Raw genomic sequence first — 57,671 nt, 5'->3', positions numbered from 1 at the left:
TTGAAATCTAATATTCATATGGAAGTGGGTAAATGGATTTAATTCAAGAAAATGGACAGCCTCGCTACGGGCGTTTTGAATCTGTACCGTCAACCATTCACGTACAACATTATATTTATAAAACCCCTTATGGTAAGGTCTTAAAAGGCTGGCGTAAGCAATTAAAATACAAGAAATTTAAATTCTGTGGCATTCAACACAAACACTTTAGTATTGGTCTGGCTATTGCAGATATCGGCTGGGTTGGGCATGGTTTTTTCTATATTTATGATCATGAAACAGGGCAGGTTATTGAGTGGAATGCCATTCAGCCTTTAGGTCATAAAACCTATCTTGATGAACAGCCGTTGTTTAATCAAAGTTATTTTTCTAAATCTCCTTATCAGTTTGATATTCAGCATGCCAATGGTGTGCGGTACATTCGAGTCACAAAATATGGAGAGATTCAACTTAGCGCTCGAATTTTTTGTGCTGGAACCGATATATTAAGTTTGTGTACGCCAACTGGCATCAACGGTTGGACTTATACCCAAAAGCAGTCCACTCTGGCTGTAGAGGGCATGTTTATTAATAAACAAAACCAAGTCGTACAATTTGATGAAAAGACATTTGCATCTTTAGATGATACTTGTGGCTTTTTGCGACCTGAAACAGCTTGGTTCTGGCTTTCATGTAACTTTTGGGATGAGCAAGGGCGGCGTATTGGTTTAAATTTAGCTTCAGGGGTTAATGAAAGCTTTGGTAATGAAAACTGCTTATGGATTAACGGAGTTTTATTTCCACTAGCAGATGTTTTATTTGAAAAAGTAAATGATGAACTTTGGCAAATTAGCTCTTTAGATCAAAAGCTTAATCTGCAAGTACATATTGGTTGGTGCAGGTACGAAAATATTAATTTAAGAATGATCGGCAGTCAGTTCAATCAGTGGCAAGCTAAAATTAGTGGCACGATTGAACATGAGGCATCCGATATAATCAATTGCAATGAACAATACGGCTTACTAGAACAACATTATGCAAAATGGTGACAAGCAGGTTATAAACCTGCTTGCCAGAATGCTTCACCAGCTGCAATTGGGTCATTGGTCTTTTCAAGTGTTTCAATCCAAACTGGATATTGACGAATGACCGGATGCTGACTTGGATGAAAATCTTTTTTAAACCAATCTAAATATTGGCTTTTCATGGCGGTTAATGTGCCATTTTTACCAAAGAACCAAGGTAAGCCTTTAAGGCTCATCAAGAGTCGTTCTCTAGAACTAAAGCCATCACATTTCAACATGACATTGGTGCGATAGAGAGTAAAACCAAACATGAGTACTGTCGTAAGAACCAATACAAAACGACGAGTTGACTCAGGAACTTCACCCACCTGTTTCATGACATCAAAAGCAACATCGCGGTGCTCCATCTCTTCAATGGCATGCCACGCAAACAGTGCTCGAACATAGGGGTGAGCATTTTCTAAAGTTTTTTTATGGCTATAAAAGGTTTCTGCCATTAACGCTGTTAAATGTTCAGCCGCCGCCGTCATCGCAATGTTGTATTGCGGTGAGCGTTTGGTGAGCTCAAAACGAAAAATTCTTTTAAGCGTGGCTGTGAACTGATCAACAGGCATACCTTGTTCTTTCATGAGCTGATTCATTTTGTCATGTGCAATACCGTGTTGAGCTTCTTGTTTAATAAAGTCTGCAACCCGTTTTTGTAGTTCTGGATCATCAATTTTGTCACGGAACATACGAACGCATTCGATGAAATAACGCTCCCCATCGGGAAAGGTTAAGCTGAGTGCATCAAACATACGAGTCAAAAAAGGATCATTATTAAACCAAAAGCGTGGTGCTTCGCTTAAATGAAAATCTAGATCTTTACGAACCACGGGCTCGACTTGATAAGAAACATGTGCGTTCATATTTTTATTTCTCGCATCTAACATGTTCATTAGTATGTCGCGAATGGTCGGCTTTGTTTTGACAGTTATTGCCAATTTTTATACAGTTTGCGACAAGATGGCATTAAAAAAAGGATGAGCCATGCAGGATTTTACGATTTCAAATGGCTATTTTTATCTGTGGAATACCTATCTAAAAGAAAAAGGAATCGATTGGCAGGGATTAAATCTTACGGATGTTCAGGCCCGACAAGTTCAAAATATTTTAGCTTCATCTATTGATGCTCAATCTTCTTTAAATTTTTTTCTTGAACTTTTAGAGCTGACAGAGTCTAGTCTACAAGTTTCTAATTTGGCCTTGGAAATGGCAACTTGTATTACACCTGCCAATTTTGGTGTATTGGGTTATATGGCTTCTCGAAGCGGCAGTTTCTCAGAGGTTCTTGAATATATTATGAAATTTCATCGACTCGTGATTGACGGTGAGCAAGTCGTGCCTATGCAAGTTGAACAAGATCCTTCTAATATCCGTTTGTATTGGCCGTTAGTTGATGCCAGTAATATCATTCTTTGTGAGCTGACGTTAGCGGCTATGGTACAGCTTGCTAAACAAATTGCTCCTTTTCATGATTTTCTCTTGCAGCATGTTGAGTTCGTGCACCGCTCACGTGGTCCATTAGTTCACTATCAGCGTTTCTTTCAATGCAAATTATCATTTGAGCAACCTTACTATGCATTAACTTTTGCAAGTGAAGGATTAAATGTTCGTCCTCGTCATGCAGACCCAACCTTAATGCAACTTTTGGTGAAACAGGCAGAAGAAGCATTGGCTCAGCGCAAATTACATATAGATTTAGCTCAACAGATACATTGGATTATTCATGAATATTTAAAACATAAGCAACAAGCCCCTAAAATAGAGGATATTGCTATCGAGTTGAATATTTCAGTACGAAGCCTACAGCGCCAACTTCAGTCGTTAAACACTTCATTTAAATTAATTTTAGATGCTGAACGCATGAAACGCTGTGAAATATTGCTTCATCAAAATGAAAGTCTGACTACAATTGCTGAACAGTTAGGATATTCGGACCAGTCGGCACTTGCACGGGCGCATAAAAATTTGACAGGACAAACTTTACTCACACGAAAAAGGGAATTGCAACTCGCCCATAAAAATATTGATAAATAAACTTTGAGTGGCGATTTTTTACTCATTCTGCGATCTAATAATGGCTCGAAAATAGGAAGCTTTGATCATTGAGAAAAGTTTCAAAATATTGATAAATGTACGCTATGGGTTGTATGAATCATACAATCGAATATCGCCATAACGTTAGACCTATTCAATGGACAAAAAATAGCGTTAAAATGCGATGTTCTTGTATTTCTACAAACAACTCCTCAATTTTAAATAATTCAAGGAAAGCACAACCCTATGTCACGTCTTGCCACCCGTTTTGAAAAGCTTAAGTCCCAACAACGTAAAGCGCTTGTATCTTATGTTATGGCGGGTGATCCACAGCCACAAGTAACGGTTCCGTTACTGCATAAAATGGTTGCGGCAGGAGTAGATGTCATTGAGCTTGGTCTACCATTTTCAGATCCAATGGCTGATGGTCCAGTAATTGCGCTTGCAGCTGAACGTGCGCTTGCAGCAGGGACCAATACGTTGGATGCACTCAACATGGTAAAAGAGTTCCGTGAGCAGGATCAGGAAACACCTGTTGTTTTAATGGGTTATCTAAATCCGGTTGAAGTAATTGGTTACGAGAAGTTTGTTTCTCATGCGAAACAATGTGGTGTAGATGGCTTATTACTTGTGGATTTACCACCAGAAGAGTCAAAAGAATTTGGTGCTGTGTTGAAACAACATGATATGGACCAAATTTTCTTACTTGCGCCAACTTCTACAGATCAACGCATTCAACATGTGACTAATCAGGCAAGTGGTTTTATTTACTACGTTTCACTTAAGGGTGTAACTGGAGCAGCAACACTTGATACGGCAGAAGCTGCTGCGCGTATTCAAAAAATCAAAAATGCCACTAATATTCCAGTGGGTGTTGGTTTTGGTATTAGTGATGCCGCTTCAGCAAAAGCAATGGGTAATGTTGCTGATGCCGTGATTGTAGGTAGTGCTTTCGTTAAAAATTTTGCAACGTTGGCAGCGGATGACGCTGTTGAACAGACGGTGAGTAAAGTCAAGGAGCTTCGAGCAGCGCTCGATGAGTTAGTATGAATCAAGAAGTGAAACCAGGGAAAGTTCTTAGCCCTTCGACACCATGGACAAAACGTCCGGTTCCAGGTATTGAAGTCGCAGATGAGCAACAAATTCTCAAAGCAACATTTACTGAGCCAACGATTGAATGTCCTGAATGTCATGCACTAGTGACACGTACAGCAATTTCTTTCAATGCTTATGTTTGTCCGCAATGTGATGAACACTTACGAATGAAAGCTCGTGACCGCTTGAACTGGTTCTTCGATAATGTTGTAACTGAATTGGGTCAAGAATTTAGTGCCAAAGATCCATTAAAGTTTGTTGACTCTAAACCGTATCCAGATCGTATGCGTGAAGCGCAAACCAAAACTGGTGAAACGGAAGCATTAATTGCCATGCAAGGTAACTTAAATGGCGTAGATATGATTGCATGTGCTTTTGAGTTCGACTTTATGGGCGGCTCAATGGGTACGGTTGTAGGTGACCGTTTTGTACAGGCTGCCGAGCTTGCAATTGAAAAACGTCAACCATTAATCTGTTTCGCAGCTTCTGGTGGCGCACGTATGCAAGAAGGTATGTTGTCACTTATGCAAATGGCGCGTACTTCTGCTGCGATTCAAAAATTAAAAGATGCTGGCTTACCGTATATCGTGGTGTTAACACATCCTGTGTATGGCGGTGTAACAGCTTCTTTAGCAATGTTGGGTGATATTCATATTGCTGAACCTAAAGCGATGATTGGCTTTGCTGGTAAACGTGTAATTGAGCAGACTGTACGTGAAACTCTTGAAGAGCCGTTCCAACGTGCTGAATATTTGCTTGATCATGGTGTAATCGATCAGATTGTTCATCGTCATGCTTTACGTGATACTGTATCTCGACTTGTATCGAAATTGATGAACTTACCTTGAACCAACAAGCTCCACTTTCAATAGACTCTTTAGATACATGGCTCAATTATTGGAGCCATGTTCACGTTACAGGGATAGATCTTGGACTGGAACGTGTAATTCCTGTTGCAGAAAAGCTGGGTGTAACTCAGCCTAATGCTAAAGTTTTTACAGTAGCCGGAACGAATGGTAAAGGCTCAACCACAACCACACTGGCTGCGATATTAAACGCACAGGGTTATAACGTTGGGCTATATCAGTCACCGCATATCTATCGTTTTAATGAGCGAGTCAAATTAGGTGGAGTTGAAGTCGATGATCAAAGTCTGATTGATGCTTTTATTCAAGTCGATCAGGCTCGTCGCGATTGTGATTTAAGCTTATCTTTTTTTGAAGCAACCACTTTGGCTGCTTTTGTTATTTTTAAACAACAACAATGTGATGTATGGGTGCTCGAAGTCGGTTTGGGCGGGCGTTTAGATGTCGTCAATGTGATTGATCCTAACGTTGCAGTGATTACTAATATTGGCCTAGATCACACAGACTGGTTAGGCGATACCATCGAAAAAATTGCTTTTGAAAAAGCAGGTATTATTCGTCCACATATTCCAGTTATCTTTGCGGGTGAGCAACCATTACCGCAAGCAATTCAAGATAAGGCACAAAGTACACAAGCAGAGTTATATACCGTTAATCGTGATTATTTTTATAAGCTCGCAGATGATGGACAAAACTGGTACTTTGCTTCGGAAGGAACCACTTTAAAACTTCCGTTAGGTATATTAGCGATTGAAAATATTGCTGCGGCGGTTGCTGCTATTTTAAATAGCGGACTTGAGATTTCTCAGTCAGCATTAGAAAAAGGTATTCAAACTGCTCGCTTAGCTGGGCGTTTTGAACAGCGTCAAGTGGATGGGAAGACGGTCATTTTTGATGCTGGACACAATCCACATGGTGTTGAATTTTTGTTAAAGCAATTGCGAAATTTCTTAGAATACAATAAACAGTACACAGAAGTTGTCGCAGTATTTTCAATGCTGGCAGATAAAGATATAAAATCAGTAGTCGATTTATTGAAACCTACTGTTTTACATTGGAAAATTGCTGAATTGAATGTGCCGCGTGCTGCACCGATTCAGCAACTCAATGATGCCTTGCAAGGCCAGACAGTACAACAATATGGCAATATCAAAGAGGCTTTTAAATCAGCGCTTGAGCAAACAAATAACAATCAGCTGATTTTGGCCTGTGGTTCGTTTCATACTTTAGAAGCGATTTGGGAGTATTTGGAAGAATGTCAATGAATAACAAACAACGCTGGATGGGTGGCGTTGTTTTACTAGGAGGTGGTGTTTTATTGGCAGCATTACTTCTAAAAGGAAATGAGGAAATAAAACAGGTTGAAGCTCAACCATCCGCATCCACATCGCCAAAAACTCAAACTAAACCAAAACAGACAACTGAAGGGCAAATGGTACAACTACAACCTCTTGCGGTTGATGTTGAAACTGAAAAACGTTTGCTTGAAGAGCAGCGTCGTGCGCGTGAAAAAGCCGTTGCTGAGCAAGAGGCACGTGCAGCTGAGTTTTTAGCAATGCAGCAGCAAGCTGAAGCTGATGCCGCTCGTAAAGCTGCAGCAGAGTACGCTGCGATTAATGCGCGCCGTACAGCGGCTCAAGAAAGTTCAGATAATATTCCACCGGAGTTAGTGGGTGAGGCGAAAGCTAAAAACCAGCAAACCAATACGGTGAATAAAACAACTGATACTGCAAAACTAGATGCAGAGAAAAAAGCAGCTGAAGCTAAACGACAAGCAGAAGCAGACAAAAAAGCGGCTGATGCTAGGCGTCAAGCGGAAGCTGACAAGAAAGCAACTGAAGCAAAACGCCAAGCGGAAGCTGACAAGAAAGCAGCCGAAGCAAAACGACAGGCAGAAGCAGATAGAAAGGCTGCGGAAGCGAAGCGTCAAGCAGAAGCAGACAAGAAATCTGCTGAAGCCAAGCGACAAGCAGAAGCTGATAAAAAAGCCTCTGATGCTAAACGAAAAGCGGATGCTGAGAAAAAAGCTGAAGCTGAAAAAGCGCGTGAATTGCTTGAAAATGGCGATAAAAAGTGGATGGTTCAAGTGGCTTTGGCTGCTAACCAAGCAAATGCAGATGCGGTTGTTTCTAAATTACGGGCTAAAGGCTATAAGGTAACTACAAGCCCAACCAGTAAGGGTATTCGTATCATGGTTGGACCTGCAAAAGACCGTGAGACAGCAGATGCTGCTCGTAAGAAAATTACTTCTGATTCAAGTTTAAATATGAAATCAGCATGGGTAATTGACTGGGTGCCACTTGATCAGCGATAACGGCTGATTATCCCCTAAATCCAATCAGGAACACTTCAAAAGCTTTATTCTTGTTGAGGAGTGTTCCATTCAATAGGGGGTCTTGAAGATGAATACAACGATCAAAATATTAGAAAAATTTGTTTTTGCACATGATTCAGTGATTAGCGCACTGTCTGGAGTTGCTTGTGTGGGGGAGGATGTTTATTTTGTTGGTGATAATCTCCCTTATTTATTAAAAATCAATCGAACCCAGAACATGGCCGATACAACGGTCTTTGAAAAAATCCCGTTATTTGATCCTTCAGAGCAAATACCGCTAAGTGCATTAAGCAAAGAACAGAAGCCGGATTTTGAAGCTTTAACTTGCATAAGTTGGGACGGACAATCACAGCTTTTGGTGATGGGCTCGGGTTCTACAGAAAATCGAAAACGAGCATTACTCTATAACCCTGTTAATGATCAGGTCAAAACTTTCTTGGAAGCGGTTGATTATGATTTTTTGCAGTATCAGGTTGAATTAACAGGCGGGGCTGATCTCAATATAGAAGCCATATGTTCAGACCATCGTTATCTCTATATTTTTCAACGTGGTAACATAAATCTCCATCATGGGGTTTTAGTCTTTGATCTAATCAAAATTCAAGCAGGCAAATCCTTAGCAAATGCACTTATACATTCGCTCAAATTGAGCTTAGCTGAGCTTGAAGGTTCAGCAAGTGGCATTTCAGATGCTTGTTTTTTAGCGGATAAAAATTTGATTATTGCTACAGCTACAGTCGAACAAACACTCAATACCTATGATGACGGTGCTGTATTAGGAAGTTTTATCTTGGTGTTTTCGCCTGATGGTAAAGCTTTAGCGACTCATTTGATTCAAGATGCGAAAGGACAGACACTGCCAATCAAAGTTGAAGGGATTACTTGGTTCGAGTCGAGATCTGATGGGGAAGTCTTTTTATTAGTGACAGACAGTGATGGTGGTGATTCTGAAATTTTGAAGATATTACTCAGCAACGCCGCTTTGGGAAAATCATAAAGTTAAACCATATTTTTGATGATTATCTATCTTTAAATGTATATTTTTGGATGTAATTGATAAGAATGAAAACAAGAAATAAGTTGGTGATTGAGCCAACTTATTTGCCTAATAATTGCATTTGCATACAAAAGTAATCCAGTCTTTAGCTAGAGGAATTCGACAGTTGCTGCTGAATCCATCTTACATTTTCAGGCGTAAATAAACGGTCAATATTCTTCCAAATAATATGATAGCCATAACCACCTTGCTTCATTTCTTTAACCGCATCATCAATTGCCCAATTTTCAAAAATAATGCGATACATGGCAACACTGGCGCCTGTACGATCTGAACCATGGTAGCAATGCAATAAAACGCGCTGATCATTCTGCTTGGCAATTTTGATTTGCTGCATGACTTCTAAGAGATCTTGTCGATCAATTGCCCAAGTGTTGATAGGAATATGCACAAGATTAAAATTTTCATTTTTAAAAACTAAACTATCTGCGTCTTTGGCTCTTAAATTAATAATGGTTCCAATTTGATTATTCTTTAATTCTGAAATCATTGCAGCATCAGGTTGTTCACTGCGATAAACATCATTACTAATTTGATAAAAATTATGAGTCTGAGAAACTAAGCTTCCCCAATCTTGTGGTCGATGCTCATGGGCAATACTTTCGTGCTGCATACACCCTTGTAAATTTATACAGATAACAAGTGTAAGGAGCGATAATTTCTTCATGTTTGATACCGTTTCAGCTCATCAGGGTCGTGAGCACAAATTATTTCAATCGTTGGTTCATATTGAGCCAAATGCTGTAAGCGTTTGAGGTTAAAAAGACGTTTTTCATTATCTTCTGCAAATGTTTTTTCCACCAAACCAAGTGATCTTAATTTATTTTTAGGGTTTAACTCTAGGTGTGAGTAGTAGGCATCTCCACAAAATAATAACCATTGATTTGGTTGCTTTATGGCAATACCGCAATGTCCAGCCGAATGTCCCAACAGTGGCACCATTAAAATTTCATCTTGAAACAGCGGAAAACCTTTTACTTTTTCGAGGTTGAACCATGCCTCACCTTGTTGATATTCAACAAAGTTCCAATATCGATGATCTTTATATTGATTGGTTCGATAGCGAAGTTTTCCCTTAAAGTTCGGAAGTTGCGCAGCATTATATTCTGCTGCTAAAACATGAACTGTCGCATGAGGAAAATCTGAGATACCGCCAGCATGATCAAAATCAAGGTGAGTGACAAAAATATGCTGTACATCTTTGGGGCTAAATCCAAGCTTTTGGATTTGTTGGATCGCACTAAATTCAAGATTATGCTCAATATTGCCTAAGCGTTTAACTAATGAGCCTAGACGTTGCTTCATATGTAAGTAATCTTGCAAGCCAAAGCCCGTATCGATAAGCACTAAGCCTCGATCAGTTTCAACTAAAAGACAATGACAGATTACCTCAGCTCGAAAGCCTTTTTGTCCAAATAAGGGGGCACAAACCGGGCACATGCTGCCACACTTTAAATGATGAATTTTATAAATCATGATTTTTATTTTTTTACCGAATCGCTTCGAGTTATAACTGATCTGAGCAATAAAAACCATGATTATTCAATACATAAATAAAAAAGCCATCACTCTGGATGACTTTTTTGGGTGTGATATTTAAACAACTTCTGCCTACGCGCTTCGCTTGTCTTGCGCTTCGATTAAAGCCTTTTTAAAGGCTTTAATCTTGCTCAGGCTGTGGCGTGAGGCGTAAATAAGGTTTAACAGCCGTATAGCCTTTAGGGAAACGTTGTTTGATTTCTTCTTCATCTTTAAGTGATGGCACAATCACGACATCTTCACCTTGCTGCCAGTTCGCAGGTGTAGCAACTTTATGCTTATCTGTTAATTGTAAGGAATCAACAACACGTAAGACTTCATTAAAATTTCGGCCAGTCGAAGCAGGGTAGGTAATAATTAAGCGAACTTTTTTGTTAGGATCGATAATCACTAATGAACGTACTGTCAGAGTTTCACTGGCGTTAGGGTGGATGAAACCATAGAGCTCAGATACTTTACGGTCTTTATCCGCAATGATGGGAAAGTTGACAGTTGTATTTTGTGTTTCATTAATATCGTTGATCCAGCCTTTGTGCGACTCTACATCATCTACAGACAAAGCAATCGCTTTAACATTACGCTTCGTAAATTCATCTTTTAATTTTGCTGTGTAACCTAACTCAGTTGTACATACAGGGGTATAGTCAGCTGGGTGTGAAAATAAGATTCCCCAACTATCCCCTAAAAAATCATAAAAATTAATGGTGCCTTCACTCGATTCTTGTTGAAAATCGGGAGCAGTATCTCCTAATCGTAGAGTCATGATCTTTCCTCAATTGCTCATAATTTGTTATTCGATTGAATGAATATGCAGCATTTACTTTATGATTAAAATTATTGTTTTTGTATTTTATTATGAACTTTTTATATAAGTGTAAATATATATGACTAAAAGTCATTATTTTAAGTGCTTAATCAATGTAACTTTAAGGTAAATTTGCTAAATTAGATTTCTCGGAAGTTATGCTTAATCGATGAGCGTTAATGGTGTGTTTTTGGTGCTCGGCACATTAAGGGGAGATGAGATGAATGAAAAACCGTTCATCTAACTATCAGATTTTTTTTAGGGGTTTTGTGCAAACCCCTTGTACTTCAAATTTCTGACACCATAATAAACGACTGAGAAAAAGTTTATTCATTTGACCAAGCAAGATTTAGAGAGTTTATCCATGTTGGCAAGTCTGATCGGAGGTATCTTCGGTACAAAAAATGAGCGTGAACTCAAACGCATGCGCAAAATTGTTGAGCAAATCAATGCGCTCGAGCCGACGATATCAGCTTTAAGCGATGCAGACTTATCTGCAAAAACTCCAGAATTCAAACAACGTTATAATAATGGCGAAAGTTTAGATAAATTACTTCCAGAAGCGTTTGCAGTTTGTCGTGAAGCTGCTAAGCGTGTGATGGGTATGCGTCACTATGATGTTCAGTTAATTGGTGGTATTACCTTACATGAAGGTAAGATTGCCGAGATGCGTACGGGTGAAGGTAAAACCCTTATGGGTACTCTAGCGTGTTATTTAAACGCTTTGAGTGGCCAAGGTGTACATGTCATTACTGTGAACGATTATTTGGCACAGCGTGATGCCGAGTTGAACCGCCCATTATTTGAGTTTTTGGGTCTATCAATTGGTACGATTTATTCAATGCAAGGTCCGTCAGAAAAAGCGGAAGCTTATCTTGCAGATATCACTTACGGTACCAATAACGAATTCGGTTTTGACTACTTACGTGACAACATGGTGTTTTCTTTAGCAGAAAAGAAACAACGTGGCTTGCACTATGCCATTATCGATGAAGTTGACTCCATCTTGATTGATGAAGCACGTACACCATTAATTATTTCTGGTCAAAGTGAAGATTCTTCACAACTCTATGCTGCAATCAATACGATTCCACCTAAATTACATCCGCAAAAAGAAGAAAAAGTAGCAGACGGCGGTCATTTCTGGATTGACGAAAAGCAACGTTCAGTTGAAATGACTGAGGTTGGCTATGAAGCTGTTGAACAAGAACTTATTCAGATGGGCTTGTTGGCCGAAGGCGAAAGCTTATATTCAGCAACAAACCTAAATCTTGTTCACCATGTATCTGCTGCTATTCGTGCGCATTTCCTGTTCCAACGTGATGTTCACTATATTATTCATGATGGTGAAGTCGTTATTGTCGATGAACATACGGGTCGTACGATGCCGGGTCGTCGTTGGTCAGAAGGTTTGCATCAAGCGGTTGAAGCAAAAGAAGGCTTAGAAATTCAGCCTGAAAACCAAACTTTAGCGACAACAACATTCCAGAACTATTTCCGTCTCTATAAAAAGCTTTCAGGTATGACAGGTACGGCTGATACTGAAGCTGCGGAAATGAAAGAAATTTATGGCCTTGATGTTGTGATTATTCCAACTCACCGTCCAATGATTCGTAATGACCAAAACGATTTAATTTATTTAAACCGTAACGGTAAATATAACGCGATTATTCAGGAAATTATGAATATTCGTCAGCAGGGTGTTGCTCCGATTCTGATTGGTACGGCAACGATTGAAGCCAGTGAAATTTTATCTTCTAAGTTAATGCAAGCTGGTATTCACCATGAAGTGTTGAATGCAAAGCAGCATGAGCGTGAAGCTGACATTATTGCTCAGGCGGGTAGCCCGAACGCAGTAACGATTGCAACGAACATGGCTGGTCGTGGTACGGATATTATCTTGGGTGGTAACTGGAAAGCTAAGCTTGCCAAATTAGAGAACCCAACTGCAGAAGATGAAGCACGTCTAAAAGCACAATGGGAACAAGACCACGAAGATGTATTGCAAGCTGGTGGTTTGCATATCATTGGTTCTGAGCGCCATGAATCACGTCGTATTGACAACCAGTTACGTGGCCGTGCCGGTCGTCAGGGTGACCCTGGTGTTTCTCGTTTCTATTTGTCTCTTGAAGATGATCTGATGCGTATTTTCGCAGGCGACCGTGTCGTTGGCATGATGCGCGCGATGGGTTTGAAAGAAGATGAAGCGATTGAACATAAAATGGTGAGCCGTTCAATTGAGAATGCTCAGCGTAAAGTTGAAGCGCGTAACTTCGATATTCGTAAGAACTTATTGAAATACGATGACGTGAATAATGAACAACGTAAGATTATTTATTCACAGCGTGATGAAGTATTAGCTGAAAACACCTTAAAAGACTACGTTGAAGAAATGCATCGTGAAGTGATGCAAGGCATGATTGCTAACTTTATTCCACCAGAGTCAATTCATGACCAGTGGGATGTGGAAGGTTTAGAAAATGCTTTACGTATTGATTTAGGGATTGAGCTGCCAATTCAAGAATGGTTAGACCAAGATCGTCGTTTGGATGAAGAAGGTTTGGTTGAGCGTATTAGTGATGAAGTGATTGAGCGTTATCGTCAGCGCCGTGCTCAAATGGGTGATGAATCGGCAGCAATGCTTGAACGTCATTTCGTTTTAAACTCTCTTGATCGCCATTGGAAAGATCACTTAGCTGCTATGGATTATTTGCGCCAAGGTATTCACTTACGTGGCTATGCGCAAAAGAACCCTGAACAGGAATATAAGAAAGAAGCTTTCAATCTGTTTGTAAATATGCTGGGTATTATTAAAACTGATGTTGTGACTGATTTGTCTCGTGTACATATTCCAACACCAGAAGAGCTTGCAGAAATGGAAGCTCAACAGCAGCAGCAAGCTGAATCAATGAAGCTTTCTTTTGAACATGATGATGTAGATGGTTTAACGGGTGAAGTTACACTTTCTCAAGAAACCATGAATGAATCTGCCGATCAGCAAGCTTTCCCTGTTCCAGAAAGCCGTAATGCACCATGCCCATGTGGTTCAGGATTAAAATATAAGCAATGTCACGGTAAGATCTAATCTGCCTTCACAAAAAAAAGCAGAACAATTGTTCTGCTTTTTTTATGTTTGTAGTAAGCCTGTGAATAATGTTTGCAGTTTTAAGCATTAAATGCTATTTACTTCTCATCCAGAGTGTATGTTGGAAAGACAATGAAAAAAGTATTACAACCTTTATTTTTAACTGTTCTTGCTGTACCAAGTTTTGTTTTTGCAGCAGAAGCAGCTTCAGCCCCTCAAACGACAACGGTTGACAAAGTACTTGCAGCAAAAGGCCCAACTTCGGCTCAAGCTGTAGTGAAGCAAGAAAATACGACAGTGATTAGCCCTCGTACAGGGATCCGCTATACGTTGGGTAACACAGGTAATCGCCCAATTATTTTACAAACTACAGCGATTGCTCCGGCAAACTCAGCAAACATTAATCGAATTGTGGCAAGTAACCCAGCTCTTTCTGCAAAAAGCCAAGAAAAAGCAAAAGTTGCTTTAATCGGTGAAGCAGCTGTAGCAGGACCAGCGGCAGTTGCAGCAAGTAATGTAACAGCGCCAGCAGCAACAAATAGTGTTGCTCCAGCAAATCCTGCATCAATGAATTAATTCGTTTTTGTATAAAAAAGCCGGTTCAATTTTGAACCGGCTTTTTTTATGGGGTGTTTTAGAACTTTAAATCTGGTTATTTACATCATCATTTTTTGTTTCACGAATAAGTAAGAAGGCAACTAATGATAAAAGTGATGCCGCAGTAAGATAATAACCAACCGCATACAAGCCATAAGTTTCAGCAAGTTTAGTGGCAATAAGTGGGGCAAAAGATGCACCAAAAATACCAGCTAGGTTAAAGGTTAATGCTGAACCTGTATAACGAACCGAGGTTGGAAAAAGTTCAGAAAGAACTGTACCAATTGGACCATAGGTTAAGCCCATAATTGATAAACCTGTACACAAGAAAAGGAAGACGATTAAGGTATTTTCTGACTCTAACATACTAGAGAAGAACAAACCGAAAATCGCAGCAGCGATACAAACGCCAATAGAAGTTGTTTTACGACCAAATTTTTCTGCAAAAATAGCCGATAAAGGAATAAATGCAGCGAAGCAAAGTGTGGCAAAAAGTTGAAGTTCTAAAAACTCACCACGTGCATAGCCAAGCTTTGTGGTTCCCCAGTTTAAGGCAAATACGGTAGTAAGATAGAACACAACAAAGGTACAAATTGCAGCAACTGTACCAAGAATAAGCTTACCTGTATGTTTGGTTAAGACTTCTTTAAATGGAATATTAACTTCTTTTTGCTTATCTAAAACCTTTTGGAAAGCTGGAGTTTCATGCAGTTTTAAACGGATGTATAAGCCAACAATCACTAATACAGCACTAGCAATGAATGGAATACGCCAACCCCATTGCATGAATGCTTGCTCTGGAATAACCGCACTTAATAGTAAGAATGAACCTGTTGCCAAAATAAAGCCAATTGGAGCACCTAGCTGAGGAAACATGCCATACCATGCTCTTTTACCTTTTGGGGCATTTTCAGTCGCTAATAATACTGCGCCACTCCATTCACCGCCTAAGCCTAGACCTTGTCCTAAACGACAAACGGCTAATAGTAATGGTGCGACAATTCCGATTTGGGCATAGGTTGGAAGCAAACCAATACATACAGTTGAAATACCCATGGTCAGTAAAGCTGCAACTAAAGTTGCTTTTCGGCCAATACGGTCTCCGAGATGGCCAAATAATGCGGCACCAATAGGGCGAGCAATAAAGGCAATTGCAAAGGTTGCCAGAGATTGTAAGACTGCGGCACTGCCACTACTAGCAGGGAAAAATAGGTGTGGAAAGATAATCACGGCAGCTGTTGCATAGATATAAAAGTCGAAGAACTCAATGGTTGTACCGACTAAGCTTGCAAACAAAACTCGTGTTTTTGAATTCGTGGCTACTACAGGAGCAGCAGTCGCAGAGGTTGACTCCATATAAGTCCTTATATCCGTTAAAATTTATTTTTAATTACTACTCTTTTTAAGACGTGTTTTTCTCAAAGAATAGCGTGAAAGAACATCATCCATGACTCTTTCAGGATCACTGAATATGAGTGAAAAATGGACTAAACTATGTACCAATAGATGGCAAGAAAATGTGCCCCTGCACCTAAAAGCACAAAAATATGCCAGATCGCATGGGTATATCTTACCTTTTTTAACGCGTAAAACAATGCTCCAACCGTATAAGCTAATCCGCCAATGATTAATAAAATCAACGTATCTTTACTTAAATAAGTACGCATATCATCCATAACAAATACAGCAAGCCACCCCATAAGCACATAAGCAAGTAAAGAAATTTTCTGAAAGCGGTGAATGAAAACTAACTTGAAAAGTGTACCAATTGCAGCAATGCTCCAAAGTGCAATAAGCAAAATATGAGCTTTTTGTGTAGGTATAGCAATGCTTAAGAACGGGGTATATGTTCCAGCAATTAAATAATAAATAGCAGTATGGTCGAGTTTTTTATACCAGTAGCGTAGGTTTTGTGTTTGAGCAAAATGATAGAGTGTAGAACTGGTAAAAACTAAAATTAGGCTAAATGAATATACCCATAAGCCCACCCATTGAGCAGTGGAAAGATAAGATCCCTTTATAATTAAAAAGATAGAAGCTACAACCGCCATAACAACGCCAGCACCATGACTATAGGCATTAAATAGTTCTTCTTTTGGATCGTAAGTTTCCAACACAGATTTACTCATAACTTTAATTTTTTGATTAAAAATACAAATGTATAGAAATACAAAACAGTCGTAAAGTTATTTTATTTTTAATCCTAGACCCTTTAAACTTCTATTTTATATGAGTCTTCATTTTTCAGGTATATCCGTGTCGGTTTTCTCCTTTGAGCAAGAACAGCAATTCTTTCATGAAATCAAGCAAATGCTTGACCAACAAGCTTTTGAACGTTTGATCTTGAGCCAATATAAGGGAGAGCTGGCGCAGCTGGAAAAAATCACTTTCCGCGTTGTAGAGCTACATGGACAGAAACAGCTTTCAGCTCTATACCATCACACGACTCAAGATATGACTAAAAACTATTCATTTCAAGAGGGCTTGCAGCAGATTGAGCAATTAATCACTCAGTGTAAGCAAGCAAACTTATTTTCGACTACTCAAGAAATTCAACTTAAAAAAAATAAGAAAAAAGCCATATTAAATATGGGTAAAAAACAGGCAGTAAATGCGACACAAACGGTTCAGGCGCATGACCGTGAAAAGCAGCGCTATGTACAGCAAGGGAATGCATTTTTAAAAGAGCTGGGTATTACTGATGAGAAAGCCCAAGTTATTCCAAGCATGGCTCGTAAATGGAAACAGATTAATAAATTTATCGAAATTTTTGCGAGTGCCTATGAACAGATTGATGCATCTCAACAAGAGTTACGCATTGTCGATTTTGGCTCGGGGAAAGGTTATTTAACTTTTGCGTTATATGATTATTTGCAAGAGCAGCAAAAAACACCGTTGATTACTGGTGTTGAATTGCGCCCGAATCTGGTTGAGTTTTGCCAGAATGTTGCAGACAAAGTGCATTTTAACCACTTAGACTTTTTTGAAGGTGACGTTCGTAGTTATCAACCGGAAAAGCTGGATGTAATGATTGCCTTACACGCATGTGATATTGCGACAGATTTTGCTATTCATACTGGAATCCGTTTAAACGCTTCGATGATTATGTGCGCGCCATGTTGCCACAAAGAGTTACGCCCTCAATTACATAGCCCAGAAGTTTTACAACCAATGCTACAGTTTGGTATTCATGCTGGGCAACAAGCCGAGATGCTGACCGACACTTTACGTGCGTTACTTTTAAAAGCGTATGGCTACGAAACTAAAGTTTTTGAGTTTGTATCGCTTGAACATACCAGCAAAAATAAAATGATTTTGGCAACAAAACGCAAAAATGTTTCACAACCTGATGCCAAGATTATGGCTCAAATCCAAGCATTGAAAGAGATGTACGGGATTAAAAAACAAACGTTGGAATTGTTAATGCAAGATCAGTTGCCAATCGAAAATATTGGCTGCAAGTGCTAGGACGGGGAATGGATGTATAAAATTGTAGAGGGTGGTTGGAAACAGCTTGAGAAAGATGCCAAATACATCCGTGAGCAAGTGTTTATTCAAGAACAGGGAATTGCACCTGAAGATGAATGGGACGACTTGGATGCGGTAGTTCTACATTTTATTGTCTATGACAAAGAACAGCCTATTGCTACAGCACGTTTGTTGCCACAACATAGCGTAGGGCGTGTTGCTGTTTTAATGTCTTATCGAAAGCAAGGTATAGGTAAAATTTTAATGCAGCATATTATTGAATATGCGCGTCATCATAAACTGCCTTATTTAAAGCTTTCAGCACAAACCTATGTAACAGCCTTTTATGAAGCTTTAGGTTTTCACGTGCAAGGCGAGGTTTACCAAGACTGTGGCATTCCACATATTGATATGGTTTTGAAGTTAAATTGAGACTTCTTTTTAGAAATCTCAATTTTAATTTATTTCATTGCATTCCAACTTTCGATGGCCTGTAAGCCAGTCTCTAAACCAACTTCATAACTGTAGCGAAGCTTTTTCGGATTGGTAGTTAAACGGCCAGCCATATTTTTAAGTGGCGGTGGACACACTTCTAAAATTTGTTGGTCTGGATTTTCACCACGAACAAAATCTACTGAAGCGTTATAACGAGCACAGCGGCTACGCAAACTATTTGCAAAACCATAATGATGTTTAAAAGCGTATTTTGCGAGGAATTGATCACCTCGACTACTTGCCTTGAAGTAGTTTTTCGGGCGAGTGCGTAAAACTAACAGTTTTTTGACGCCACTTTGCTGAGCCGTCCAGCGAACGGGTAAGGCATCTGCAACACCACCATCAAAATAAGGTTCACCCATAATATCAACAGGATGACGCGTTAAAACTGGAATTGAGCTAGAAGCACGAAGTGCATTGAGTAAATTATCTTTACCCGCACGAAGATATTCTGCATGACCTGTTTTGGCATGGGTCAATACCATATAAAAATCTGGATTTTTAGCAAAAAGACTCTGTTGATCAAGAGGGTGCTCTTGCTCACCAATTTCCCACATCCATTTTAAATCAAGTAAATCGCCGCCTTTAAAAAAGCGTTTGTAATCGATGAATTCTGGACGGAGTGAATGATCAATATAAAAGGTTAGCGTGCGGCCTTGCTGGCCTGCTAAGTAGTTGGCGACATTGGTTGAACCAGATGATACGCCAACATATAAATCGAAAGGGTTGAACTGTTGTTGTAAAAACGCGTCAAGTACACCACTGGTAAAGGCACCGCGCATGCCTCCACCTTCTACAACCAGTGCATTACGGGAAAAATCTGTCATTTGAAAAATATCTAATTACTGAGTTGATTGCTTGTGTTCTTGCATATCCATTTCAGGCATATTGTCACTATGTTGAGCGTGTTGCTCAGTAGAGTGTTCAGCCTTTTGCTGCATTTGCTCTTGTTGAGCTTTGCGCTGTGCACCTGGCATATAGTCAGGTTCATTACTCATCGCTAAATAGAAAAAACCAAGGAAAATCGCACTTAAGACACCAACGATCAGAACAAATTTCCAGCCTAAAATTGCTGACTCGGAAGAATTTTTATCGGACATAAGGATTTCTCGAATGTGCTGTAGAAGCACAAAAATGAAGTCTATTTATAGCATATTTAGGCAGGGGGCAGGAATCTTAAAGGTCATAAAGAAAAACCCATATAAATAAAATATATTTATATGGGTAAGGTTTATGCAGTTTTTGAATATTCAGTAAGTCTAAGTTATTGAATATTTTGTTTCTGCTCCGCTTTGGCTTTTAGTAAGGCAGGTGGGGTAAAACGTTCACCATATTTTGCAGCCAATTCTTCGGCACGTTTTTGTGCTTTATCAGTACCATACTGATTTAGGAATTGAATTGCTCCTCCCGTCCAAGGTGCATAACCAATTCCAAAAATAGAACCGACATTGGCATCAATTACAGACTCTAATACACCTTCTTCATAACAACGTAAGGTATCTAGCGCTTGTACAAACAGAATGCGATCAATCATATCTTGTTCAGAAATATCATGATCTTTTTTCCAGCGGTTTAAGCCTTCCCATAGATGCTTTTTACCATTTTCAGGATATTCATAAAAACCAGCTCCAGCCGCCTTACCTTTACGGTTTAGCTCATGAATCATGGTGTGAACGACTTCGTCTACAGAGGTTTTAGGTAAATCTTTTCCTTCGGCTTGCAGGGCTTTACGTGCCTCACCAGCAACATGTTCGGTTAATGTTAAAGACACTTCATCTTGAATAGCGAGTGGTCCAACTGGCATGCCAGCTTTAAGGGCAGCCATTTCAATGCGTGCTGGGTGGACGCCTTCTGCAAGCAAACGCATACCTTCTTGAATGAAAGTGCCAAACACACGACTGGTAAAGAAACCACGGCTATCATTAACGACAATTGGTGTTTTTCCAATTTGTTGTACAAAGTCGTAGGCTTTGGCAAGGGTTTCACTTGAGGTATTTTTGCCTTTAATAATCTCGACCAACTGCATTTTGTCGACAGGGCTAAAAAAGTGTAGGCCGATAAAAGCTTTATCATCCTTACTTGCTTGCGCTAAACCTGTAATTGGCAGGGTTGAGGTGTTTGATGCCATTACACCGTTAGGTGCTAGATATTGCTCGGCTTCTTGAGTGACTTTAGCTTTGAGTTCTTGATTCTCAAATACGGCTTCAATAATTAAATCACAATCTTGTAATTCTGCAGCAGAAGCTGTAGCCGTGATGAGCGATAAAACCTGATCACGTTTTTCTGCCGTCATGCGGCCTTGTGAAACACGTTTATCTAGCAATTTCTGAGAATATGCTTTGCCTTTCTCTGCATTTTCAATAGATACATCTTTAAGTACAACTGGAATGCCTTTAATGGCTGTTGAATAAGCAATGCCTGCACCCATCATGCCTGCACCCAACACACCAACTTTAGTGGCTTGCCATTTTGCAACGTCGGCAGGGCGGCTTGCACCAGACTTAATTGCATTTAAACCATGCCAGAAAGTGCCGATCATATTTTTAGAAATTTGGCCTGTTGTAAGCTGAGTAAAATAGCGAGACTCAATACGCAGTGCAGTATCTACATCGACTTGAGCGCCCTCAACTGCGGCAGCCATAATCGCTTCAGGGGCAGGGTAACAACCTTTAGTTTTGTCTCTTAACATGGCTGGCGCAATTGCAAGAATTTGTGCAACTGCTGGAGTTTTTGGATCGCCACCCGGAATTTTATAACCCTTCACATCAAACGGCTGTTGAGATTTTGGATTAGCCTTGATCCAAGCAATTGCTTTATCTAAAAGTTCTTGTTCATTTTCGGAAGTGTCATGAATTAAGCCTAAAGATTTTGCTTTATCAACACCAAACTGTTTACCTTCCATTAAAAATGGGAACGCGTTTTGAAGCCCCAATAGACGTACCATACGTACAATACCGCCGCCGCCCGGTAACAAACCTAAAGTAACTTCTGGTAGGCCAAATTTACTTTTCGGGTCATTAATTGCAATACGATGATGGCAACTTAATGCGATTTCCCAACCACCGCCAAGTGCCGTGCCATTTAATGCTGCAACCACTGGAATACCGAGCGTTTCAATTGTACGTAAATGACCTTTTAGCTTTTCAACCATATTGAAAAACTCAGTCGCATGTTCAGGCTGAACTTGAATCAGCTCATCTAAATCACCGCCTGCAAAGAACGTTTTTTTAGCTGAGCGGAAAATTACACCTGAAAGTTCTGTTTCTGCTTTAAGTTTCTGAGTCGCTTCATCGAGCGAGTCACGAAACTCGGCATTCATGGTGTTCGCAGATTGACCAGTTGAATCAAGCGTTAAAATGACAATATTGTCGGCATTTTTTTCGTATTGAATTGCACTCATCTTTTATATCCCTAATTTTTATACGCGTTCAATAATGGTGGCAATACCCATCCCACCGCCAACACAGAGCGTCGCTAAACCGCGCTTTTTATCTTGTCGTTCAAGCTCATCAAGTAAAGTGCCTAAAATCATGGCACCTGTTGCTCCTAATGGATGACCTAAAGCAATCGCACCACCATTTACATTGACCTTTTCAGCAGGGACGTTGAGTTCATTAATAAAACGCATAACAACTGCCGCAAATGCTTCATTGACTTCAAATAGGTCAATATCATCAATCGTAAGCCCAGCTTTTTCTAAAGCTTTACGTGCAGCAGGAGCAGGGCCAGTCAACATAATGGTTGGGTCAGTACCAACTAGTGCAGTCGCCAAAACTTTAGCGCGTGGTTTTAAATTTTGTTCTTTTACCGCTTTTTCAGAAGCTAATAAAACTACAGCTGCTCCATCAACAATACCTGATGAGTTACCTGCGTGATGAACATGATTTACTTTTTGTGCTTCTGGATATTTTTGCAAAGCGACTGCATCAAAACCCATTTGTCCCATCATTTCAAAGCTTGGGTTGAGTTTTGTTAGCCCTTCGAGTGTTGTATTACCTTTAATAAATTCATCTTTTTCTAAAATCACCACACCTGCGTGATCTTTTACTGGCACAACTGATTGATCAAAATAACCATTTGATTGAGCCGCCGCAGCTTTTTGTTGTGACTTCACAGCAAAATTATCAACATCTTCACGGCTATAGCCATCTAAGGTTGCAATGAGGTCGGCTCCAATGCCTTGCGGAACAAATGATGACTTAAGGTTTGTTTCTGGGTCTAGCGCCCATGGTCCACCATCAGAACCCATTGGAATGCGTGACATTGATTCAACGCCACCAGCAACCACTAAATCTTCCCAACCGGAGCGGACTTTCATGGCTGCCATGTTGACTGCTTCTAAACCTGATGCACAAAAGCGATTGATTTGCACCCCAGCAACATCATCGTTCCAACCTGCTGCAATCGCTGCTGTTTTAGCAATATCACCACCTTGGTCGCCAATTGGTGTGACACAGCCTAAAACAATATCATCGACTTTAGAGGTATCGAGTTGATGGCGCTGCTGTAATTCATTTAATAAGGTAGTGAGTAAGGTAATTGGTTTTACTTCGTAAAGAGAGCCATCTTTTTTTCCTTTTCCGCGTGGGGTGCGAATGGCATCAATAATATAAGCCTCGCTCATAACAGTTCCTTTTTTATTACTTAAACTTTAGTTGTGTTTTGAGTGTACTGGTTTTGAAAGGCAACGCAATGACGATAAGCGCACCAGTCAGGTGATGATTTTTGCCAATAGAAATACAAAAAAGCCCAAGTTGAACTTGGGCTAAATGTGAAACTTAAATAGATTTAAGTATTAATGGTAACCGTGTAATTGACGATATAAGCCTGGAGTTACACCCGTCCACTTTTTAAATGCGCGGTGGAAGGTACTCGTTTCACTAAAACCAACTTGTTGAGCGACATCTTCAAGTGTTAATTCAGGATTGAGTAATAAGTGAATTGCAGCATCTCGACGTAAGGCATCTTTTACGCCTTGATAGCTTTTACCTTCAGCAGCCAAGCGGCGACGTAAGGTCTGAGGAGATAGATACAACATTGATGCAACGTCATTAAGCGTTGGCATTTCTTCACCAATTTGGCTTTTGAGCACTTCACGAATACGAGAAGTTAGCGAATTGGTATTTTTGAATTTTACTAAAAGCTGAGCAGGTGCTGCTTTTAAGAACTCTTCTAGCGTTTTTTCATCTTGGCGGATTGGCAAATCAAGATAATCAGCCGCAAAGGTAATTTCCGTACGCGGTGCATCAAACTGCATGACTGGTGCAAAAAATAATGCATCATATTCATCTGCATGGGCAGGACGTGGATAGCTAAAATGAACACGCTCTAATGGCAAACGACGTTCAATTAACCATGATGCTAGACCGTGCCAAATCATGAGCATACTTTCAGTAATGAAATGATCTGGATCTAAAGTTTTTGGAATGAGGGGAACGAGACGTGCTTCATGCTTGTCACGTTCTAGCGTTACAGACCATTCATCGCCAAATAATTTGTAGAATTGAGATGATAGTTCAAGAGCTTGGCCCAATGTTTTTGCATGAATAATCAACTGACACATAATGGCAAAAGTGCCCAGACGACGTGGTTGTACGTCAAATCCAACGTGTTCATCCTGTGTGACCATCCACAACATTTTTATAAAACGAGTGTATTGTTCTGGTGAGATTCGAGCTTTAGGTTGACGTAATAGTTCCGCTTCAATACCCACATGTGAAAGGAGCATTTCAACATCCATGCCAAGGCGTTTTACGCCTGTCAAAGCCGCATTCACGAAGTGGATGCTAATCGTATCGCGACTCATATTGAATCCTTCAGTCTCTTTGATGTTCACTTTAAATTGACCTAAATGACCGTCTAAAAAAATAAATTGGCGATTTACAACAGAGTAAAAGCACTTTTTACATGTTAAATTGCCGAAATGATCAAGGTAAATGGCTGAACATGACATTGTTTTAGTATATTTGCTTAACTAATATAAAAGAAAATTCGAATAATAGTGGTTAAAAATACGATGACAACAGCATTAAATGGACTTAAAGTTCTCGATTTCTCGACGCTCTTACCAGGACCTTTTGCGACAATGTATCTGGCTGATATGGGAGCAGAAGTCATCCATATCGAATCTCCATCACGTCCTGATTTAATCCGAATCATGCCACCATACGCAAATGGTCAAGCAACGGCACATAGCTATCTAAACCGAAATAAACAGTCGATTGTTCTCGATTTAAAAGATAAGGCGAGTATTGATCTGATTAAAGCTAAAATTTCTGAGTTTGATATTGTCATTGAGCAGTTCCGACCTGATGTGATGCGCCGTCTCGGATTAGACTACGCGACACTTGCCGAAATTAACCCACGTCTCATTTATTGTTCAATTACAGGATATGGACAGACAGGGAGCTATAAAGATAGAGCTGGGCATGATATTAACTATTTAGCTTTAGCGGGTATTGCTGGATATAGTGGCCGACAAGACAGTGGTCCGCCACCGCTCGGTATTCAAGTTGCAGACATTGCAGGTGGTTCACTTCATGCTGTCATTGCAATTTTAGCGGCGGTTGTCGAACGCGGACGTAGTGGAATGGGACAATATATTGATATTTCCATGACCGATTGTGTTGCTAGTCTAAACAGTATGGCCGCATCAGCAACACTTGCTGCACAGGTTGAACAGGCACCAGAGCATGGCATGCTCAATGGCGGTATTTTTTATGACTATTATATGACTCAAGATGGCCGTTATCTTTCAATAGGTAGTCTTGAGCCACAATTTATGTCTGGTTTATCAGTGGCTCTTGATTTGCCTTTATTATTACAAAAGGGCGCTTCTTTAGATGTAAAAGATCGACAGGAAGTTAAACAAGCGATTCAAGAGAAAATTAAAACGAAATCATTTAAAGAATGGCATGAAATTTTTACAAATCTTGATGTGTGTGTAGAACCTGTTTTAAGCCTAACTGAGTCGTTAAATTCGCCTTTAGCACAAGAACGTGGATGGATTGTGGATGTACCTTTGCAAAATAATACAGCGGATACAGAACCACAATTGGCTTGTCCAATTAAGTTTTCAAGATCGAAAATGAGATATTCCTTTATAGGTCAAAAACTTGGTGAAGGGCAATGGTAAAGAGATGAGGCCATTTTTCATACAATGTGTATTAAGATTATTATTAGATTAATCAATCGATTAACATTTTGAATAATTTCTTTACATAAAATTAGCGTACCCTTTATAAACAAAGACATAAAAGGTATGTAAACATGAAAACACATAAATCCTTGATGGCTTCCTGTTTATCCGTTTTATCAATTACTCTTTTTATACAGCATGCACAAGCTGCTGCTGCATTCGACCCAAATAGTCCTTGGATGTTGGGTGATTGGAACGGTCAACGCACTGCGTTACAAGCACAAGGTTATGATTTTTCTTTTGGATATACCGGCGAATATGCCGGTATTTTAGATTCAAAAAATACATCTACGCATGGTAGTGCTTATACGGGGCAACTAGCACTAGGAACTCATTTTGACCTAAACAAAATTTTAGGTTGGCAAGACACTGAAGCTCAAATCACATTAACTTATCGTGATGGGCAGTCGCTTTCTGAACATTCACCAGCTTTAGCAGGGCACTTAAGCTCGGCACAAGAAGTGTGGGGGCGTGAGCAAACTTGGCGTTTAACAGATTTATGGATTAAGAAAAAATTCATGGATCAAAAATTAGACGTTAAAGTCGGTCGTTTTGGTGAAGGTGAAGACTTTAATAGTTTTGATTGTGATTTCCAGAACTTGGCGCTTTGTGGTTCGCAAGTCGGTAACTGGGTGGGCGATCAGTGGTATAACTGGCCAGTAAGTCAATGGGCAATGCGTGTTAAATATAACTTGCAACCTGACTTATATACGCAAGTTGGTGTATATGAATACAACCCAGAAAATCTGGACCGAGGCAAAGGTTTTAACTTAAGTACTGATGGTTCTCACGGTGCAATTATTCCTGCCGAAGTAGTTTGGTCACCTAAATTAGGTGCTCAAAGTATGGCGGGTGAATACCGTTTAGGTTATTACTACAGTACTGCTGATGCCAAAGAAATTGCAGATGAAACCAAAAACTCTCATAAACAAGGGGTGTGGGTAACTGCAAAACAAAAATTATTCCAGCCTGCTGATCAAACAGATCGCGGTTTGACAGGTTTTGTCAACCTGACTTTCCACGACTCTGATACCAACAAAATTGATAACATGCAAAATGTAGGCTTGGTCTATAAAGGTTTGCTCAATCAACGTCCTCAAGATGAGTTGGCACTCGGTGTGGCTCGTATCCATATCAATGATGATTGGAACGATGTTCAAAATAAAGAATATGACACTGAATACAATACCGAGCTTTACTACGGTATTCATGCCACTAACTGGTTAACTATTCGTCCAAATGTGCAATATGTTCGTCATGTTGGTGCATTAAAAAATGGTGATAACACTTGGGTTGGCGGTATTAAATTCTCAACTGCATTCTAAGCGTAATTACTCCGAAAAACGGATTGTCGAGGGCTAACTCATTGATTGAAGTATCCTGACCTTCCGTTTTTTCTTGATGCCTGAATTTGTTTTAGATGTATTGGTGATGCCATTTTTCTATAAGGTTCTTGGCACATCTTTCCTATAAAAATGATGATTGATAAGAGGTGGTTTATGAATCAACCTACTTCAAGATCAGGTTTAACGACTTTTACCGTAATTATTATTGGGTTACTGGCGTTATTCCTGTTAATTGGAGGTATTTGGCTCGCTACACTAGGCGGTTCAATTTACTACATTATAGCTGGTGTATTACTTCTCATTGTTGCATGGCAACTCTACAAGCGTGCTTCTACTGCTTTGTGGATTTATGCTGCATTCATGCTAGGTACCATTATCTGGAGTGTCTGGGAAGTTGGAACAGACTTTTGGGCGCTTGCACCACGTTTAGATATTTTAGGTATTCTTGGTTTATGGTTATTGGTTCCGGCTGTAACTCGTGGAATCAACAACCTTGGATCAAGTAAAGTTGCCTTATCTTCAACTTTAGCAATTGCAATCGTGTTGATGGTTTATTCTATCTTCAATGATCCGCAAGAAATTAATGGAGAAATCAAAACTCCTCAACCAGAAACTGCTCAAGCCGTACCTGGTGTTGCTGAGAGTGATTGGCCTGCATATGGTCGTACTCAAGCAGGTGTGCGTTATTCTCCATTGAAACAGATCAATGACCAAAACGTAAAAGACTTGAAAGTTGCTTGGACTTTACGTACTGGCGATCTTAAGACAGATAACGACTCTGGTGAAACGACCAATCAGGTTACACCGATTAAAATCGGTAATAACATGTTTATTTGTACAGCTCACCAGCAGTTAATTGCGATCGATCCTGCGACTGGTAAAGAAAAATGGCGTTTTGATCCGAAACTTAAAACGGATAAATCGTTCCAGCATTTAACTTGTCGTGGTGTGATGTACTACGATGCAAACAATACAACTGAGTTTGCAACGAGTCTTCAAAGCAAGAAATCTAGCTCTACACAATGTCCACGTAAGGTATTTGTACCAGTCAATGATGGCCGTTTAGTGGCTGTAAATGCTGACACTGGTAAAGCATGTACTGACTTTGGTCAAAATGGTCAAGTGAACTTACAAGAGTTTATGCCATATGCGTATCCAGGTGGTTATAACCCAACATCTCCTGGTATTGTGACTGGTTCAACTGTTGTTATTGCTGGTTCTGTAACAGATAACTACTCAAATAAAGAGCCATCTGGTGTGATTCGTGGATACGACGTTAACACTGGTAAACTTCTTTGGGTATTTGATACTGGCGCAGCAGATCCAAATGCAATGCCGGGCGAAGGTACTACTTTTGTTCATAACTCACCAAATGCGTGGGCACCTTTAGCATACGATGCCAAACTTGATATCGTTTATGTACCAACAGGTGTAGGTACACCAGATATCTGGGGTGGTGATCGTACCGAGCTGAAAGAGCGTTATGCAAACTCAATGTTAGCGATTAATGCTTCTACTGGTAAATTAGTGTGGAACTTCCAGACAACCCATCACGATTTATGGGATATGGACGTACCATCACAACCATCTTTAGCTGATATCAAAAACAAAGCTGGCCAAACTGTTCCTGCAATCTATGTATTGACGAAAACAGGTAATGCCTTTGTGCTTGATCGCCGTAATGGTCAACCAATTGTCCCTGTAACTGAGAAACCAGTTCCACAAACAGTTAAACGTGGACCACAAACTAAAGGTGAGTTCTATTCAAAAACTCAGCCATTCTCTGACTTGAACTTGGCGCCACAAGATAAATTGACTGATAAAGACATGTGGGGTGCCACTATGCTTGATCAGCTCATGTGTCGTGTATCTTTCAAACGTCTAAATTACGATGGTATTTATACTCCACCATCTGAAAACGGTACTTTAGTTTTCCCTGGTAACTTAGGTGTATTTGAATGGGGTGGTATGTCAGTTAACCCTGACCGTCAAGTTGCTGTAATGAACCCGATTGGTCTGCCATTCGTAAGTCGTTTAATTCCTGCCGATCCAAACCGTGCGCAAACTGCAAAAGGTGCGGGAACTGAGCAGGGCGTACAACCGATGTACGGCGTACCGTATGGTGTTGAAATTAGCGCATTCTTATCTCCGCTTGGTTTACCTTGTAAACAACCGGCTTGGGGATATGTAGCTGGCGTTGATTTGAAAACTCATGAAGTGGTATGGAAAAAACGTATTGGTACAATTCGTGACAGCTTACCGAACTTGTTCCAGTTACCAGCCGTGAAAATTGGTGTGCCTGGTTTAGGTGGTTCAATTTCTACTGCTGGTAATGTCATGTTTGTTGGTGCAACTCAAGATAATTACATTCGTGCGTTTAACGTTACTAATGGTGAAAAACTTTGGGAAGCGCGTTTACCAGCAGGTGGACAAGCGACACCAATGACTTATGAAATCAATGGTAAGCAATATGTTGTGATCATGGCTGGTGGTCATGGTTCATTTGGTACGAAAATGGGCGACTATTTAGTGGCTTATGCCTTACCGGATAACAAATAAAAAAGCATTCATAGAAAGGGCCTGGATTTATCCGGGCTTTTTTTATGTCGATTTATATTAAAGCTTATCAATAAAACCGTTATTAAATATGCAAAAAAAGCATTTTATTGATGAATAAAAGCTCGCTATGCTATCCGCCTTAATAATGAATCTACTAGCCATACGCCATGTATTTATATACCGATTTCGACCAGCAACTGGTTAATGAACGAGTTGCTCAGTTCCGTGATCAAACAGAACGCTATTTAGCTGGCAAACTTTCTGAAGACGAATATCGTCCATTACGTTTGCAAAATGGTTTATATGTGCAACGTTATGCGCCTATGCTGCGTATTGCTGTGCCGTATGGCTTAATGAATTCTAAACAATTACGTAAAGTTGCTGAAGTTTCAACTGCTTATGACCGTGGCTATGCACACGTATCTACACGTCAGAACATTCAGTTAAACTGGCCTGCGCTTGAAGATGTGCCAGACATTTTGGCGGAACTTGCAACTGTACAAATGCATGCCATTCAAACCAGTGGTAACTGTATTCGTAACACAACGACTGACCAATATGCAGGTGTGGTTGCTGGTGAGATTGCAGATCCACGTCCAACATGTGAATTGATTCGTCAGTGGAGTACATTCCACCCAGAGTTTGCATTCTTACCGCGTAAGTTCAAAATTGCTGTTTCTGCACTTGAAGAAAAAGATCGTGCGGCGACTGCATTCCACGATATTGGTGTTTATATCGTACGTAATGAAGCGGGTGAAATCGGCTATAAAATTATGGCGGGTGGTGGTTTAGGCCGTACCCCAATCATTGGTAGTGTCATTCGCGAGTTTTTACCACGTGAAGATTTAATTGCTTACTTAGAAGCAGTTCTCCGTGTTTATAACTTGCATGGCCGTCGTGATAACAAATATAAAGCGCGTATCAAAATTCTTGTTAAAGCATTAACTCCTGAAGTGTTTGCACAGAAAGTTGAAGCTGAATTCGAACATACACGTGAAGCATTGAAAATTCAGCCAGAAATCTTGAAAAAACTGGATGAAGAATTCACACCGTTTGATTATCAAGATTTAGAAGATGAAGACTTCACAGCTTTATTTGCTGAGCATCCAAAATTCAAACAATGGTTCAATATCAACACGCATGCGCATAAAGTGAAGGGCTATCGTATTGTTACGATTTCTCTAAAACGTGCAGGTATTGCACCGGGTGATATGACCACCGAAGAAATGAATTTTATTGCAGATCTTGCTGATAAATATACGTTTGGTGAACTTCGCACGACTCACGAACAAAACATTGCTTTGGCAGATGTGCCTCAAAAAGATTTGTTCGATGTATGGCAAGCGCTTGAACAACAAAATATGGCGCGTGCACATATCGGTTTTATTACCGATATCATTAGTTGCCCGGGCGGTGATTTCTGTTCACTTGCAAATGCGAAATCAATTCCAATTGCTGAAGCAATTACACGTCGTTTTGATGACTTAGACAAAGTCTATGATCTTGGTCATTTAGATCTAAATATTTCTGGTTGTATGAATGCTTGTGGTCACCACCACGTTGGTAACATCGGTATTTTAGGTGTAGATAAAAAAGGTGCTGAGTTCTACCAAATTACATTAGGTGGTAATTCAGACCATGATGCATCAATCGGTGATATCTTAGGGCCATCATTTGCAGCAGATGCTGTCCCTGATGTCATCGAAGAAGTATTGAATACTTATCTTGATTTACGTACTGAAGGTGAGCGTTTTGTTGATACATATCGCCGTGTAGGAATTCAACCATTTAAGGAGCGTGCATATGCTTAATACAGCTCTACCAGTGCTTTATAAAGATGGCACGATTGCAGATAATACTTATCAAATCATTGCTGAAGATGGTGTTGTTCCACAAGGTGACGTTGTTATAACAACAGCTCAACTCGATCAATTAGCTAATATTCAAGGCAAAAAAGCTTTGTATGTGACTGTGAATGATTCACCTGAAGAGCACGCATTTCCATTAAATGAACTTGATGCAATTTTCATTGAGTTTGCAGGTTTTGGTGATGGGCGTGGTTATTCGTTCGCTGCACTATTACGTCGCCAAGGTTTCAAAGGTGAATTGCGTGCAACTGGCGATGTATTTAAGGATGTCTTAAATTACTTAAAACGTTCAGGTTTTGATAGTTTTGTGATTAAAGAAGGTAAAGATGTGCAAGAAGCGGCAGCTGGTTTGCAAGACTTTACCAACCCATATCAAGCTTCAACGGCCGTACAGCAAGCAAGTTATCAAACTGGTGCTTAAATAGTTTTAAAATATAGAAGGCTGAACTCTGGTTCAGCTTTTTTTATGAATAATTTTCACATGATTCAACTGAAGAATAATAATGTTAGGTTTAATTTCAAAAATAAATCCCGGTGCTTGGTGGTTACTGTTTGCTATAGCAACAGATGTTCTTTCAACATTTTATTCTGCTAAGGGGGATGGTTTAGTCAATAAAACAGCTCAGGGCATTGCTCTGGTTTTGTATATTATTTCTTTTGCATGTGCTGCTATTGCTTTGAAGTATATGCAAGCTGGAATCTTGTATGTGCTTTGGTCTGGAATAGGTGTATTAGCGACGGCTTTTTTAGCAAAGATTTTTCTTGGTCAAAATATTGATATTGCTGGGTGGGTGGGGATAGGTTTTATTACTGTAGGTTTAATGATTATTGCGCAATATTCCAATATAGATGTTTAAAGCCCTTATAGAAATACTAAGTATCTCTATAAGGGTAGTTAGATATTGAAAACATTAAGTATCAAGTTGACAGTTAACCATCCACTTTATACCGAACTGATCGGTAAAAGCGCCGTACAGTGCACCCCAGAAAGTTTTTTCTAGAGGCATTTCAATTTGACCATTAACAGATAGGGCATCAAAAAGTTGTTTTGCTTTTTCTTGCTCATCTTTTTCAAGATTGATCGAGATATAGTGATTATTTCCTTGGGTAAAAACACTGTTAGGGGCACAGAACTGATCATTTGTATCTGAAGCCATAAGTACAGTGTATTCATTAATTGGTAGAGAAACATGAAGAACTAGATTTTTGTCGGCTTCCGATAATGTTACACCTTCAGGCGCGGGCATATCACCATAACGGCTTAACATGGCGAATTCACCGCCAAATACTGATTTATAAAAATTAAAGGCTTGCTCTGCCTGACCTTGGAAATTGAGATAGTGATTGAGTTGCATTGTTATTGTCCATTGTTGTTTTCGTTTAAAGGAATAAGTTAAAACTTAAAAGTGATTTTGTGAGTCATTTTTTGTAGTTTTTTCATAAAAAAAATCCCACCGAAGTGAGATTTTAAAATAATGAATTTGGATTAAATGAGTTCAATTGCAACGGCTGTTGCTTCACCACCGCCAATACAAAGTGCAGCAATACCTTTTTTACCGCCAGTACGTTTCAGTGCATGAATAAGAGTAAGAATAATACGAGAACCTGTAGACCCTACTGGATGACCGAGGGCACAAGCACCACCATTGATATTTACTTTTTCAGCATCAAGTTTGAAGTCATCAATTGGGCACATGGTAACCATAGCAAAAGCTTCGTTAATTTCCCAAAGGTCAACGTCTTGAGCATTCCATCCCGCTTTTTTAAGCACTTTTTCGATAGCACCAACTGGAGCGATCGTAAATTCTGAAGGATGCTGAGAATTTGAAGCTGTCGCGATAATTTTTGCAAGCGGTTGTAAGCCGCGTTGCGTAGCAACTTCACTTGAAGTTAATACTAATGCAGACGCGCCATCCGAAATAGAACTCGCATTTGCTGCGGTAATTGTACCGTCTTTTGCAAAAGCTGGTTTGAGTGAAGGAATCTTATCAATCTTTGCATTTAAAGGTTGTTCATCTTGATCAATAACGACATCGCCTTTACGACTAGGTACGGTAACTGGAACGATTTCATCTTTGAAATAGCCTTCAGTAATTGCTGTTTGAGCACGTTTCAAAGAGCGAATCGCAAAGTCATCCATTTGTTCACGTGTATAGCCACGAGTATTTGCCATATCTTGAGCAAAAGAACCCATTAAACGGCCAGTTTCAGCATCTTCAAGCCCATCAAAGAACATGTGATCTTTAATTTCACCATGGCCCATGCGGTAGCCAGCTCGTGCTTTTGGTAAAATATAAGGTGCATTTGTCATAGACTCCATGCCGCCAGCAACAACAACTTCAGCACTACCAGCTTTAATCATATCAGCGGCTTGCATAACAGCTTTCATGCCAGAACCACAAAGCTTGTTAATCGTTACTGCACCTGTAGAGTCTGGTAAGCCAGCTTTACGCATGGCTTGGCGAGCAGGGCCTTGTTTTAAACCAGCAGGAAGGACGCAACCCATAATGACTTCTTCGACATCAGTAGGTTGTAAACCTGCTCGTGCGATTGCTTCTTTAATCGTTACAGCACCTAATTCAGGCGCTGTAAGTCCTGATAGTGATCCTTGAAAACCACCCATGGCAGTACGAGCACCATTCACAATTACGATGTCAGTCATTGTTGTAATCTCCGATTGTTCTTAATCTCAAAATAAGAAATGTTTAAAACCTAGGCAGTATATTGCAAAAATCAAAGAGAGATATCTTCTGCATTAGACTGTAGAGTTCTAACAATTTTTAAGGTCTTCAAAACGGGTGTGTCCCATTTTGCTGAGGATTAATTTAAAGTTTTTATCTTGGTTATAAGAACAATAAGTAAAAGTGCCATTAGATTCGCGTGGAAGACCAGTGTCACCCTGAAATACAACACTATTTAGTTTTTTCCCAAACTTTTGAAATTTTAAAGAACCATAGTGATGGTCAAGTTCAATATTGCTTAAAATCTCCTCATAGCTTTCTCTCTGTAGGTTATGATTTGTGTCTACAAAGCTGATAAGGCCTGTATCCCAATTACTATTACATATAGACAAATCAACACTTGGGCAAAGTACGACGCTCTTATGTCGTAGAATTGCGTCGTATTTGGCTTTTTGTATATGAATTGTGAGTAGTCGAGATGAATTTTTTAATTCTACAGAAGCCATAAATTGATGATATAAAGGAAGCGCTATAGTGATCATAATCATAAGAATTGCGAGCGTTATAGTGAGTTCCAACAACGTGAAACCGGGAGTTTTAAACATTAAAATTCCTTAATATATAAAGAAATATTTTGATTTTATGCTTTCTATCAATGATTTATAATGATTTTTATAGTGAGGAAACACAAAATTAAATAAAGGTTATCAGGATGCTAGAATACTGGTAAAATCACCGTAAGCGAAAGAAAGAAGTTGTTCATATTTGCTAGTTGAGTGAAAAATTACCGAATTACAACGGAAATTGTAAGTAATTTTGTCAATAATTTACTTGATTAAAATTATCAAGCACTTGGAAAGTCTATCAAGTGTTTGTATGATTCAAATGTGAATAGCTTAAAAATAATACTGGGGTGAAAATATCTCAGGGGCCAATAAATTTAGGCTGAGCTTGAACAACAATTGTTATCTCTGGAGGATATCCATGAAATTGAGTCGTATTGCACTTGCTATGCTTGTCGCTGCTCCATTAGCTGCTGCTAATGCGGGCGTAACTGTTACTCCTTTATTAGTAGGTTATACTTGGCAGGATAGTGACCACAACAACGATAAATTAACAGATCATGCTGAATTACAAGATGATTTATTCGTTGGTGCTGCACTAGGTGTTGAATTAACTCCTTGGTTAGGTTTCGAAGCTGAATATAACCAAGTTAAAGGTGATCTTGAAGGTACTGGCGTAGCTGGTTCTGAATACAAGCAAAAAACTATTGCTGGTAACTTCTACGCAACTTCAGATTTGATTACTAAGAACTACGACAGCAAATTCAAGCCGTATGTATTATTAGGTGCAGGTCAAACTAAAACTGAGTTTGATGGTATCTATGAAGACAAGAAAGACACTATCGGTAATGCCGGTGTTGGTGCTTTCTATCGTTTGAACGATGCATTATCACTTCGTACAGAAGCTCGTGGTACTTATGATTTTGACGAAAAATACTGGCGTTATACAGCTCTTGCTGGTTTAAACGTAGTTCTTGGTGGTCACTTGAAGCCTGCTGCTCCTGTAGTAGAAGTTGCTCCAGTTGAACCAACTCCAGTTGCTCCACAACCACAAGAGTTAACTGAAGATCTTAACATGGAACTTCGTGTGTTCTTTGATACTAACAAATCAAACATCAAAGACCAATACAAGCCAGAAATCGCTAAAGTTGCTGAGAAGTTAACTGAATACCCTAACGCTACTGCACGTATCGAAGGTCACACAGATAACACTGGTCCACGTAAGTTGAACGAACGTTTATCTTTAGCTCGTGCTAACTCTGTTAAATCAGCTCTTGTAAACGAATACAACGTTGATGCATCTCGTTTGTCTACTCAAGGTTTCGCTTGGGATCAACCGATTGCTGACAACAAAACTAAAGAAGGTCGTGCTATGAACCGTCGTGTATTCGCGACAATCACTGGTAGCCGTACTGTAGTTGTTCAACCTGGTCAAGAAGCGGCAGCTCCTGCAGCAGCTCAATAATTTGAGTTCTTGAACAGTAAAAAAGCGACTCGTTAGAGTCGCTTTTTTTATGGCAGTTTTTAATATATTTAATCATTTTTAAATCTCCTAATTCATAATATTTTTCAAAAATTGGCAAAAATATTTACCAAACGCCTTTCTTCAATTGCTGTTTAGTATCTTGCCTATCTTTACGATGTTGGGCACGAGGTTTTTCCGTTTCATGCATCCCACCTTTGTGAAGTAAAGGAGATAGAGCCACTTGATTACGGACTTTAATCTTTGGCATTTCTTTAATTTTCATGCTTTAACCTTTAATACATAAAACTTGTTTTAGAGTATGAACGACTTCAATGAGGTCTGACTGATTCGCCATGACTTCATCAATGTCTTTATAAGCGCTTGGAATTTCATCCACAACGCCACTGTCTTTACGGCATTCAATACCTTGGGTTTGTTCAATAAGATCTTGCTGATTAAAAAGAACTTTTGCTTTGCTTCTGCTCATCTTGCGACCGGCGCCATGAGAACAAGAACAAAATGATTCAGGATTTGCTTTGCCTTTAACAATATAAGATCGTGCTCCCATTGAACCTGGAATAATTCCTAACTCATCCAAACCTGCTCTAATCGCTCCTTTTCTTGTAACAAAAAGGTTTTCACCAAAATGTGTTTCTTTGCTCACATAGTTATGGTGACAATTGATTGCTTCTTTTGTCATTTGAAAAGAAGGTAGAAGAGGGCGGATCGCTTCTAAAATTAATCGCATCATCTCTTTGCGATTTTCAAAAGCATATTCTTGTGCCCACTCTACAGCTTCTACATAATCATCAAAACTTTTTGAGCCTTCAGCAAAATAACTTAAGTCTTTATCAGGTACATGGCCAAAGCGATGCTGCGCTTCTTTTTTGGCTAACTCAATAAAGTAAGTACCAATAACATTACCAAGCCCTCTGCTGCCTGAATGTAGCATTACCCATACATCTTGATTCTCATCAATACATAACTCTATAAAGTGATTACCACCACCTAAGGTCCCAAGTTGTTTTTGCCATGTTGCATCAAATTGCCGAAGCATTCGGACAAGACCAGGATGCTTTTTGATAATTGGTTCTAAGCGTTTTTCAAGTGGAATAATGCTAGAAGCTTTCGCTTTGACTTGTTTATGCAAAGCAAAGCCAACCGGTACTTTACGTTCGATCGCATCACGCAAACGACTTAAGTTATCAGGTAGTTGTGAAGCCTTTAAACTCAAGCGAATTGCATTCATTCCACATCCAATGTCAACTCCTACAGCAGCAGGAATAATGGCGTGTTTAGTAGGAATAACACAACCTACAGTAGCACCTTTGCCCACATGCACATCAGGCATAACTGCAATGTGAGAATAGATGAATTGCAGCTGAGCCATTTTCTTGAGTTGTTCGATACTTTCACTATCTATGTCTTGAGTGAAAATTTTAACAGGGACACCATAGAGTGTCTCCTTGTTTAATATTTTTTGTATGCCCATAATTTTTCTCTTATTTTTGTCCGAGCAGGCATAAAAAAACCTAGCGAATGCTAGGTTCTAAATTTAAGCATTCGGACAAGTGGTGTGAATTTGTACACTTGTCCGTGAGCTGACATCGTGCCAAATTATTTAATCTGTTTTACCTTGTACTAATGGCATGATGTCCTCCTTATTTAAAAGCGCCGTTGAAAATCTGAACGGCATTTTACGCTTTTTAAATCAAAGATCAAGCTTTTGATCTTTGATTTACCTTTAATGACCAGTTTTAATCTTGCTCAGGTTTGACGTTCATTTGATCGTAAGAAATCAATTTGGTTTTATTTTTCCACTTATAGCCTAACCAAATAATCAAGAACAATGGCAAGCTAATATAAGTTGAAAGTAGACCTAACCAATCAATTTTTCCGCCTAAAATAGCTTGATAGTTTTGCCCTAAGATAATGATTGAACAGAGAATAAATGCAAACCAAGGGGCAAATGGGAAAAATTTGGCACGATATGCTAAATCTTCTAATTTATAACCTTGAGCAATATATCCTTTACGGAAACGATAGTGTGAAATCGCAATTCCTAACCAAACAATAAAACCGCACATACCAGACATATTGAGTAGCCAGTTAAATACTTGCTTTTCTCCAATAAATGTCGTCAAGAAACAAAACGCGGCAATCAGTGTTGTAGCATATAATGCATTCATTGGAACGCCACGACCATCGAGTTTTGCAAACCACTTTGGTGCACGGCCTTCTTGAGCCATTTTAAATAACATACGAGTTGAAGAATACATGCCTGAATTACCTGCTGATAAAATAGCAGTAAGAATGACGGCATTCATTAAACCCGCAGCAAAAGCAAAACCTACTCTTTCATAGAGCAACGTAAAAGGAGATAGTGCGATATCTTCAGTGGCAGCTGCTTGTAGTAAATTCGGATCATCATAGGCGATTAGAGTACCGATAATGAAAATACATAGGATGTAAAATAATAAGATTCGCCAGAAAATCTGTTTGATTGCCAGTGGAATCGTCTTCTTTGGATCTTTTGATTCGCCCGCAGCAACCCCAACCATTTCGGTTCCTTGGAAAGAGAATCCGGCAATCATTGCAACACCAATCATGGCTTGTAAACCGCCAACAAAAGGTGCCTCTTTGTAGGTCCAGTTCCCGAAAGTTGCCACACCAGGAGTTAGCATGATCTTGATGATCATGGCTAAGCCAATAATAATAAATGCAACAATCGCAATTACTTTGACCATTGAGAACCAGAATTCACTTTCCCCAAATCCCTTTACTGTCATGGCATTGATCAGAAAGATAACAATAAGGAATAGGGCACTCCAATAGAACCCTGGAATATCAGGGAACCAGAACTTCATAATAAACTGAACCGCAACAAGTTCGAATGCAACCGTAATTGCCCAGTTATACCAATAGTTCCAGCCTAGAGCGAAACCAAAGCCTTCTTCAACATAACGACTGCCGTAAGTAAAAAAGGCACCGGATGTTGGTGTATGAGTTGCAAGCTCACCTAAGCTGGTCATTAAGAAGTAAATCATAATACCAATGAGTGAATAGGCGAGTAGCGCTCCACCTGGGCCAGCATTTGCAATGGTTGATCCAGAAGCAAGGAAGAGGCCTGTACCAATGGAACCACCAATGGCGATCATATTCAGATGACGAGCCCCAAGCTTACGCTGGAGTTTTTCAGGAGCATGTGTTTCGCTCATGGAGATTCCTTACATAGTTTGTTATGCACAGGCATATAACACCTTAAAGCCTTGAAGATCAGTTTTAATCTGGCACTGACCAAAGTGCTTCTCAATTAAGATCGGATAGTTTAAAAAACGGTTTGCTACAATCCATAGCTCACCTGATGCCTTTAAATGTTTTTTAGCGTTTTGGCAGAGTCCTTCACTTGCATCATAGTTGGTATGAATACCTTGATGGAAAGGGGGATTACTGACAATGGCATCGAGTTCTGTTGGAGCATCTGCAATACCTGTAACAGGCTGCAATCTCAACTGGTCTGAACCTATTCCATTTCGACTAAAAGTCATTTCCGTTGACCGTAAAGCGAAAGCATCAATATCTAGGGCATGAATAATATTACTTGAATTTATTTTTGCCAAATAGCAACTGATAATTCCAGCACCACACCCGAAGTCGGCAATTCTACCTGATTTCACCTGATTAAGATAAGGGAGTAAAACAGCAGTTCCGACATCGAGATGATTTTGACTAAAAACACCAGGAAGGGCACAAATCGTAAGTTCTTGTTCATTAACATGAACAGTGTAAGTTTTAAGCCAACTTTCGAGAGGTTTAATTTGTTCTGTTTTCTCAATTTTTAAGTGCCATAGCTGACAGTGGCGTGCGCTATCGAGTTTAAGTACTTTGCCGAAGCTTTGTAGTTGTTTGGCAGCGCGTTCAACACCACCCTTTTTTTCACCCACTAAAAAAACAGACTGATCAGTTTTCAGATTGCTCATGACTACATGCAATATGTAATTTAACAGTTCTTTAGATTTGGGAACAAAAATAACGGCTTGATCGAACTCTTGTAATGGGAACTCAACTGAGAAATGCGCATTTGTTCCATTATTTATAAAGCCTTGATAGTCAGCATGATTCCATGTCCAGACTGAAGCATCAATATCAGCTGGTAATTGACTGACTAGGGCATCATTCGGTGCATTAATGAACAAGACTCTACCTTTTAAATAGTCTTGTTGTCTCAATACCACTTCACTTCTAGGATCCATGTACATCTCTCATGAAGAAGAATGCCCAGTGGAAACTGGGCAGTAATCAAAATTAAAAAATAGTTATTTGTGTGTTTCGGGAAGGACAACATTTAAAATTAATGCTGCTATACCGCCTGTCGCTACGCCAGAACTAAAAATATTTTTAAATAATTCTGGTAGGTGTTCCAAAATTTGAGGAACTTGAGCAACTCCTAAACCTAGTGCAAGTGAAATTGCGATAATTAAAAGTGCTCGGCGATCTAAATGAATCGATGAGAGGATATTAATACCTGATGCAGCTACGGCACCAAACATTACCATCACAGCGCCCCCTAAAACAGCTTGAGGAACTGCTTGTATTACACCAGCTACTGCTGGAAATAAGCCCAATAAAATAAGTAAAGCAGCAATCCAGATACCCACATAACGACTAGCTACGCCAGTGAGTTGGATTACACCATTATTTTGAGCAAAAACAGAACTTGGGAAAGTATTAAATAATCCAGCTAATAAAGAGTTTGCACCATTTACTAATACACCACCTTTAATGCGTTTCATCCATTCTGGACCATTAACAGGTTGGTTTGAAAGTTTACTGGTTGCAGTCACGTCACCAATCGCTTCTAAAGATGTGACTAAGTAGATAAAAGCCATTGGGATGAATAAGCCCCAAGAAAAGCTTAAACCAAAGTGCATCGGCGTTGGAATCTGTACAAGAGGCGCATCTTTAATACCTGAGAAATCTAGGTAACCCATAAATCCTGCAAGAATGTAACCAATCACTAATGCAATTAAAATGGCTGAGCTTTTAATCCAAACCACTCGAATGCGGTTTAGCACAATAATAATAGCAAGTACGGTACATGACATAATAAGGTTGTCTGCACTTGCAAAAGTATGGTCTTGCATGGCTTGGTAGCCACCACCCATGCTAATCAAGCCTTCCTTAATAAGCGTTAAGCCAATTAATAAAACAACAATCCCCGTGACCAAAGGAGTAATTAATCTTTTTACCCATGGAAGAATTTGCGAAACACCCATTTCAATAAAGGAACCAGCAATTACTACACCAAAAATTGCAGCCATAACTTGGTTTACAGGTGTTCCTGCGGCAACCATTGCACTACCGATACCAATAATGGGACCAATAAAGTTAAAGCTTGTGCCTTGTACAATCAGAAGACCTGCACCAAATGGGCCAACTTTTTTACACTGTAAAAATGTAGCAATACCTGAAATCACCAAAGACATCGATAAAATCATGTTGGTTTCAGTGGGTGATACGCCTAAAGCTAAACAGATTAAAAGCCCAGGTGTAACAATTGGTACAATAATCGCAAGCAAATGCTGGAACGCTGCTAAAAAAGCTATCAGGGGTTTTGGTCGATCATCTAAGCCATAAACAAGGTCAAGATGGTCTTGAGAGTGTTGATTGGACATGGGTGTAGGTCCGCCGCAATTTCGCAAATTGGCGCTATTCTAATCGAGATACCTATCTTTACAAAACGAAATACAGGCTAGTGGAAATTTTTTTTGTCAATGTCAATAAACTGTCACTACTCAAGAGTAGTGTTTTTCTGTATAATTTGCCCTCAAATTTCAGGCGTTTCGAATTTTCATGTCAGATATCAAAAATCTCCGTAATATCGCAATTATTGCGCACGTCGACCACGGGAAAACCACACTTGTCGATAAACTACTTCAGCAATCAGGTGCTCTCGGTGACCGAGCAGGCGAGATTGAGCGTGTCATGGACTCAAATGCGCTTGAAAGTGAACGTGGTATTACCATTCTTGCAAAGAACACTTCTATTACTTGGTTAGATAAACGTACTGATACAACTTACCGTATCAACATCGTGGACACCCCGGGACACGCCGACTTCGGTGGTGAAGTAGAACGTGTAATGTCGATGGTTGACTGCGTATTACTTTTAGTTGACTCTCAAGAAGGTCCAATGCCACAAACTCGTTTTGTGACACAAAAAGCCTTTGCTCGCGGTTTAAAACCAATTGTTATTATTAACAAAGTAGACAAACCAAGTGCACGTCCAGATTGGGTTATTGATCAAGTATTTGATCTATTTGATAACCTTGGTGCAACTGATGAGCAATTAGATTTCCCAATCGTTTATGCATCAGGTCTACGTGGTGTAGCGGGTCCTGCTCCTGAAGAACTTGCAGAAGACATGACTCCGTTGTTCGAAACGATTGTAGATATCGTTGAACCACCAGCAGTTGATGTTGATGGTCCATTCCAAATGCAGATTTCATCACTTGACTATAACAGCTTCGTAGGTGTTATCGGTGTTGGTCGTATTCAACGTGGTTCAGTAAAATTAAATACTCCTGTTACTGTAATTGACAAAGAAGGCAATACACGTAACGGCCGTATCTTAAAAATCATGGGTTACCATGGTTTAGAGCGTATCGATGTTGAATCAGCATCTGCTGGTGATATCGTATGTATTACTGGTATCGACGCACTTAACATTTCTGACACGATTTGTGATCCGAAAAATGTTGAAGCATTACCAGCTTTATCTGTAGATGAACCTACAGTATCTATGACTTTCCAAGTAAACAACTCTCCGTTTGCTGGTAAAGAAGGTAAATTCGTAACTTCACGTAATATCCGTGAACGTCTTGACCGCGAATTAATTCATAACGTAGCGTTACGTGTTGAAGACACTGACAGTCCAGACCGTTTCAAAGTATCTGGCCGTGGTGAACTTCATCTTTCAGTTTTAATTGAAAACATGCGTCGTGAAGGCTTCGAAATGGGCGTATCTCGTCCACAAGTAATCATCAAAGAAATTGATGGTGAAAGACAAGAGCCTTACGAAAACGTAACTTTTGACGTTGAAGAACAGCATCAAGGTGCTGTAATGGAACAAATGGGTCACCGTAAAGGCGAGATGACCAATATGGAAGTTGACGGTAAAGGCCGTATCCGTATTGAAGCAACTGTACCTTCACGTGGTTTGATTGGTTTCCGTTCTGAATTCTTGACCATGACTTCTGGTACAGGGATCATGACTTCAAGCTTCTCGCATTATGGTCCTGTTAAACAAGGTACTGTTGCGAAACGTCAAAACGGTGTATTGATCTCTATGGTTCAAGGTACTTGCTTGGGCTATGCATTGTTCAGCTTACAAGACCGTGGTCGTTTGTTCGCTAAACCACAGTTAGAAGTTTACGAAGGTATGATCGTGGGTATTAACTCTCGTTCAGACGATATGGTTGTAAACCCGACTAAAGCGAAACAATTAACTAACGTTCGTGCATCTGGTACAGATGATGCTTTAACTTTAGTACCTGCAATTGAATATACGCTTGAACAAGCGCTTGAATTCATTGAAGATGACGAGTTAGTAGAAGTAACACCTAAATCAATCCGTATCCGTAAGCGTTACTTGACTGAAAATGAACGTAAACGTAACCGTGATAAATAATTTTTCTTAAATGAAAAAGAAAAAACCGCTAAATTAATTTAGCGGTTTTTTTAATCGTTATTTTTCAAATTAAAGTAGGCTTAAAATCATATTTTTGTTGTAAGAGAATATGTTGTTAAAGTGTGAAATAACTTTCTTTTTTTGATAAAAATATTAAATTATCAATATCATGGCGAGTACTATCTAATTCGATAAGATGCCAATGAAAAAGAAAAATATGACGTGTTTCGGCCCCCGACATCTGGAGATGTTTAGATGAGTATTATTCAAGAATTTAAAGAATTTGCCATTAAAGGCAATATGATGGATTTAGCCATCGGTGTGATTATTGGTGGTGCTTTTGGCAAAATCGTAGACTCTTTGGTAAAAGATATTATCATGCCAATTATTAGTGTGATTACTGGTGGTGGTGTTGATTTTTCACAAAAATTTATTGTATTAGGTGCAAATCCTAACAATTTACAATCTTTAGATGCTTTGCAAAAAGCAGGTATTAATGTTTTAACTTATGGTAACTTCCTTACCATTTTAATTAACTTCCTGATTTTAGCTTGGGTTGTGTTCTTAATGGTGAAATTATTAAATAGACTTCGCCGTGATAAAAATGAGCCAGAAGCTCCAGCTGCAACTCCAGAAGATATTCAATTATTACGTGAAATTCGTGATGAGTTGAAAAAACAACCTTAATCAGATTTGATATAAAAACGGTACCAAGAGTACCGTTTTTTATTATTTAGTATTTTATGCTGAGCTAAAGATATTGTTAAAATTGTCAAAACAAAGATATGTTCAACTTCGAATATTTTAAAAGGATATAAATTAATGAATCAGCTTTTTGTGTATGGCACATTATGTCCAAATAAACCAAATGCTCATATTTTAGAGCAAATCGGTGGAAGTTGGACAAAAGCTAGTGTGCGTGGCGTGATTCATATTTTAGACTGGGGGCCAGATAAAGGCTTAAAAGCACTTGAGTTAGATTTACAAGCTGATTGGGTGGAAGGCTATTTATTTAGCACTGAAAAATTGGCTGAAAACTGGCAGATGCTAGATGATTTTGAAGGTTTTCAATATCAACGTGTCATCGCAGATATAAAATTAGAATCAGGTGAGTATATTAAAGCCTGGACATATCAACTGAATGCACAGGCTCAAGCTTCTCAAAATCATAATTGAAACAATGGAATCAACGTAAGCTGCCCATTCTGAATTTAACTTCTAAAAGGTGGTAACCAAACTGACTTTTGATCGGACCTTGTAACACACGTTCGGCAGCTGTAAAAACAACTTTATCAATAACAGGCACTAATTGCCCTTTTTTGACTTCACCAAGTTCACCACCACGCTTTGCCGAGTTACAGGTGGAATATTGTTTAGCAAGCTTGGCAAAATCAGCACCACTTTGTAGCTTCTTTTTTAGCTGTTCGGCTAAGTCTTTATCTTTGACTAAAATATGTCGGACAATTGCTGTTTGCATGTTGTCTTCCTCCAAAAAATTAAGGCTTTCTCAGCTTTTTAAGCGGTTGGCACTGTGGGCAAAATACGCTGGCACGCTGACCAAGTTTCAAATTTTCTAATGTGGTTTCACAGTTAACACACATTTCTCCTGCACGACCATACGCGAGCAAGGTTTGCTGGAAATAACCATTTTCACCCATGGCGTTGCTGTAGTCTCGTAAAGTCGAGCCACCTAAATCAATTGCCGACTTTAAAATACGCTTAATCTCGACAACTAGTTTCTCAATTTGTTGCATGCTTAAATCACCAGCAGGTTGTGCAGGGTGAATGCCAACATTAAACAGGCTCTCAGTTGCATAAATATTGCCTACACCAACCACTACATGATTATCCATGAGTGCAATTTTTATGCCGACAGCCTTATTTTTAAGTTTAGAAGCTAAATATTCTGCGTGAAAGTCAGCACTTAAAGGCTCAGGTCCCAAAGTATCAATCAGTTTGCCTTGAGTCTCAGGGTTAAGCCAAAGAATGCAGCCAAAACGACGAGGGTCATGGTAGCGTAACTGCTGATCTTCAAATTGTATAATCAGATGATCATGCTTTCTCAGTTCGTCATTTGGTTCGGTCAGACGAAAGCTTCCAGACATTCCTAAATGCCAAAGCATTTGATCTTGTTCAAACTCTGCCAAAATATATTTTGAACGTCGATTTAATCCAATAAGGCGTTGTCCAACAAGTTTTTGAACATCATCTGGTATAGGCCAGCGTAAGCTAGGATTGCGTACTTCCACACTTAGAACTTTTTGATTCAATAGGGGAAATAAACTGGTTTTGGTTGTTTCGACTTCGGGTAACTCAGGCATGCCAACTCGCAGAATTAACAGATATACTGGATTAATCAAGTATAACGTGTGGTATGTAATATTTCAGAGATTACTATGTCAGATATTTTACCATTAAGCTGGTTTCAACGAGAAACATCAGAAGTGGCTTATGATTTAATAGGTTGTGTTTTGTGTAAGCGACAACCTGATGGCCAAGTTATCCGCTGTACAATTAGTGAAACTGAAGCTTATTTGGGTGTCCGTGATAAAGCTTGCCATAGTTACAATGACAAACGGACAGCTCGAACAGAGGTGATGTATTGCCCTGGTGGGACAATTTACGTCTATTTAATTTATGGCATGTATGAAATGCTCAATCTCATTACTCAGACACAAGGCGTCCCTGAAGGGGTAATGATTCGCTCAGCATTTTTAAGTAGTGCTTCAACCAAAAAAGAATATAAGCTTTTAGCTGGGCCTGGCAAATTGACGCGCTACTTGGGTATTGATCGATCTTTAAAAGGCCAGACTTTAGGTGAAGAATCTGGACTATGGATTGAAGCGGCATCAACGCGGCCAGAAGTGGTATTGACGCCACGTATTGGAATTGATTATGCCGAAGAAGCAAAACATTGGCCTGAACGATATTGCTGGAAAGACCACCCATCTTTGAGTCGATAATTCTAATCTGGAAATCAATTTTTAGATATTGATGAAGAGTGTTCCAGATTTACAACAATGCAGACCGAATTCAATAGCCAGACAAGACACAGCTTTTTGTTATCATAACTACAATATAAATAAAGGAAATAAGCATGTCCTTATTACGCTTAGACCGATTTCATCACTGTATTTTGATGAGTATGGGCTGTATTTCTAGCCCACTCGTTTGGGCAGAAGATTTAACACAAGACGTAACTGTATTGCCAACGTTACATGTGGAAGCAACCCGTACCGATACAACCTATTTGCAAACACCTGCTTCGGTTTTTCGAATAGATGCACCCCAAGCTGACACTTCTTCACAAGTAAATTTAACCGAAGTTGTGAAGGGGATACCGAGTTTACAGCTTCGCAATCGTGAAAATTATGCACAAGATTTACAGTTATCTATGCGTGGTTTTGGTGCACGTTCTACTTTTGGTGTCCGTGGTATTCGCCTTTATGTAGACGGTATTCCTGCAACAATGCCGGATGGACAAGGCCAAACCTCTAATATCGATTTAAGTAGTCTGGACCATGTTGAAGTTCTAACAGGACCTTTTTCTTCACTTTATGGAAATTCATCGGGCGGGACAATTTTAACTTCTACTAAAGAAGGGCAAGGGAAAGATTCAATTGAGCTGAGCTATTCGGGAGGCAGTCACGATAAAAGCCGAGCAGGACTCGTGCTACAAGGCGGGGCAAAGGGTGCGAATGAACCAAGCTATGTTATTAGTTCATCGTATTTCGATACGGATGGTTACCGAGAACATAGCGGTGCAGAAAAAGTATTAAACAATGCAAAACTCAGTTGGAACCTTGATGATGGTAGCAAAATCAACTGGATAACCAATTATGTAAAAATCCATGCAGATGACCCACAGGGACTAACGCATGATCAGTGGAATACTAACCCAAGACAACAAGTTCCATTTTTAAAGCAATTTAATGTCCGTAAAGATATTGAACAAACTCAAACGGGTGTGACGTGGTCTAAGCCTGTTAATGATAAAAATGAACTCTATGCCATGGCATATTTAGGCAATCGCCAAGTGACTCAATATCAATCTATACCTAAAGGTGAAGTGAAGCTAGAAGAGGGTAAGCCTATTTATTCAGGTCAAGCTAGCCCAAAGCATGCTGGTGGAGTCATTGATTTTGAGCGTAATTATTATGGCGCTGACTTCCGCTGGACGGGTAAAGAGTTACTTCCAAATACTACTCTAAGCGTTGGTGTTGCACTCGATGCAATGGATGAAGATCGTAAAGGTTTTGAAAACTTTAATTTAGTAAACGGTCAGCCTTATTATGGCGTCAAAGGTAAGTTACGCCGTGATGAAGACAATACTTTGTGGAATATCGATCCATATTTACAAGCTTCATGGCAGTTCTTACCAACATGGCGTTTAGATACAGGTGTACGTTATAGCAATGTCCACTATAAGTCGGAAGATCGCTATTTAAGTAATGGCGACGATAGTGGTAAGACTGATTACAATAAAGTTTTACCTTCTGCTGCTTTAAGCTGGCAAATTTTACCTGAACTCATGGCCTATGTGAGTTATGCCAAAGGATTTGAAACGCCAACTTTTACTGAAATGGCATATCGTCCAGATGGAGAAAGTGGTTTTAATTTTGATTTGACCGCATCAACAAGCGATACCTATGAAACGGGCTTAAAATCACAAAACCAATTAGGTGATTTTACTTTGGCAGTTTTTCAAACTAAGACCAACGATGACATCGTTTCTGCAGGTAACTCAAATGGGCGTTCAACATTCCGTAATGCAGATAAAACTTTACGTGAAGGCGTAGAGTTCGCATGGAATAAAAAGTTGTGGAGAGATCTAACAGCGATTGCAAGCTATACATATTTAGATGCAACTTTTGATGCTGATATTCCAGCTTTAGGAAGTATTGCTCAAATTCCATCAGGCAATGCTATTCCAGGAATTGCCAAAAACCAAGCTTATGCTTCTTTAGCTTGGCAGCCATCGCACGGGCTATATGGCGGTGTAGATGTACAGTATATGGATAAAGTATACGTGAATGATACCAACAGTGACGCAGCGCCAAGCTACAGTGTAACCTCAGCTAATGTGGGTTATGCATGGGTAATGGGTGACTGGAAAGTGAATAGCTTTGCCCGTGTCGATAACCTATTTGATAAAAACTATGCAGGTTCAGTGATCGTAAATGACGGTAATGGACGCTACTTTGAACCAGCGGATGGACGTAACTGGAGTGCAGGTTTACGTGTAATTAAGCAATTCTAGGAATTTAAAATGGCAAAATTATTTGAAACGGTTAACTTTGGTTCACTACAACTGGTCAATAGAATTGTAATTGCTCCGATGTGCCAATATTCGGCAACAGATGATGGCGAAATTACGTATTGGCATGAACAGCAATGGGCAAACTATGCATTGTCTGGTGCAGGGCTCTGTATTGTGGAGGCGACTGCTGTACAGCCTGAAGGTCGAATTAGCTATGCTGACCTTGGACTGTGGAATGATCAGCAACGTGACCAAATTAAAGCGTTGTTAGCTAAGGTTCATACACTTTCACCAATGCCATTTGGAATTCAGTTAGCACATGCAGGTCGTAAAGCATCTACTGAAAAACCGTGGTTAGGTAAAGGTCAGATCGCAAAAGATCAGCCTCATGGTTGGCAAACGGTTGCTCCAAGTGAAAGTACCTTTTCAGTGCATGATGCAGCCCCCCATGCTTTGACCATTGCTGAGATTAAACAAGTTCAACAAGACTTTGCAGCAGCTGCAAAACGTGCGGTAGAGGCTGGATTTGAGTTGATTGAAATTCATGCGGCGCATGGTTATTTATTACACCAATTCTTATCGCCAATTGCCAATCAGCGAACTGATGAATATGGCGGTTCTTTAGAAAACCGCATGCGTATGACCCTTGAGGTTCTTCAGGCAATTAAACTCGCTGTACCAGAAGGTTATCCTGTAGGTGTTAGATTGTCTGCGACCGATTGGTTAGAAAGTATTGAGCACTGGGATGTTGAATCAACAGTGGGTTTATCAAAAGCTTTAGAGCAGTTGGGTGCAGCCTACGTGCATGTGTCTAGTGGTGGTTTGCACGAGCATCAATCAATTACGATTGGGGCGGGCTACCAAGTCCCTTTTGCTGAACAGGTTAAAAAGCATGTGTCTATTCCAGTCATTGCTGTAGGGCTAATTACTGAGCCAGAGCACGCTGAACAAATTTTAGAAAACCAGCAAGCCGATGCTATTGGTCTTGCTCGTGCAATGTTATATGACCCAAGATGGCCTTGGCATGCAGCAGCAGCTTTAGGTGCAGAAGTTAAAATTGCACCTCAGTATTTACGTTGTCAACCTCATGGATTAAAGCAGCTTTTTAACTCTTTTTAATTGTATTGGGCAAAGTCATCTTTGCCCATTTTTCTTTCGCTAAGTGAGGACGGTCAGTGGTTTTTCAGGTTATTTTACCTATCTTGATATTGCTATTGATGGGCTATGTTTGTGTCCTCATCAAATTGATAACGCCTGAACAGATCAGGGCTCTTAGCGCATTCGTAATTAAAATTTCCTTACCGGCTTTTTTAATTCATTCCTTGGCAAATAAAAATTTACAAGACATTTGGCACCCAGCTTATTTTCTTGCTTATGGTGGCGGGTCCTTAATTTTATTTTTCTTGGCTTTCCTTCTCTATCGAAAATATTTTAAAAATAGCTTAACCCACAGCGCCGTTATTTCGATGGGCGCATCTATGTCCAATACTGGATTTATGGGAACAGCTATTTTAACCATGTTGATAGGTAATCACGCTGCCATCTATATTTCTCTAACACTCATCATTGAAAATTTATTGATTGTGGCACTGATGCTCATTTTGGCCGAAGCTGGTTTACATCAACAACAAAGTCTTTTGCCGCTTTTAAAACAGACTTTTTTAAACTTACTTAAGAATCCTGTAATTATCGCTATTTTGGTTGGGATGGGATGCATTCTTTTAGATGTTAATCTTCCTACAACGCTTGATCAATCATTAGAGTTACTTGGGCGTACAGCTTCGCCTTTGGCTTTGTTTGCCATTGGCGGAAGTCTAGTCGGTATTGGAATCACAACAGTAAATACAGAAAGTGTTTTGTTGGCGATCTTTAAAGTTGTGCTAATGCCATCTGTTATTTTTGCACTTTTTTTAATAACTCCAAATGTAAGTCGTGAAATGCTTTATGCAGGAACATTAATCGCTGCTTTACCCATGCCGATTGCTTTCGGAATTTTTGGACAGGCTTATGGCTTAAATGAAAAAGCATTAACACCGCTTATGATTAGTACGATTGTTGGTTTTATTGGGGTGAGCGGGCTTATTGCTTTGTGGTGGTAAAAGAAAAGCCCCATAAGGGGCTCATCATTCATTATTTTTTAGGTGCTGGCTGTGCGGGAGCATTGGCAGCTTGTTTGCTCTTTTCTGCAATAATCTTATCAACCGAAGCTAACGATTCTTTAGCATTTGGCACATTTTGATTGGCAAGTTCAGTAAAGATCTTTTTCGCTTGCGGTAGATTTTGCGGAATGATATTGCCGTTTGCCATCATGGTTGCTAAGGCCATAGAGGCAGGTGCATAGCCTTTTTGTGCAATTGACTGTAAAGCTTCGATGCCTTGGCGTTTCATTAAAGGATTTTTATTCTCAACACCTTGGCTAATGTCATAGAGTGCTTTGACCTGAATAGCAGGGTAGTTTCCTTTTCGAATTAAAGGCGCTAATTTTTGAAGCGCAATTTGATGTGACTGCGGTTTTTTCTGAGCAAATAAAATCGTCGCAATTTTCACAGTTGCATCATCAGAACCTTGAGCTGATGCCTTTTGAATATATTGACTGAATTTGTTGCTATCTTTGGCAACGCCTAATTCACCAGTCTCATAAATTTGTGCAAGCGTGTAACTCGCTTGGGCATAACCTTTATTTGAAGCGTCTTCATAGTATTTTAGGGCTTTAGAAGAGTCTTTTGCTGTACCTTGGCCCATTTGAGTCATATAGCCTAAGTTATAGATAGCTTGGGCATTACCTGATTGGGCTAAGCGTTGCATTTCTTGAAATGCAGCGGAGTAATTTTTTGCTGCATAGAGTTGTTCAGCTTGTTTAAAAACATCGGTTTTCGCAGCAGTTGCTGAGTTATCAGCTGCAAAAATTGATGCACTTGAAAGGGTGATTAGGCTTGCGATTAGTAATTTCTTCATTTCTTTTTAACCTTTTACTTCGTAGCTACATCATTCCATTGATGCATTGAATAGTTTCAATTTCTCATCATAAATATTGATTGCTGAAAGTAAACAGCCGATTTGTATATAAAGCACTGCACTTTGGGCAAATTGTGGAGAAAAATACCCACTCACATTCATGTAACGGAGTGGGTAATATTGTTATTTTGCTGATTGGAGTAATGCTTCAATTTGCTTGGCATCAGTTGGTACGCCAGAAAGTCTTTGGCCATCTTGCAAGAACAGGGTAGGTGTTCCATCGATATTTAGTTTTTGACCTAAAGCGATATTTTTCTGAATTGGGCTTGAGCAACTCTTGCTACTAGTAGGCAATTTGCGCTTAAGCATATAGTTTGTCCAAGCTTCTGCTGGATTTTTTGAACACCAGATTTGATTTGAAACTTTTTCAGCATTTGGATGCAAACTGGTGAGAGGATAAAGGAATACATATACCGTTACGTTATCAACCCCAGCCATATTTTCTTCTAGGCGCTGGCAATATGGGCAATCAGGGTCACTAAAAACATAGATTGTACGTTCGCCTTTACCTTTCACGTACTTAATCGCTTGATTTAATGGCAAGCTTTTAACGTCAATCTTACCCAATTCGGCAATACGTTCTTCAGTCATATTTTTTTGTTGTTTGATGTCGACTAAATTACCAACAAAAAAGTATTTAGCATCTTGATTGGTATAAACAATACGGCCGCTTGTATACACTTCATAAATGCCTTGTACAGGAGATTGATAAACACCTTTTACAGGCAAATCGGGATAATTCGTCTTAAGATTTTGTTCAAGTGTTTTAACATCAGCATGAGCAGAACCGAAAATAGCCAGACTCAACATGAGTGTAGCAAGTTTAGTTTTCATCTTTTTTCTCTTTAATTTCAACAGGGCTAATGATGGCATATAAAGCTTAAAAAATTGACGTTCTAATCTAATGAAATCATTAGTGTTTTGTATCTATAAAAAAGCCCACTAACTTAGCAGTGGGCAGTTTGAACTAATAAAAGTTATTATTGTGGTCTTGCTACGTCGCCACTTAAAGCTTCTGGTAACTCAAGAACTTGAAGCCCCAACTCTTGTAGAGCAGCAGGTTTAGCAACAACTAAAGCAAGATAACCTTGATCATTTGCAATACTATTGACGACTTCAACGTCGTTATTTAATTGAGTTGCTGAAGCAGGCGCTTCACCTGTACCCTGAACCAGATGTAACCAGTGTTTTGGTTTTGCTTTAAACCAAAGACGCGCCACAATTTCCTGACCTAAATAACAACCTTTATCGTAATTGACGCCTTCACGTTGATGTAAACGTAATTCTTGTGGCTGGAATTCATGTTCGGTTGCCTGTGTAATCCAAGCTTGACCAGTCATAATGGCTTGTTTTTGCCATTCTGAAATATCAGTTTCAGCAGTAGTGAATTCAGTTTGATGATTCACCACTTTTGGGAACACAATGCCTTGTTCACTTAAGGCCATTTTTGAAAAGGCACCATACTTTTTAATATGTTTGGCAAACTCTTCAGCTTGATCTTGAGTAACTACAATTTCAAAACTTTCAGGATTAATCTTCTTTAGCCATAAGCCAAAGTGAATACGACCTTTAAGATCACAAATAGCTGTATAGCGAGTTTCATTTTCAGCTAAACGTTCAGTATCTACAGTAACTTGGCCTTGTAAAAACTTTTGTGCATCTACACCGTTTAAAGCATATGAGGAGAAAGCGAGCAGACTCATGATTAATCTCAAATTCAATATGTTTCTTTATGATTGTTGACTATTTTGCTCCATTTTTACTAAAAAATCAGCCATAGTTTTCGTAATTTGATTTTCTCTCGAAGAAAGCTTTTTTGTTTAAAAAAACACCAAAAATATACGTTTGGATAAATCGGAAGGTTTAAGCTAATAACGATAATTTCAATAATTTTAAGGAAATTAAAATAAGGAGAATATGATGGCAACAGGAACAGTGAAATTTCATCGCGTATTTAAGGCTCCAGCCGAGCGAGTCTATCGGGCATTTTTAGATCCAGATGCTTTAGTAAAGTGGTTGCCGCCTCATGGTTTTACTGCCAAAGTTCATAGTTTTGATGCAAATGTTGGTGGCTCATACAAAATGAGTTTTACCAATTTTTCGACAGGTTCAACACACGCTTTTGGTGGAACATATGTTGAATTAGTTCCAAATGAACTAATTCGCTACAACGATCAATTCGATGACCCAAATTTACCTGGGACTATGCAGGTGACTATTACCTTAAAAAGTGTATTGGTAGGTACAGAAGTGCATATTACGCAAGAAGGAATACCAGAAGTTATTCCTGTAGAGGCCTGCTATTTGGGTTGGCAAGAATCCCTATCTTTGCTTACTTTATTGATTGAGGCTGAAATTCCAGATCAATAAAGTCACCTACTTTCTTATAAAAGAGTAGGTCACGTGACCTACTCTTAACTAACATAGCTCTAGTTGGTTTTGCTGTTCCAGTAATTTAACTATGGCTGAAAAATCGACTTGTTGTGCATCGGGTTTGGAAATCTGATTAAACTGTTGCTGAATAAAACTAAAAGCTGGAAGTTCCAAATTATTTTGAGTAACGAGATTTAGTGCAATCCCAATATCCTTTTGTAATAAATCTAATGCAAAAGTTTTTTCAAATTTGCGGCTTAAAACACGTTGCATCATGATGTGTTCTGAAACATTGCTTTTGCCACTAGAGTGGTTAATGCAGTTCATTGCGGAATGTAAATTTACGCCTTGAGATTTAAGGATACTTAATCCTTCTGCTAGCGCCCAAAGATGTGTTGCCATTAATGTGTTATTGATGGCTTTTACTGCAAAGGCAGCACCACTTTCGCCGACATATTCAACTAAATTAGCAAACGCTTGAATGATTGGTTTTGCTCTTTTAAAAGCAGACTCGTCACCTCCGACCATTACCGTGAGAGTTCCTCGTTCAGCTCCAATCGTTTGACCCGAAACTGGTGCATCTAAATAATCAACTCCGTTTAATTTGAGCTGTTGGCTGAGTTTTCTTGCCGTCTCTGGCACACCGCTAGTGCAGTCTACCCAAATACAGCCTTGTTTTAGTTGAGAACCCGTAATTAAATTTTCTACATCTTGGTTAGTCGGTAGGCATGAAAAGATAATATCTGCTTGTAGAGCTTGTGTCAGGTCTACAGCTTGTGTACCAAAGGTTTGTTCATGTTGCTTAGCTTTTGCGAAAGTACGATTCCAAACATAGACTTGGCTACATACTTGGGTTAAATGGGAAGCCATATGCCATCCCATTGCTCCTAAACCGATAAATGAAACACTTTGAATCAAGGAATTTCTCCAGACTTAGAGATGTGGGACAGAATTAAGCGGTTCTACTGACTTTTCAATAGATTGGCTCTGAGATTTTTCTGTTCTGTTGAGTAATAGGTTAAGAACAATTGCTGCAAGTGTCGCAGTTCCAATACCTCCTAAGTCAAATGGCCCAATATGTAGACTTAAATTGCCAGCACCCATAATCAGGCTGACTGCTGCAATAATTAACGTACTATTTTGGGTGAAATCAACTTTGTTATCGATCCAGATTTTTGCTCCAGCTACAGTAATTAAGCCAAAGACAACAATGGATGCACCGCCTAATAGAGCAACAGGGATGGTACTAATGATTGCTCCAAATTTAGGAGAAAGGCCGAGTAGAATTGCAAATAGTCCCGCAACCACAAAAATAGTGGTGGAATAGACTTTAGTTACCGCCATCACGCCAATATTTTCGGCATAAGTCGTCATACCTGTACCACCAACAGAAGCTGATAAACTTGTACAGATACCGTCTGCAAAAAAAGCGCGTCCCATATATGGAGATAAATTGCGTTCTGTCATGGCAGAAACAGCTTTAAAATGCCCTAAGTTTTCAGCAACCAAAATAATCGCAACAGGTGCGATCAATAAAATAGCTTTGGCATCAAAGACAGGTGAATGAAAAGTTGGTAGACCAAACCATGCCGCTTGACTGATTGCACTAAAATCGATGGGTTTGCCGAACCCCAAAATATTGGTGAGTAGGAAATAAATAAAATAAGCGCTGATAAGTCCGATAAGTAATAGAAGGCGGCGAACCATACCTCTTGTAAAAACGGCAACGGCACTAATACACAAAATGGTAATGACCGCCATCCACATGTCAAAGCTATTTGTCGAAACGCTTTTAATTGTTACAGGTGCAAGGTTTAAACCAATAATCATGACAATTGCACCAGTGACCACGGGTGGCATGAGTTTTTCAATCCATGCAGTTCCAGTTTTCATGACAATTAAACCGATGCAGGCATAAATCAAACCACAAATGATTGTGCCACCAAGCGCCACAGCTAAATTTGGATTTGATCCAACCCCTGCATAGCCTGTGGCGGCAGCGACTGCACCAATAAATGCAAAGCTTGATCCAAGGTAGCTTGGCATGCGTCCACCAGTAATTAAAAAGAACAAGATAGTGCCAATACCTGTAATAAAAATGGTGAGGTTCGGATCAAAGCCCATGAGTAACGGAGCTAAAACAGTGGCTCCGAACATAGCAAAAGCATGTTGTAACCCCAAAACAATGCTTTTACCGGGAGGAAGATATTCATCAATTTGTACGGGAGTTTCTAAATTACCTGTGTGCGGCTTAAATTTAGGAAACCAAGATTCTTTTGTTCGCATAACAGATCCTCTTTTTCATTTTTTATCTGCATTAGCATGCTGTTTGTAATTCGCAATAATTGCGGTTGAAGTACATAAGTGCATTAAGCCCACTTTGGTGTTTCATTGCTTTGACCGAACAAAACAAGACATCATGACTCCCGATACTCATGCTTTGTACAATTTCACAATCAAATGACACCAATGCCTCATTCAAAATTGGAGAACCAGTGAGTAGCTTGCTCCATTCCCCATGAGCAAAGCGTTCTGGCATTGGTGTTTTTCCACCGAATATTGTAGATAGCGTACTTTGATGAGCGGCCAGTGTATTGACACAAAGCACCTCGTTTTGTTTAAAAGTATTAAACACTGATGCCGACCGGTTGAGACAAACCAATAGTGTCGGTGGCGTATCGGTTACGCTACATACCGCGGATGCTGTAAAACCAGCTTGCCCAGCAGGTCCATCCGTCGTGATGACATTCACTGCTGCTCCAAGATTGGCCATACCCTGTCTAAAAGTATGCTGATCTACTTCTAAATGTGTTGAGCATGTTTGAGCCTGCTGAATAGCAGATGGAGTTAAAACCTGTTTCTCTTCTCTTTTTTGCATGATTGCTCTCCAGCCCCGATACATGATCATCACAATGAATCGAGGCTAAAACATCACATCAGTTATGATGCTAAAGGTTTTTATCATTGACATCGTTTATCCCACATGGGCAATCGATGCAATTTCAATTAAGGCATCGGGTTTCACCAAGCCGCACTGGATACAAAAGCGAGCAGGTTTGTCACCCGGAAAATATTCTGCATATACCGTATTCACTGCGGTATAGTCCGCCCAATCTTTAATGAAAATGGAATTGAACGTTACGTCATCCATGGTGCCACCCGCAGTTTCAATCACTTTTTCGATTGTTTCTAAAATATGGCGAGTTTGTCCTGCAGCATCACCAATACA

Annotated in this window: 55 protein-coding genes (1 of these 55 only partly in view); 26 read left to right on the top strand and 29 right to left on the bottom strand. The window is 39.6% G+C overall.

The window, feature by feature from the left end; translation table 11 throughout:
* The first annotated feature begins 32 nt into the window (after nt 1-32).
* Nucleotides 33-1,028, top strand: coding sequence for a DUF2804 domain-containing protein (locus AWW73_RS15595; protein WP_062850105.1), 996 nt, complete (start codon nt 33-35; stop codon nt 1,026-1,028).
* Between the two features lie 8 nt (nt 1,029-1,036).
* Here AWW73_RS15595 and AWW73_RS15590 read toward each other — a convergent pair whose 3' ends face one another.
* Entirely contained in the window at nt 1,037-1,912 is an 876-nt protein-coding gene (locus AWW73_RS15590; protein WP_057106969.1) for a metal-dependent hydrolase, read from the bottom strand.
* Between the two features lie 121 nt (nt 1,913-2,033).
* Here AWW73_RS15590 and AWW73_RS15585 point away from each other — a divergent pair, with 121 nt between their 5' ends.
* The 6 genes from AWW73_RS15585 (at nt 2,034) to AWW73_RS15560 (ending at nt 8,376) form a co-directional block, all read left to right on the top strand.
* Complete coding sequence (locus tag AWW73_RS15585) at nt 2,034-3,083, top strand: AraC family transcriptional regulator (RefSeq protein WP_062850104.1); 1,050 nt, start codon at nt 2,034-2,036, stop codon at nt 3,081-3,083.
* 246 nt (nt 3,084-3,329) lie between these two features.
* A complete protein-coding gene (trpA, locus tag AWW73_RS15580; protein ID WP_002116163.1) occupies nt 3,330-4,133 on the top strand; it encodes a tryptophan synthase subunit alpha in 804 nt (267 codons plus the stop codon).
* A complete protein-coding gene (gene accD, locus AWW73_RS15575; RefSeq protein ID WP_016143083.1) occupies nt 4,130-5,026 on the top strand; it encodes an acetyl-CoA carboxylase, carboxyltransferase subunit beta in 897 nt (298 codons plus the stop codon). The genes trpA and accD overlap by 4 nt, the downstream gene beginning before the upstream one ends.
* A complete protein-coding gene (folC, locus tag AWW73_RS15570) occupies nt 5,023-6,309 on the top strand; it encodes a bifunctional tetrahydrofolate synthase/dihydrofolate synthase (protein WP_062850103.1) in 1,287 nt (428 codons plus the stop codon). The genes accD and folC overlap by 4 nt, the downstream gene beginning before the upstream one ends.
* Nucleotides 6,300-7,358 carry an SPOR domain-containing protein gene (locus AWW73_RS15565; protein WP_057106947.1) on the top strand — a complete coding sequence of 353 codons (1,059 nt, stop codon included), beginning with the start codon at nt 6,300-6,302 and terminating at the stop codon, nt 7,356-7,358. The genes folC and AWW73_RS15565 overlap by 10 nt, the downstream gene beginning before the upstream one ends.
* An 88-nt stretch (nt 7,359-7,446) precedes the next feature.
* Entirely contained in the window at nt 7,447-8,376 is a 930-nt protein-coding gene (locus AWW73_RS15560; RefSeq protein WP_062850102.1) for a DUF6929 family protein, read from the top strand.
* Between the two features lie 145 nt (nt 8,377-8,521).
* Here the strand turns inward: AWW73_RS15560 and AWW73_RS15555 are convergent, their stop codons facing one another.
* The 3 genes from AWW73_RS15555 to AWW73_RS15545 form a co-directional block, all read right to left on the bottom strand.
* Nucleotides 8,522-9,103 carry a dual specificity protein phosphatase family protein gene (locus tag AWW73_RS15555; protein WP_016143450.1) on the bottom strand — a complete coding sequence of 194 codons (582 nt, stop codon included), beginning with the start codon at nt 9,101-9,103 and terminating at the stop codon, nt 8,522-8,524.
* Entirely contained in the window at nt 9,100-9,912 is an 813-nt protein-coding gene (locus AWW73_RS15550; protein WP_205630330.1) for an MBL fold metallo-hydrolase, read from the bottom strand. The genes AWW73_RS15555 and AWW73_RS15550 overlap by 4 nt, the downstream gene beginning before the upstream one ends.
* 184 nt (nt 9,913-10,096) lie before the next feature.
* The gene (locus tag AWW73_RS15545) at nt 10,097-10,738 is read right to left on the bottom strand and encodes a peroxiredoxin (protein WP_002116558.1); all 642 of its coding nucleotides are present in this window, start codon (nt 10,736-10,738) and stop codon (nt 10,097-10,099) included.
* A 406-nt stretch (nt 10,739-11,144) separates the two neighbouring features.
* Between AWW73_RS15545 and secA the strand changes: the two genes are divergently transcribed.
* Both secA and AWW73_RS15535 read left to right on the top strand, forming a co-directional pair.
* The gene (gene secA / locus AWW73_RS15540) at nt 11,145-13,865 is read left to right on the top strand and encodes a preprotein translocase subunit SecA (protein ID WP_031949266.1); all 2,721 of its coding nucleotides are present in this window, start codon (nt 11,145-11,147) and stop codon (nt 13,863-13,865) included.
* 132 nt (nt 13,866-13,997) lie between these two features.
* Nucleotides 13,998-14,441, top strand: a complete 444-nt coding sequence (locus AWW73_RS15535; protein ID WP_002116535.1) for a hypothetical protein — start codon at nt 13,998-14,000, stop codon at nt 14,439-14,441.
* 66 nt (nt 14,442-14,507) lie between these two features.
* Here AWW73_RS15535 and AWW73_RS15530 read toward each other — a convergent pair whose 3' ends face one another.
* Nucleotides 14,508-15,818, bottom strand: coding sequence for an MFS transporter (locus AWW73_RS15530; protein ID WP_062850101.1), 1,311 nt, complete (start codon nt 15,816-15,818; stop codon nt 14,508-14,510).
* 131 nt (nt 15,819-15,949) lie between these two features.
* A complete protein-coding gene (gene trhA / locus AWW73_RS15525) occupies nt 15,950-16,591 on the bottom strand; it encodes a PAQR family membrane homeostasis protein TrhA (RefSeq protein ID WP_061874142.1) in 642 nt (213 codons plus the stop codon).
* Nucleotides 16,592-16,718: 127 nt separating this feature from the next.
* Between trhA and AWW73_RS15520 the strand changes: the two genes are divergently transcribed.
* Nucleotides 16,719-17,930 (top strand): class I SAM-dependent methyltransferase, encoded by a 1,212-nt coding sequence (locus AWW73_RS15520; RefSeq protein WP_081409656.1) that lies wholly within the window; start codon nt 16,719-16,721, stop codon nt 17,928-17,930.
* A gap of 12 nt (nt 17,931-17,942) precedes the next feature.
* The gene (locus AWW73_RS15515) at nt 17,943-18,362 is read left to right on the top strand and encodes a GNAT family N-acetyltransferase (protein ID WP_016143443.1); all 420 of its coding nucleotides are present in this window, start codon (nt 17,943-17,945) and stop codon (nt 18,360-18,362) included.
* A gap of 29 nt (nt 18,363-18,391) precedes the next feature.
* On the opposite strand, the gene AWW73_RS15510 is transcribed toward AWW73_RS15515, so the two are convergent.
* The 5 genes from AWW73_RS15510 to AWW73_RS15490 form a co-directional block, all read right to left on the bottom strand.
* Nucleotides 18,392-19,252 carry a patatin-like phospholipase family protein gene (locus AWW73_RS15510; RefSeq protein ID WP_016143095.1) on the bottom strand — a complete coding sequence of 287 codons (861 nt, stop codon included), beginning with the start codon at nt 19,250-19,252 and terminating at the stop codon, nt 18,392-18,394.
* Nucleotides 19,253-19,267: 15 nt separating this feature from the next.
* Nucleotides 19,268-19,525, bottom strand: coding sequence for a hypothetical protein (locus AWW73_RS15505; RefSeq protein WP_001280981.1), 258 nt, complete (start codon nt 19,523-19,525; stop codon nt 19,268-19,270).
* A 164-nt stretch (nt 19,526-19,689) separates the two neighbouring features.
* Nucleotides 19,690-21,825, bottom strand: coding sequence for a 3-hydroxyacyl-CoA dehydrogenase NAD-binding domain-containing protein (locus AWW73_RS15500; RefSeq protein WP_062850099.1), 2,136 nt, complete (start codon nt 21,823-21,825; stop codon nt 19,690-19,692).
* Between the two features lie 18 nt (nt 21,826-21,843).
* Nucleotides 21,844-23,049, bottom strand: coding sequence for an acetyl-CoA C-acetyltransferase (locus AWW73_RS15495; protein WP_062850098.1), 1,206 nt, complete (start codon nt 23,047-23,049; stop codon nt 21,844-21,846).
* 171 nt (nt 23,050-23,220) lie between these two features.
* Nucleotides 23,221-24,231, bottom strand: coding sequence for an AraC family transcriptional regulator (locus AWW73_RS15490; RefSeq protein ID WP_002116561.1), 1,011 nt, complete (start codon nt 24,229-24,231; stop codon nt 23,221-23,223).
* A 210-nt stretch (nt 24,232-24,441) separates the two neighbouring features.
* On the opposite strand from AWW73_RS15490, the gene AWW73_RS15485 reads away from it, so the two are divergent.
* The 6 genes from AWW73_RS15485 (at nt 24,442) to AWW73_RS15460 (ending at nt 32,253) form a co-directional block, all read left to right on the top strand.
* Complete coding sequence (locus AWW73_RS15485; RefSeq protein ID WP_062850097.1) at nt 24,442-25,560, top strand: CaiB/BaiF CoA transferase family protein; 1,119 nt, start codon at nt 24,442-24,444, stop codon at nt 25,558-25,560.
* A gap of 155 nt (nt 25,561-25,715) precedes the next feature.
* The gene (locus tag AWW73_RS15480; protein ID WP_079748533.1) at nt 25,716-26,948 is read left to right on the top strand and encodes a carbohydrate porin; all 1,233 of its coding nucleotides are present in this window, start codon (nt 25,716-25,718) and stop codon (nt 26,946-26,948) included.
* A 174-nt stretch (nt 26,949-27,122) separates the two neighbouring features.
* On the top strand, nt 27,123-29,528 hold the full coding sequence (locus AWW73_RS15475; protein ID WP_062850096.1) for a glucose/quinate/shikimate family membrane-bound PQQ-dependent dehydrogenase: 2,406 nt from the start codon (nt 27,123-27,125) through the stop codon (nt 29,526-29,528).
* Between the two features lie 167 nt (nt 29,529-29,695).
* Nucleotides 29,696-31,339: a nitrite/sulfite reductase gene (locus AWW73_RS15470; protein ID WP_016143101.1), complete on the top strand. Its 1,644-nt coding sequence runs from the start codon at nt 29,696-29,698 to the stop codon at nt 31,337-31,339.
* The gene (locus tag AWW73_RS15465; protein WP_061874115.1) at nt 31,332-31,817 is read left to right on the top strand and encodes a DUF934 domain-containing protein; all 486 of its coding nucleotides are present in this window, start codon (nt 31,332-31,334) and stop codon (nt 31,815-31,817) included. Before AWW73_RS15470 ends, AWW73_RS15465 begins: the two co-directional genes overlap by 8 nt.
* A gap of 82 nt (nt 31,818-31,899) precedes the next feature.
* Complete coding sequence (locus AWW73_RS15460; RefSeq protein ID WP_062850095.1) at nt 31,900-32,253, top strand: DMT family transporter; 354 nt, start codon at nt 31,900-31,902, stop codon at nt 32,251-32,253.
* Nucleotides 32,254-32,307: 54 nt separating this feature from the next.
* Here AWW73_RS15460 and AWW73_RS15455 read toward each other — a convergent pair whose 3' ends face one another.
* The 3 genes from AWW73_RS15455 to AWW73_RS15445 all read right to left on the bottom strand — a co-directional run bounded on the left by AWW73_RS15455 (nt 32,308) and on the right by AWW73_RS15445 (nt 34,682).
* The gene (locus AWW73_RS15455) at nt 32,308-32,751 is read right to left on the bottom strand and encodes a VOC family protein (RefSeq protein ID WP_016143436.1); all 444 of its coding nucleotides are present in this window, start codon (nt 32,749-32,751) and stop codon (nt 32,308-32,310) included.
* Between the two features lie 131 nt (nt 32,752-32,882).
* Nucleotides 32,883-34,058, bottom strand: coding sequence for a thiolase family protein (locus AWW73_RS15450; RefSeq protein WP_062850094.1), 1,176 nt, complete (start codon nt 34,056-34,058; stop codon nt 32,883-32,885).
* Nucleotides 34,059-34,166: 108 nt separating this feature from the next.
* On the bottom strand, nt 34,167-34,682 hold the full coding sequence (locus AWW73_RS15445) for a GspH/FimT family pseudopilin (RefSeq protein WP_062850093.1): 516 nt from the start codon (nt 34,680-34,682) through the stop codon (nt 34,167-34,169).
* Between the two features lie 379 nt (nt 34,683-35,061).
* On the opposite strand from AWW73_RS15445, the gene omp38 reads away from it, so the two are divergent.
* The gene (omp38, locus tag AWW73_RS15440; protein WP_016143434.1) at nt 35,062-36,105 is read left to right on the top strand and encodes an outer membrane protein Omp38; all 1,044 of its coding nucleotides are present in this window, start codon (nt 35,062-35,064) and stop codon (nt 36,103-36,105) included.
* A 124-nt stretch (nt 36,106-36,229) separates the two neighbouring features.
* Here omp38 and AWW73_RS19040 read toward each other — a convergent pair whose 3' ends face one another.
* The 5 genes from AWW73_RS19040 to AWW73_RS15420 all read right to left on the bottom strand — a co-directional run bounded on the left by AWW73_RS19040 (nt 36,230) and on the right by AWW73_RS15420 (nt 41,780).
* Complete coding sequence (locus tag AWW73_RS19040) at nt 36,230-36,388, bottom strand: hypothetical protein (protein ID WP_167370826.1); 159 nt, start codon at nt 36,386-36,388, stop codon at nt 36,230-36,232.
* Between the two features lie 3 nt (nt 36,389-36,391).
* On the bottom strand, nt 36,392-37,597 hold the full coding sequence (locus tag AWW73_RS15435) for an RtcB family protein (RefSeq protein ID WP_062850092.1): 1,206 nt from the start codon (nt 37,595-37,597) through the stop codon (nt 36,392-36,394).
* Between the two features lie 265 nt (nt 37,598-37,862).
* Complete coding sequence (locus tag AWW73_RS15430) at nt 37,863-39,323, bottom strand: amino acid permease (RefSeq protein ID WP_031949252.1); 1,461 nt, start codon at nt 39,321-39,323, stop codon at nt 37,863-37,865.
* Between the two features lie 21 nt (nt 39,324-39,344).
* A complete protein-coding gene (locus AWW73_RS15425) occupies nt 39,345-40,358 on the bottom strand; it encodes a methyltransferase (protein WP_031949251.1) in 1,014 nt (337 codons plus the stop codon).
* Between the two features lie 63 nt (nt 40,359-40,421).
* Nucleotides 40,422-41,780, bottom strand: a complete 1,359-nt coding sequence (locus tag AWW73_RS15420) for a uracil-xanthine permease family protein (protein WP_062850091.1) — start codon at nt 41,778-41,780, stop codon at nt 40,422-40,424.
* 178 nt (nt 41,781-41,958) lie between these two features.
* On the opposite strand from AWW73_RS15420, the gene typA reads away from it, so the two are divergent.
* The 3 genes from typA (at nt 41,959) to AWW73_RS15405 (ending at nt 44,970) form a co-directional block, all read left to right on the top strand.
* Nucleotides 41,959-43,794 carry a translational GTPase TypA gene (gene typA / locus AWW73_RS15415; RefSeq protein ID WP_031949250.1) on the top strand — a complete coding sequence of 612 codons (1,836 nt, stop codon included), beginning with the start codon at nt 41,959-41,961 and terminating at the stop codon, nt 43,792-43,794.
* A gap of 255 nt (nt 43,795-44,049) precedes the next feature.
* Nucleotides 44,050-44,481, top strand: coding sequence for a large conductance mechanosensitive channel protein MscL (gene mscL / locus AWW73_RS15410; RefSeq protein WP_016143427.1), 432 nt, complete (start codon nt 44,050-44,052; stop codon nt 44,479-44,481).
* A 135-nt stretch (nt 44,482-44,616) separates the two neighbouring features.
* On the top strand, nt 44,617-44,970 hold the full coding sequence (locus AWW73_RS15405) for a gamma-glutamylcyclotransferase family protein (protein WP_031949249.1): 354 nt from the start codon (nt 44,617-44,619) through the stop codon (nt 44,968-44,970).
* Between the two features lie 10 nt (nt 44,971-44,980).
* On the opposite strand, the gene AWW73_RS15400 is transcribed toward AWW73_RS15405, so the two are convergent.
* Both AWW73_RS15400 and mutM read right to left on the bottom strand, forming a co-directional pair.
* A complete protein-coding gene (locus tag AWW73_RS15400) occupies nt 44,981-45,271 on the bottom strand; it encodes a peptidylprolyl isomerase (RefSeq protein WP_002051379.1) in 291 nt (96 codons plus the stop codon).
* A gap of 19 nt (nt 45,272-45,290) precedes the next feature.
* On the bottom strand, nt 45,291-46,115 hold the full coding sequence (mutM, locus tag AWW73_RS15395) for a bifunctional DNA-formamidopyrimidine glycosylase/DNA-(apurinic or apyrimidinic site) lyase (protein ID WP_062850090.1): 825 nt from the start codon (nt 46,113-46,115) through the stop codon (nt 45,291-45,293).
* A gap of 75 nt (nt 46,116-46,190) precedes the next feature.
* On the opposite strand from mutM, the gene AWW73_RS15390 reads away from it, so the two are divergent.
* From AWW73_RS15390 to AWW73_RS15375, 4 genes are all read left to right on the top strand, one after another.
* The gene (locus AWW73_RS15390; protein ID WP_062850089.1) at nt 46,191-46,757 is read left to right on the top strand and encodes a DNA-3-methyladenine glycosylase; all 567 of its coding nucleotides are present in this window, start codon (nt 46,191-46,193) and stop codon (nt 46,755-46,757) included.
* Nucleotides 46,758-46,891: 134 nt separating this feature from the next.
* Nucleotides 46,892-49,054, top strand: a complete 2,163-nt coding sequence (locus AWW73_RS15385) for a TonB-dependent receptor family protein (protein ID WP_062850088.1) — start codon at nt 46,892-46,894, stop codon at nt 49,052-49,054.
* A gap of 9 nt (nt 49,055-49,063) precedes the next feature.
* Entirely contained in the window at nt 49,064-50,173 is a 1,110-nt protein-coding gene (locus AWW73_RS15380) for an NADH:flavin oxidoreductase/NADH oxidase (RefSeq protein WP_062850087.1), read from the top strand.
* 56 nt (nt 50,174-50,229) lie between these two features.
* Complete coding sequence (locus AWW73_RS15375; protein ID WP_062850086.1) at nt 50,230-51,153, top strand: AEC family transporter; 924 nt, start codon at nt 50,230-50,232, stop codon at nt 51,151-51,153.
* 31 nt (nt 51,154-51,184) lie between these two features.
* Here the strand turns inward: AWW73_RS15375 and AWW73_RS15370 are convergent, their stop codons facing one another.
* From AWW73_RS15370 to AWW73_RS18825, 4 genes are all read right to left on the bottom strand, one after another.
* Complete coding sequence (locus AWW73_RS15370) at nt 51,185-52,009, bottom strand: tetratricopeptide repeat protein (protein ID WP_031949243.1); 825 nt, start codon at nt 52,007-52,009, stop codon at nt 51,185-51,187.
* A 183-nt stretch (nt 52,010-52,192) separates the two neighbouring features.
* On the bottom strand, nt 52,193-52,903 hold the full coding sequence (locus AWW73_RS15365; RefSeq protein ID WP_062850085.1) for a DsbC family protein: 711 nt from the start codon (nt 52,901-52,903) through the stop codon (nt 52,193-52,195).
* Between the two features lie 146 nt (nt 52,904-53,049).
* Nucleotides 53,050-53,772 carry a CAF17-like 4Fe-4S cluster assembly/insertion protein YgfZ gene (gene ygfZ / locus AWW73_RS15360; RefSeq protein ID WP_062850084.1) on the bottom strand — a complete coding sequence of 241 codons (723 nt, stop codon included), beginning with the start codon at nt 53,770-53,772 and terminating at the stop codon, nt 53,050-53,052.
* 59 nt (nt 53,773-53,831) lie between these two features.
* Nucleotides 53,832-53,948 (bottom strand): hypothetical protein, encoded by a 117-nt coding sequence (locus AWW73_RS18825; protein ID WP_081033588.1) that lies wholly within the window; start codon nt 53,946-53,948, stop codon nt 53,832-53,834.
* A gap of 38 nt (nt 53,949-53,986) precedes the next feature.
* On the opposite strand from AWW73_RS18825, the gene AWW73_RS15355 reads away from it, so the two are divergent.
* Nucleotides 53,987-54,439 (top strand): SRPBCC family protein, encoded by a 453-nt coding sequence (locus AWW73_RS15355; RefSeq protein ID WP_014207573.1) that lies wholly within the window; start codon nt 53,987-53,989, stop codon nt 54,437-54,439.
* Nucleotides 54,440-54,487: 48 nt separating this feature from the next.
* Here AWW73_RS15355 and AWW73_RS15350 read toward each other — a convergent pair whose 3' ends face one another.
* From AWW73_RS15350 to rutC, 4 genes are all read right to left on the bottom strand, one after another.
* A complete protein-coding gene (locus tag AWW73_RS15350; protein ID WP_081409655.1) occupies nt 54,488-55,360 on the bottom strand; it encodes an NAD(P)-dependent oxidoreductase in 873 nt (290 codons plus the stop codon).
* Between the two features lie 15 nt (nt 55,361-55,375).
* Nucleotides 55,376-56,728, bottom strand: coding sequence for a pyrimidine utilization transport protein G (gene rutG / locus AWW73_RS15345; protein ID WP_062850083.1), 1,353 nt, complete (start codon nt 56,726-56,728; stop codon nt 55,376-55,378).
* Between the two features lie 31 nt (nt 56,729-56,759).
* Nucleotides 56,760-57,350 (bottom strand): NADH-dependent FMN reductase RutF, encoded by a 591-nt coding sequence (gene rutF, locus AWW73_RS15340; RefSeq protein WP_081409654.1) that lies wholly within the window; start codon nt 57,348-57,350, stop codon nt 56,760-56,762.
* A 66-nt stretch (nt 57,351-57,416) separates the two neighbouring features.
* On the bottom strand, nt 57,417-57,671 hold the 3' portion of the coding sequence (gene rutC / locus AWW73_RS15335; RefSeq protein ID WP_062850081.1) for a pyrimidine utilization protein C. It continues 129 nt past the right edge of the window; only the last 255 of its 384 coding nucleotides appear in the window; its start codon lies off the right edge, out of view; its stop codon occupies nt 57,417-57,419.

This window comes from Acinetobacter lactucae, assembly GCF_001605885.1.
Lineage (GTDB): Bacteria > Pseudomonadota > Gammaproteobacteria > Pseudomonadales > Moraxellaceae > Acinetobacter > Acinetobacter lactucae.
Note: the sequence above shows the minus strand (reverse complement) of the source record. Positions and strands in the feature narration are given on the sequence as shown.

Bases quoted from the DNA above. Each gene is read 5' to 3' on its own strand.
- AWW73_RS15595 (WP_062850105.1), top strand. From the start codon at position 33: ATGGATTTAATTCAAGAAAATGGACAGCCTCGCTACGGGCGTTTTGAA.
- AWW73_RS15590 (WP_057106969.1), bottom strand. From the start codon at position 1,912: ATGAACGCACATGTTTCTTATCAAGTCGAGCCCGTGGTTCGTAAAGAT.
- AWW73_RS15585 (WP_062850104.1), top strand. From the start codon at position 2,034: ATGCAGGATTTTACGATTTCAAATGGCTATTTTTATCTGTGGAATACC.
- trpA (WP_002116163.1), top strand. From the start codon at position 3,330: ATGTCACGTCTTGCCACCCGTTTTGAAAAGCTTAAGTCCCAACAACGT.
- accD (WP_016143083.1), top strand. From the start codon at position 4,130: ATGAATCAAGAAGTGAAACCAGGGAAAGTTCTTAGCCCTTCGACACCA.
- AWW73_RS15565 (WP_057106947.1), top strand. From the start codon at position 6,300: ATGTCAATGAATAACAAACAACGCTGGATGGGTGGCGTTGTTTTACTA.
- AWW73_RS15560 (WP_062850102.1), top strand. From the start codon at position 7,447: ATGAATACAACGATCAAAATATTAGAAAAATTTGTTTTTGCACATGAT.
- AWW73_RS15555 (WP_016143450.1), bottom strand. From the start codon at position 9,103: ATGAAGAAATTATCGCTCCTTACACTTGTTATCTGTATAAATTTACAA.
- AWW73_RS15550 (WP_205630330.1), bottom strand. From the start codon at position 9,912: ATGATTTATAAAATTCATCATTTAAAGTGTGGCAGCATGTGCCCGGTT.
- AWW73_RS15545 (WP_002116558.1), bottom strand. From the start codon at position 10,738: ATGACTCTACGATTAGGAGATACTGCTCCCGATTTTCAACAAGAATCG.
- secA (WP_031949266.1), top strand. From the start codon at position 11,145: ATGTTGGCAAGTCTGATCGGAGGTATCTTCGGTACAAAAAATGAGCGT.
- AWW73_RS15535 (WP_002116535.1), top strand. From the start codon at position 13,998: ATGAAAAAAGTATTACAACCTTTATTTTTAACTGTTCTTGCTGTACCA.
- AWW73_RS15530 (WP_062850101.1), bottom strand. From the start codon at position 15,818: ATGGAGTCAACCTCTGCGACTGCTGCTCCTGTAGTAGCCACGAATTCA.
- trhA (WP_061874142.1), bottom strand. From the start codon at position 16,591: ATGAGTAAATCTGTGTTGGAAACTTACGATCCAAAAGAAGAACTATTT.
- AWW73_RS15515 (WP_016143443.1), top strand. From the start codon at position 17,943: ATGTATAAAATTGTAGAGGGTGGTTGGAAACAGCTTGAGAAAGATGCC.
- AWW73_RS15510 (WP_016143095.1), bottom strand. From the start codon at position 19,252: ATGACAGATTTTTCCCGTAATGCACTGGTTGTAGAAGGTGGAGGCATG.
- AWW73_RS15505 (WP_001280981.1), bottom strand. From the start codon at position 19,525: ATGTCCGATAAAAATTCTTCCGAGTCAGCAATTTTAGGCTGGAAATTT.
- AWW73_RS15500 (WP_062850099.1), bottom strand. From the start codon at position 21,825: ATGAGTGCAATTCAATACGAAAAAAATGCCGACAATATTGTCATTTTA.
- AWW73_RS15495 (WP_062850098.1), bottom strand. From the start codon at position 23,049: ATGAGCGAGGCTTATATTATTGATGCCATTCGCACCCCACGCGGAAAA.
- AWW73_RS15490 (WP_002116561.1), bottom strand. From the start codon at position 24,231: ATGAGTCGCGATACGATTAGCATCCACTTCGTGAATGCGGCTTTGACA.
- AWW73_RS15485 (WP_062850097.1), top strand. From the start codon at position 24,442: ATGACAACAGCATTAAATGGACTTAAAGTTCTCGATTTCTCGACGCTC.
- AWW73_RS15480 (WP_079748533.1), top strand. From the start codon at position 25,716: ATGGCTTCCTGTTTATCCGTTTTATCAATTACTCTTTTTATACAGCAT.
- AWW73_RS15475 (WP_062850096.1), top strand. From the start codon at position 27,123: ATGAATCAACCTACTTCAAGATCAGGTTTAACGACTTTTACCGTAATT.
- AWW73_RS15470 (WP_016143101.1), top strand. From the start codon at position 29,696: ATGTATTTATATACCGATTTCGACCAGCAACTGGTTAATGAACGAGTT.
- AWW73_RS15465 (WP_061874115.1), top strand. From the start codon at position 31,332: ATGCTTAATACAGCTCTACCAGTGCTTTATAAAGATGGCACGATTGCA.
- AWW73_RS15460 (WP_062850095.1), top strand. From the start codon at position 31,900: ATGTTAGGTTTAATTTCAAAAATAAATCCCGGTGCTTGGTGGTTACTG.
- AWW73_RS15455 (WP_016143436.1), bottom strand. From the start codon at position 32,751: ATGCAACTCAATCACTATCTCAATTTCCAAGGTCAGGCAGAGCAAGCC.
- AWW73_RS15450 (WP_062850094.1), bottom strand. From the start codon at position 34,058: ATGACTGACATCGTAATTGTGAATGGTGCTCGTACTGCCATGGGTGGT.
- AWW73_RS15445 (WP_062850093.1), bottom strand. From the start codon at position 34,682: ATGTTTAAAACTCCCGGTTTCACGTTGTTGGAACTCACTATAACGCTC.
- omp38 (WP_016143434.1), top strand. From the start codon at position 35,062: ATGAAATTGAGTCGTATTGCACTTGCTATGCTTGTCGCTGCTCCATTA.
- AWW73_RS19040 (WP_167370826.1), bottom strand. From the start codon at position 36,388: ATGAAAATTAAAGAAATGCCAAAGATTAAAGTCCGTAATCAAGTGGCT.
- AWW73_RS15435 (WP_062850092.1), bottom strand. From the start codon at position 37,597: ATGGGCATACAAAAAATATTAAACAAGGAGACACTCTATGGTGTCCCT.
- AWW73_RS15430 (WP_031949252.1), bottom strand. From the start codon at position 39,323: ATGAGCGAAACACATGCTCCTGAAAAACTCCAGCGTAAGCTTGGGGCT.
- AWW73_RS15425 (WP_031949251.1), bottom strand. From the start codon at position 40,358: ATGGATCCTAGAAGTGAAGTGGTATTGAGACAACAAGACTATTTAAAA.
- AWW73_RS15420 (WP_062850091.1), bottom strand. From the start codon at position 41,780: ATGTCCAATCAACACTCTCAAGACCATCTTGACCTTGTTTATGGCTTA.
- typA (WP_031949250.1), top strand. From the start codon at position 41,959: ATGTCAGATATCAAAAATCTCCGTAATATCGCAATTATTGCGCACGTC.
- mscL (WP_016143427.1), top strand. From the start codon at position 44,050: ATGAGTATTATTCAAGAATTTAAAGAATTTGCCATTAAAGGCAATATG.
- AWW73_RS15405 (WP_031949249.1), top strand. From the start codon at position 44,617: ATGAATCAGCTTTTTGTGTATGGCACATTATGTCCAAATAAACCAAAT.
- AWW73_RS15400 (WP_002051379.1), bottom strand. From the start codon at position 45,271: ATGCAAACAGCAATTGTCCGACATATTTTAGTCAAAGATAAAGACTTA.
- mutM (WP_062850090.1), bottom strand. From the start codon at position 46,115: ATGCCTGAGTTACCCGAAGTCGAAACAACCAAAACCAGTTTATTTCCC.
- AWW73_RS15390 (WP_062850089.1), top strand. From the start codon at position 46,191: ATGTCAGATATTTTACCATTAAGCTGGTTTCAACGAGAAACATCAGAA.
- AWW73_RS15385 (WP_062850088.1), top strand. From the start codon at position 46,892: ATGTCCTTATTACGCTTAGACCGATTTCATCACTGTATTTTGATGAGT.
- AWW73_RS15380 (WP_062850087.1), top strand. From the start codon at position 49,064: ATGGCAAAATTATTTGAAACGGTTAACTTTGGTTCACTACAACTGGTC.
- AWW73_RS15370 (WP_031949243.1), bottom strand. From the start codon at position 52,009: ATGAAGAAATTACTAATCGCAAGCCTAATCACCCTTTCAAGTGCATCA.
- AWW73_RS15365 (WP_062850085.1), bottom strand. From the start codon at position 52,903: ATGAAAACTAAACTTGCTACACTCATGTTGAGTCTGGCTATTTTCGGT.
- ygfZ (WP_062850084.1), bottom strand. From the start codon at position 53,772: ATGAGTCTGCTCGCTTTCTCCTCATATGCTTTAAACGGTGTAGATGCA.
- AWW73_RS15355 (WP_014207573.1), top strand. From the start codon at position 53,987: ATGATGGCAACAGGAACAGTGAAATTTCATCGCGTATTTAAGGCTCCA.
- rutG (WP_062850083.1), bottom strand. From the start codon at position 56,728: ATGCGAACAAAAGAATCTTGGTTTCCTAAATTTAAGCCGCACACAGGT.
- rutF (WP_081409654.1), bottom strand. From the start codon at position 57,350: ATGATCATGTATCGGGGCTGGAGAGCAATCATGCAAAAAAGAGAAGAG.